This window comes from Serratia sp. G204Y (assembly GCF_051172435.1).
In the GTDB taxonomy this organism is placed as follows: domain Bacteria; phylum Pseudomonadota; class Gammaproteobacteria; order Enterobacterales; family Enterobacteriaceae; genus Serratia; species Serratia sarumanii.
In genome coordinates this window covers 1-56444 of record NZ_JBPIZA010000010.1, presented here as the reverse complement: position 1 = coordinate 56444, position 56444 = coordinate 1, and the positions used below count along the sequence as shown (strand labels likewise).

Genomic DNA, 56444 nt, shown 5'->3' with positions numbered 1-56444 from the left:
CCAACGTCACGACGCCTATCGCGCCGCGCTGGATCTGTTGCAGCGTCAGGGGCTCAGCTATTACTGCACCTGCACCCGCAGCCGCATCCAGCAGATCGGCGGATTGTACGACGGCCACTGCCGCGACTTGCAGCTCGGCCCGCAGGGCGCCGCCATCCGCTTGCGCCAGACCGCGCCCGTTTACGGGTTCCACGATCGCCTGCAGGGAGAGTTGCACGCCGATCCGGCGCTGGCGGGGGAAGACTTTATCATTCGCCGCCGCGACGGGCTGTTCGCCTACAACCTGGCGGTGGTGATCGACGACCATTTTCATGGCGTGACCGAGATTGTGCGCGGCGCCGACCTGATCGAACCGACGGTGCGTCAAATTGCCCTCTACCGCCAGCTGCAGGCGCCGGTGCCCGCCTATGTGCATCTGCCGCTGGCGCTGGGCGCCAACGGCATCAAGCTGTCGAAGCAAAACCATGCGCCGGCGTTGCCCGCCGGCGATCCGCGCCCGGTGCTGATCGCCGTGCTGAAATTTCTGCGCCAACCGCTGCCGGAAAGCTGGCAAGATCTTGACCTGCCATTATTATTGAGCTGGGCGGTCGCACATTGGCGGTTGGAAAACGTGCCGCGTCAGGAGGCTATCCCTCTGGATGAAAACACGCCGGCATTCTCAAAGGAGCCATGGTGAGCTATGATTAGCCGCTATTTTTTGTTAGCTCCATTTTTATCAGTCACTATCGAGGTGTACCATTTTTACCCGAGTAGCCAACTTCTGTCGTAAGGTACTGACCCGCGATGACAAGCTGCCCCGCGACGACGCGGCGGCCGGCGATAAAAACGTAGTCCGCGAAGAGCGTGCCGCGGCGCCAAGCCGCCCTGCGCCGCAGCCGCGCGCCGCCGACAACGGCAACAACGCCCCTGCCCGCCGCTCAACGCCGCGCAAGCGTCCGCCTTTCCCCCTCGCCGAGAGCAACGACTCGATGACCGTGATCCCGCGCGAACAGCACTCGATTTCCCGCAAAGACATTAGCGAAAATGCGCTGAAAGTGCTTTACCGCCTGAACAAGTCCGGCTACGAAGCCTATCTGGTCGGCGGCGGCGTGCGCGATCTGTTGCTCGGCAAAAAGCCGAAAGACTTCGACATCACCACCAACGCCACGCCGGAGCAAGTGCGCAAGCTGTTCCGCAACTGCCGCCTGGTCGGCCGGCGCTTCCGCCTGGCGCACGTGATGTTCGGGCCGGAAATCATCGAAGTGGCCACTTTCCGCGGCCACCACGAACAGAACCCGGAATCCGACAAGAACTCGTCTCAGCAGGCGCAAAACGGCATGCTGCTGCGCGACAACATCTTCGGTTCGATCGAGGAAGACGCCCAGCGCCGTGACTTCACCATCAACAGCCTGTACTACGGCGTGGCGGATTTCACCCTGCGCGATTACGTCGGCGGCCTGAACGATCTGAAACAGGGCGTGATTCGCCTGATCGGCGATCCGGAAACCCGCTACCGCGAAGATCCGGTGCGCATGCTGCGCGCGGTGCGCTTCGCCGCCAAGCTGGATATGCGCATCAGCGAAGAGACCGCCGAGCCGATCCCGCGCCTGGCCTCGCTGCTGCATGAGATACCGCCGGCGCGCCTGTTCGAAGAATCCCTCAAGCTGCTGCAGGCCGGTTACGGTTTCCAGACCTACCTGAAGCTGTGCGAATACCAGCTGTTCCAACCACTGTTCCCGCTGATCGCCCGCAACTTCACGCCGAACCACGATACGCCGATGGAGCGCATTCTGGTGCAGGTGTTGAAGAACACCGATCACCGCCTGCAGAACGACATGCGCGTCAACCCGGCGTTCCTGTTTGCCGCCATGCTGTGGTACCCGCTGCTGGAGCACGCGCAGAAGCTGGCGCAGGAAAGCGGCCTGGCCTACTACGACGCCTTCGCGCTGGCGATGAACGACGTACTCGACGAGCAGTGCCGCTCGCTGGCCATCCCGAAACGCATTACCACGCTGGTACGCGATATCTGGCAACTGCAGCTGCGCCTGTCCCGCCGCCAGGGCAAACGCGCGCACAAGCTGATGGAACACCCGAAATTCCGCGCCGCCTATGATCTGCTGGCGCTGCGTGCAGAAGTGGAAGACAATCAGGAAATGCTGCGTCTGGCCGAGTGGTGGGGCGAGTTCCAGGACGCCACGCCGGCGCGGCAGAAAGCCATGCTGAGCACCCTGGGCGACGATCCGGCGCCGCGCCGCGCGCGTCAACGCCGCCCTCGCCGCCGGGCACCGCGTAAAGAAGGGGCATAATGATCCACGTTTATATCGCGCTGGGCAGCAACCTGGCGCAGCCGCTGCAACAGGTTAAAGCCGCACTGGAGGCGCTGGAGCATCTCCCGCGCACCCGGCTGGTCACCTGTTCTTCGTTTTACCGCACCAAGCCGCTGGGGCCGCAAAACCAGCCGGACTTTCTCAACGCGGTGGTGGCGCTGGATACACTGTTGCCGCCCGAACAGCTGCTCGACCATACCCAGGCGATAGAACGCAATCAGGGGCGGGTGCGCAAGGATGAACGCTGGGGGCCGCGCACGCTCGATCTGGACATCATGCTGTACGGCGACAAGGTGATCCATACCGAGCGCCTGACTGTGCCGCATTACGGCCTGAAAGAGCGCGAATTCATGCTCTACCCGCTGGCGGAAATCGCTCCCGATCTGATTTTCCCCGATGGCGAGCCGCTCGCCAGCTGCCTCAAGCGCGTGCCGGAAAACGGCATGGCGCTGTGGCATCAGCCAAAACTCAAGTCCTGACCCGCCTACAACGTCAGCCGCGCAACGAACCCGCCCGCCGGGCGATTGGCAAAGCCGATCTGTAAACCATGCAATCCGGCGATACGCTGCACGATCGAGAGGCCCAGCCCGCTGCCGGTTTGCTCCTGCCCCGGCGGGCGATAGAAACGTTCTCCCAGCCGCGCCAGATGCTCCGTGGTGACCCCCGGACCGTCGTCCTCCACCGTCAGCGAGCGTTCGCTCAGCGTCACGGTGACGACGCCGCCCTGCGGGGTATAGCGCACCGCGTTATCCAGCAAGTTGCGCAATAGCAGCGACAGCAGCAAGGTTTCCCCCTGACGCGGCGGCGGCGTTCCCTGATGTTCATAGCGCAGCGTCACGCCCGCCGCATGGGCCTGCCGATCCTGCTCCGCCAGGGTCATCGTCACCAGTTCGTTCCAGTCGATCGGCGCCAGTTCGGCCAGATCCGACAGCGAATCCAGCCGCGACAGCGTCAGCAGCTGATCCACCAGCCGGGTGGCGCGATCGATGCCGACCGTAAGATTGTCCAGCGCGTGCTCGCGCATCGGCGCATCGTCCCCCGCCAGTTGAACCACTTCGGTCTGCACCCGCAGCGCCGCCAGCGGGCTGCGCAACTCGTGCGCGGCATCGGAGGTGAAACGCCGCTCCCGCACCAGCAACGCGTTGATGCGAGCGAACAGCGCATTGAGAGCATCCACCAGCGGACGCACCTCGGTCGGCACCTGGCGCGCGTCCAACGGCGTCGCGTCATCGGGCGCGCGCCGGCGCAAACCGGCCGCCACCGCGCGCAGCGGCCGCAGCTCGCGCCCGACCATCAGCGCGATCAGCAGCATCAGCACCGGCAGCGTCGCCAGCCAGGGCACCAGCTGGCCGGTCACCATGCCCAGCGCCATATCGCGCCGGTAATCCCACTCCTGGCCGACCACGATGCGATAGCGCCCATCCGGGCTGGTCAGCCACAGCAGGCGCCAGCTGTCGTCATCGCCTTTGCGCTCGCCGTCGGTAAAACCTTCACGCTCCCCGTCAAACAGGAAATCGGCGCCGTTCTCGCCGTCGTTGAGCAGCATCTTGCCTTGGCGATCGAAGATGGCGAACGCCAGCGCGTCGTCGTCCTGATCGCCACGCTTGCCATGATGCACCAGCTTCTTGGTTTTCGGCAGGCTGCGCGCGCTTTCATCGGCCAGCAGATCGCCGAGGTTGGCGGTCGCCAGCCGTTTGGCAAACAGCATCTGCTGGGTGTCGAACACTTCATTGATGGTGTTGCGCGACATCACCCAGGCCACCACGCTGGCGGTGCACCAGGTCATCAGCGCCAACAGACTGAAGATCAGGATCAGACGCAGCCGCAGGCTGAGACGCTTCACGGCGCATCCCCCAGCGTGTAACCCACGCCGTGAATGGTGCGGATGAAGCCGTTACCCAGCTTGCGCCGCAGGTGGTGAATATGCACCTCCACCGCGTTGCTGCTCACCTCGTCGTCCCAGTTGTACAGCTTCTCCTGAATCAACGGCCGCGCCAGCACCCGCCCCTTGTTGTGCAGAAACAGCTCCAGCACCGCCAACTCGCGCGGCGTCAGCGTCACCGGCTCGCCGTTGCAGCTCACGCTGCGGGTGGCACTGTCAAACACCACATTGCCGTGCGTCAGCTGCGGCATCAGTTGGCCGTGGCGACGGCGGATCAGCGCCTGCAGACGCGCCGCCACTTCGGCCAGCGCGAACGGCTTGCACAGATAATCGTCGGCGCCGCTTTGCAGCCCGCTGACCCGCTGCTCCAACGCATCGCGGGCGGTGAGGATCAGCACCGGCACGTCCTGCCCGGCCTGGCGCCACTGGCGCAGCAGATCCAGGCCATCGAGGCCCGGCAGGCTGAGATCGAGGATCACCGCGTCGTACGGCGCGCTGTCCAGCGCATTTTTGCCAACGGCGCCGTCGGTGAACCAGTCCAGATTGAAGCCGAGTTTGGTCAGCCCGGCCTTGATGCCGTCCCCGATCAGTTTGTCATCTTCGATCAGCAGAATTCGCATGAGTATCCCTTTTCAGTCATTGCGCCATTGCACCACAAGGTTCTTAAGAACCGCTTAAGCATGGCGATCCGCGCTACCCACCCCGATCGGGTTACAGTAGAATGGCTGCACTTTTTTGCAGCCTGGGCCTGCGCAAGCCGCACGGCCCGTTTCAGGAGACGTTGTGATGAAACCCACCACCGTGACCCACTTGCGCCAGTGGAAACAGGAGCAACGCAAGTTTGCTACCCTTACCGCCTACGATGCCAGCTTTGCCAAACTGTTTGAAGAGCAAGGCATCAAAGTCCTGTTGGTGGGCGATTCGCTGGGCATGACGCTGCAGGGCCACGACTCCACGCTGCCGGTCACCGTCGCCGACATAGCCTACCACACGCGCGCCGTGCGCCGCGGCGCGCCGGCCTGCCTGCTGCTGGCCGATCTGCCGTTCATGAGTTACGCCACCCCGGAACAGACCTTCGCCAACGCCGCCGAGCTGATGCGCGCCGGCGCCAACATGGTGAAACTGGAAGGCGGCAGCTGGCTGTGCGACACGGTGAAAATGCTTGCCGAGCGCGCGGTGCCGGTGTGCGGCCATCTGGGCCTGACGCCGCAGTCGGTCAACGTGTTCGGCGGCTATAAGGTGCAAGGGCGCGACGAACTGGCCGCCAAACAGCTGCTGCAGGACGCGCAGAACCTGGAGCTGGCCGGCATTCAGCTGCTGGTGCTGGAATGTGTGCCGACCGAGCTGGCGCGCCAGATCACCGAAGCGCTGTCCATTCCGGTCATCGGCATCGGCGCCGGCAACGGCACCGACGGCCAGATCCTGGTGATGCACGACGCCTTCGGCATCACCGGCGGCCACACGCCGAAGTTCGCCAAGAACTTCCTGGCGCAGAGCGGCGATATCCGCACGGCGGTGCAGCACTACATTCAGGAAGTGGAACAAGGCCTCTACCCGGCGGCTGAACACTCTTTTAACTAAGCGATGGTTCCAGGAGTCACCCAATGATTATTATCGAAACCCTGCCGATGCTGCGTCAGCAGATCCGCCGCTGGCGCCAGGAAGGCAAACGCATCGCGCTGGTGCCGACCATGGGCAACCTGCACGACGGCCATATGACGCTGGTCGATGAAGCGCGCGCCCGCGCCGACGTGGTGGTGGTGAGCATCTTCGTCAACCCGATGCAGTTCGATCGGCCGGACGATCTGGCGCGCTACCCGCGCACGCTGCAGGAAGACAGCGAGAAGCTGACCCGCCGCAGCGTCGATCTGGTGTTCGCGCCAGCCCCGGCTGCAGTCTATCCGCAGGGGCTGGAGCAGCAGACTTACGTCGACGTGCCGGGCATCTCCACCATCCTGGAAGGCGCAAGCCGGCCGGGCCACTTCCGCGGCGTTTCCACCATCGTCAGCAAGCTGTTTAACCTGGTGCAACCTGACTTGGCCTGCTTCGGCGAGAAAGATTACCAACAGCTGGCGCTGATCCGCAAAATGGTGGCGGACATGGGTTACGACATCGACATCGTCGGCGTGCCGACCGTGCGCGCCAAAGACGGCCTGGCCCTCAGCTCGCGCAACGGCTACCTGACCGCCGAAGAGCGCAAGGTAGCCCCGCAGCTGAGCAAAATCATGAATGGGCTGGCGCAGCAGTTGGCCAATGGCGAGCGCCATATCGAAACGCTGCTGGAACAGAGCGCCGAGCAGCTGCGCGCCGCCGGCTTTACGCCGGATGAACTGTTTATTCGCGACGCCGACAGCCTGCAGCCGCTGACGGTGGACAGCCAACGGGCGGTGGTGCTGATGGCCGCCTGGCTGGGCAAGGCGCGTCTTATCGACAACCAGCAGGTCGACCTGACGCTGTAAGCCGTTTTTTATACTGTCGTCACCCTTGGCCACTGACCATTGGTAGACAATGGCGGAGCAATCGGTGACGATAGAGATTGCAGGGATGCAGGAGAGATGTTCAACCCCAGCGCCTGTGAAGGCCGATATTCAGTTAGGTAAAGCTATGATACGTACTATGCTGCAAGGCAAGCTGCATCGCGTCAAAGTCACTCAGGCTGACTTGCACTATGAAGGGTCCTGCGCCATCGACCAGGATTTCCTGGAGGCCGCCGGCATTCTGGAATATGAAGCGATCGATATTTACAACGTGGATAACGGCCAGCGCTTCTCCACCTACGCCATCGCCGCCGAGCGCGGTTCGCGCATCATTTCGGTTAACGGCGCCGCCGCGCGCTGCGCCTGCGTGGGCGACAAACTGATCATCTGCTCCTATGTGCAAATGACCGACGCCGACGCCCGCCAACACCACCCGAAAGTCGCCTATTTCGAAGGTGACAACAACCTGCAGCGCAAGGCGAAAGCCGTGCCGGTTCAGGTCGCCTGACACTAAAACGGGCGCCTTACGCGCCCGTTCTTCCTTACTGCACCACCACCGTGCCCGGCTTGTTGGCTATCCGATCCGCCATGGTCTGGATCGAGTCGGTGCGCAGAATATACAGCCGCTTCAGCGTATAGGGGTTATCCCCCGGCTTCACCTTGCCCTGCACCGTGGTCACCGCCAGATGGAAACCGGCGTCCTGCGCCGCCTGGATCGCCCGCTGGTTATAGCCGCCGAACGGGTAGGACAGATACAGCACGTGCGGGTTGAACTGCGACAGCGCGCGGCGCGAGCGCTCAAAATCGAACTCGATATTGTGCAGCGAACGGCTCAGCAAAATCGGCTGGCGATTGCCGTCGGTGCGGTGCAGGAAGTGAGTGTGCGACTGCACGTCGAACACGTCCTGAATCTGCTTCAGCTCCGAGACGCTCATAAACTGCAGCGAGTCCGGGTTCCATTTCTGCGGGTGGCGTTTGATGCGCGAAGAGATGATGAACGCCGTGGCGCGGAAACCGTAATCCTTCAGCACCGGGTAAGCGTAGCGATAAACCGATTTCAGCCCGTCGTCGAAGGTCAGCACGATCGCCTTGCCCGGCAGGTTGATCTGGTTCTTCAGGTAGGCTTCCAGCTGATACAGCGAAATGGTGTCGTAGCCCGCCTGCTTCAGGTAGGTCATCTGGTTGCTGAACGCCACGTCTGAGGTGGTGGTCGAGGTGTGGCGGAAGCGCTTGTTCTCTTCGTTTTTTAGCAGGTGATGATAGGTCAGCACCGGTATGCCGCTATCTATCTCGCAGTCCAGCTCATTGACAAACCCCAGCCGCTCGCCGATGTTGACCTCGTACCAGGTGTTGTTCAGGCGATCCTTCAGCTTGCCGATGATCGGATAGCGCAGGTTGCCTTCCAGCGTGCCCAAGACCTCGCTGTCCTTGTCCGCCGCGGTATAAACGTCGATCGTTTTTTGGGTGATCAGATTCTGGTTGGTCAGCGGTTTGTTCAGCTCGCCCAGATCGTCTTGTACCTTGCGCGACTTCTTCAGTTCGCGCACGTCATCTTTATCGATAAAGCCGGTGCCGTGCCCGAATTTGAATTCGTAGTATTCCGCATCCGCCGGGAACACCTGGATCAGCTGCCCGCGCTTCACTTCTCCTACCGGGATCACATGCTCGCCCACCAACGCATAGACTTCGCTATCGCGCTGCGCTTCCATGTATTCAGATTTAACCGCGCCGTCTTCCGACAGCAGATTCGCCAGGCTCACAGGGGAAACCAACGACATCAGAATGCCGAGGAAACCAGCCGCTAACGTGTATTGAGGCCGCATGATGATGTTCTACTTACGAGTGCGTAATGACTAAAGTGAAGGAAATGTGGAGCGCCAGCATAGCACGATTTGAACAACGGGGAACTAGCGGTTATTTGAGCAATTCTATTGATTTACGCGCCGCCTGCGCCAAATCAAGAAAAGCGCCCCCGCCGGAAAAGCGGGGGCGCGATACCATCAGCTGCGCAGGCCGCGGCCGCGCTCGATCAGGTACCAGGAAAGCAGGTAAAACACCGCGATAAACGCCAGCAGCACCGCCATGGTGAACGCCAGCGGCACGTCGTTGATGCCGAGGAAACCGTAGCGGAAACCGCTGATCATATAGACGATGGGGTTCAGCTTGGACACCGCCTGCCAGAATGGCGGCAGCAGCGACAGCGAGTAGAACACCCCGCCCAGGTAGGTCAGCGGCGTCAGCACGAAGGTCGGGATCAGGCTGATATCGTCGAAGGTGGTGGCGAACACCGCATTGATCAGCCCCGCCAGCGAGAACAGGATCGCCGTCAGCAGCAGCGTCAGCGCAATCACCCACCAGGCGTGCACCTGCAGCGGCACAAAGAACAGCGAGATGATGGTCACCAGCACGCCGACGCAGATGCCGCGCGCCACGCCGCCGCCGACATAGCCGGCGATCACCACGTGGGTCGGCACCGGCGCCACCAGCAGTTCCTCAATGTTGCGCTGGAATTTGGCGCTGAAGAACGACGAGGCGACGTTGGCATAGGAGTTGGTGATCACCGCCATCATGATAAGGCCAGGCACGATGAACTGCATGTAGCTGAAGCCGTGCATATCGCCGATGCGCGAGCCGATCAGATTGCCGAAGATGATGAAGTACAGCGTCATGGTGATCACCGGCGGCACCAGGGTCTGGATCCAGATGCGCGCGAACCGGTTCACCTCTTTGGCCCAGATGCTCTGCAAGGCTACCCAATACAAACGCGTCATGCTTTTTCTCCATTGCCGTTAACCAGGGTGACAAACAGTTCTTCCAGGCGGTTCGCCTTGTTGCGCATGCTCAGCACCTGCACGCCCTGCGCGCTCAGTTGGGTGAACAGGCCGTTCAGCCCCTGCTCGCGCATCACTTCCACTTCCAGCGTCGAGGTATCCGTCAGGCGGCTGTGGTAACCGTCCAGCTTCGGCAACGGGCTCTTCGCCGCCAAATCGAGGATGAAGGTTTCCGACTTCAGCTTGGCCAGCAGCCCCTTCATCGAGGTGTTTTCCACCAGCTCCCCGTTCTGGATGATGCCGATATTGCGGCACAGCATCTCCGCCTCTTCCAGATAGTGGGTAGTGAGGATAATGGTGGTGCCCTGGGCGTTCAGCTCTTTCAGGAAGCCCCACATCGAGCGACGCAGCTCGATGTCCACCCCGGCGGTCGGCTCATCGAGGATCAGCAGCTTCGGCTGATGCATCAACGCGCGGGCGATCATCAGGCGGCGCTTCATGCCGCCGGACAGCATGCGGGCGCGCTCGTTGCGCTTGCCCCACAGATCCAGCTGATTGAGGTATTTTTCGGCGCGCGCCATCGCTTCACGCCGCGTGACGCCGTAGTAACCCGCCTGGTTCACCACGATCTGCAACACGGTCTCGAACGGGTTGAAGTTGAACTCTTGCGGCACCAGGCCGAGCTGGCGCTTGGCGTTGACGATGTCTTTATCGATGTCGTAACCGAACACCCGCACGCTGCCGGCCGTTTTGTTCACCAGCGAGCTGATGATGCCGATGGTGGTGGATTTTCCGGCGCCGTTTGGCCCCAGCAGGGCATAAAAATCCCCCGCTTCGACGCTCAGGTCGATACCGCGCAGCGCCTTGACGCCACCGGCGTAAGTCTTGGTCAGCTGCGCTAATTCCAGTGCATAATTCATATGTAAAATAGTACCTTATGACGATGAGTATGCCGCCGCGCCCCTGTTTGCGAGGCTTGAAACACTAACGATAATCCTAGCATCGGCGACGTTTTCACTGAGTCGAATCCGTGCGGAAAATGAGGCTGCACCACTGTTCCGATTTCCAAAGTGTGACGCTTACCCTATATTACCCCAACGCAATCTGTCCGTTACGGGTCAATCACCTCCATGAAAGAAATCGAAGAGCTTATCGCCAACAACCAGGCCTGGTCGGCCAACATCAGCCAGGAAGACCCGGAATTTTTTGAACGTTTAGCCCAGGCGCAAAAGCCCCGCTTCTTATGGATTGGTTGCTCTGACAGCCGCGTTCCCGCAGAACGCCTGACCGGCCTCGAGCCGGGTGAACTGTTCGTCCATCGCAACGTGGCGAACCTCGTTATCCACACCGATCTTAACTGCCTGTCGGTGGTGCAGTATGCGGTAGATGTGCTGGAAGTCGAACACATCATCATCTGCGGCCACCTGGGCTGCGGTGGCGTGCAGGCGGCGGTGGAAAACCCGGAGCTGGGGTTGATCGACAACTGGCTGCTGCACATTCGCGATCTGTGGTACAAGCACAGCTCGCTGCTGGGCGAGCTGCCGCCGGAGCAGCGTTTCGACATGCTGTGCGAGATCAACGTCATTGAGCAGGTATACAACCTGGGCCACTCCACCATCATGCAGTCCGCGTGGAAGCGCGGCCAGAAGGTGATGATCCACGGTTGGGTGTACGGCATTCAGGACGGCCGCCTGCGCGATATGGAAGTGCTGGCGACCAGCCGCGAGAGCCTGGAGATGGGCTACCGCAAAGCGATAGCCAAACTGAAGCAGGATAAAGGCATATAACCCCGCCGCGGGCGCGGCTGGCCGCGCCCCACATTAATTACTCGTCCAGCAGCACCACTTTGCCGACGTACGGCAGGTGACGGTAGCGCTGAGCGTAGTCGATGCCATACCCCACCACGAACTCATCCGGGATCGAGAAGCCGACATATTCGACCGGCACCTGCACTTCACGGCGCTCAGGCTTGTCCAGCAAGGTGCAAATCGCCAGCGATTTCGGCCCGCGCAGCGCCAAAATCTCGCGCACTTTGTTCAGCGTGTTGCCGGAATCGATGATGTCTTCCACGATCAGCACGTCTTTGCCGCGAATGTCTTCGTCCAGATCCTTGAGGATCTTCACGTCGCGGGTGGTGGACATGCCGCTGCCGTAGCTGGAGGCGGTCATAAAGTCGACTTCGTGCGGCACGTCGATCGCGCGGCAGAGATCGGCCATGAACATGAAGGAGCCGCGCAGCAGCCCGACCAGCACCATGTCGCTGCCGCTGTCGCGGTAATGTTCGGTGATCTGGCGGCCAAGTTCGGCGATACGGGTCTTAACTTCCTGCTCGGAAATCATTACGTCTACAGTGTGTTTCATAGTATTCAGGTCAGTTGCCGGAAGAAAGGCGCAGAGTTTAGCATAGCCTTTCGCCGGTGGCGACGCGAGCGCGCCGCCACCTGAGCGACGGGCCGCGATCATTCGCCGACGGTGAAGCCCATCATCATGCCGGTATCTTCGTGCTCCAGCAGGTGGCAGTGGGCCATGTACGCATGTTCGCTGCTGGCCGGATGGTCGAAGCGCACCAGCACTTCGCTGCGCCACCCTTCGACGCGCACCGTGTCCTTCCAGCCGCTGCGATGCGCCGCCGGCGGTTTGCCATTTTCCGACAGGATACGGAACTGGGTGCCGTGAATATGGAACGGGTGCAACATCATGTCGCCCTCGCCGGAAATGGTCCACTTCTCATACTGGCCCCGTTTGGCGGCGAACATCGGCTTGGTCATGTCGAAGGCCTTGCCGTTGATCATGTTGCCGTGGCTGAAGTCGAACGGTTTGGCTTTACCCTGCGCGCCGCCGTGATCCATCCCGGCCATACTGCCATGATCCATGCCCTTCATGTTGCCGTGGTCCATGCCCTGCATGCCGCCCTTTTCCATGCCTTTCATGTTGCCGTGGTCCATGCCTTTCATGTCTCCACCGCCCATCGCGCCATGATTCATGCTCATGCCGGCCATCGCCTGGTGACCATAACGATCCATCAGCTCCTGCATGCCGAGCATATCCAGCTGCGGATCCATCATCAGCTGCAGCCAACGCTCCTGGATACCAGTGGCAGCGGGTAATGTCGGCAGCTTCACCAGGCTGTCCGGCATGGTTTTGATGCCCTGCGCCAGCGACGGCTGAATGCGCAACACCGGCAGCGGTTGATCGAACGGCGCCAGCGTCATACCCATCTGCTTCACCGGCAGCGTCACGATGTCGAACGCTTTCCCGTCGGAGGCATCCACCAGCACTTCAAAACGTTCGCCCATCAGCATCGGCAGCTCGGTCAGTTTCACCGGCTCCGCCAGGAAACCGCCGTCGCTGGCGATGACATACAGCGGACGGTTGTCACTGGCCGCCAGATTCAGCGAACGGGCGTTGCAGCCGTTGAGGAAGCGCAGACGCAGCCAGCCGCGCGGCGCCAAATGTTGCGGATACTGCGCGCCGTTGGTGAACATGCGATCGCCAAACCAGCCCACCGCCGCGCTCATCACGTCCAGGCGGTATTCGATTTGCGCGTCTTTGCCCAACCGCTTATCTTGCAGGATCACCGGAATATCATCCTGCCCCCAGGTTTTCGGCAGCGGCAGTTTGGCGCTCTCCTCATCTTCCAGCAGCACCAGCCCCGCCAGCCCCATCATCACCTGGCTGCCGGTTTTACCGTGGGTATGCGGGTGGAACCAGCAGGTGGCCGCCGGTTGATCGACAGTGAAATTCACCGTGCGCGTCGCGCCGGGATGGATCAATGCCTGCGGGCCGCCATCGACGTCGCCGGGAATTTCCAGGCCGTGCCAGTGGACGGTGCTGGCCTCCGCCAGGCCGTTTTTGATATCGACCGTCACCGGCTGGCCACGCTGCAGCTGCACCGCCGGCCCGAGCAGCGCGCCGTTGAATCCCCAGGTTTCGGTGGCGGCGCCGGGCAACCAGCGGGTTTCCCCCGCCTGCAGCGCCAGCGCAATTTTTCCCTGCGCGTCCGGCGTCAACAACGGCGGCACCGGCAGAGCCGGCCGATCGGCCGCCCAGGCGGCCCGGCTCCATAACGGCAATGTGCTCGCAGCGCCCAGTGCGGCGGTTAATTTAATAAAATCACGGCGTAACATCGCTGACTCCCTTTTCTCAGTGACATAACTCAATGCCGCCAGCCTAAACCTTCCCCCTGGCGGAAGGTCAAGCCTTTCCTGGCGGTATTTTAAGCTATGCCTCACAATCAAGAGAATATGGCTGGCAAACGCAACGCCGGCCCGGCAGCAATAAAATTTGGTGCCTTTACAGGCAAGTGTGGTAACGTCAGCAAACGACAAACAGGCCTATTTCATGATGAAAAAAACAACGTTATCGATGCTGTTGCTGGCGATGCTGGGCTTCTCCAACGCCAGTCTGGCGCTGAATGAATCCGAGGCGGAAGATCTGGCCGATCTGACGGCGGTATTTATTTATTTGAAAAATGATTGCGGCTACAACGATTTGCCAAACGCGCAAATCAAACGCGCCATCGTCTATTTCGCGCAACAAAACCGCTGGGATTTGAGCAACTACAACAGCTTCAATATGAAGGCGCTGGGCGAAGACAGCTATCGCGATCTCAGCGGCATCGCCATTCCAACGCCCAAGAAGTGCAAATCGCTGGCGCGCGATTCTTTGAGCCTGCTGGCCTACGCCAACTAATTCCTTCCCCTTTCCCGCCCGCCTAACGCTCTCTCTGTCTGAAATTCAACCGTGCATCGCCAGGCAGAGTTAGCTATGATGTTGCGCCGATTTTTCATGGCTGTTATTACGGAGTTTCCCGCACATGACCCAGAAAGAAATTTGGTACGAAACGCTGCATACGGGCTTCGGCCAGTATTTCTCGGTAGAGAAGGTGCTGTACCGCGAGAAGACCGATCACCAGGATCTGGTGATCTTCGAGAACCCGGTGCTGGGGCGCGTGATGGCGCTCGACGGCGTGGTGCAAACCACCGAGCGCGACGAGTTCATCTATCACGAAATGCTGACCCACGTGCCGCTGCTGGCGCACGGCGCGGCGAAGAAAGTGCTGATCATCGGCGGCGGCGACGGCGGCATGCTGCGCGAAGTCAGCCGGCACCCTGGCGTGGAGCAGATCACCATGGTCGAGATCGACGCCGGTGTCGTCGAGTTCTGCCGCCAGTACCTGCCCAACCACAGCGCCGGCGCCTATGACGATCCGCGCTTCAAGCTGGTGATCGACGACGGCGTCAACTTCGTGAACCAAACCGACGAAACCTTCGATGTGATCATCTCCGACTGCACCGATCCGATCGGCCCCGGCGAAAGCCTGTTCACTTCGGCGTTTTATGAAGGCTGCGCCCGCTGCCTGAATGAGGGCGGCATTTTCGTCGCGCAGAACGGCGTCTGCTTCCTGCAACAGGACGAGGCGGTCAACAGCCACGCCAAACTGAGCCGCTACTTTACCGACGTCAGCTTCTATCAGGCGGCGATCCCAACCTATTACGGCGGCATCATGACCTTTGCCTGGGCGAGCCAAAACCCGGCGCTGCGCCAGCGCGATCTGCCTACTCTGCAACAGCGCTTTAACCAAAGCGGCCTACACTGTCGTTATTACAACCCGGCAATTCACGTCGGCAGTTTTGCCCTGCCGCAATATTTGCTCAATGCCCTGAACGTAACACGTTAAGCGAGAAGATAAAGGAGGTGGCCCAAATTGCATAAGCTAAAACTGCACGGCTTCAACAACCTGACCAAGAGCCTGAGTTTTTGTATTTACGATATTTGTTACGCCAAGACCGCGGACGACCGCGACGGCTATATCGCCTACATTGACGAACAGTATAACGCCAACCGGCTGACCGAGATCCTGAGCGAAACCTGCTCGATCATCGGCGCCAATATTCTGAACATCGCGCGTCAGGACTACGAGCCGCAGGGCGCCAGCGTCACCATCCTGGTCAGCGAAGAGCCGATCGATCCGAAAGACGTCGATACGTCGGAGCATCCCGGCCCGCTGCCGAACACGGTCGTTGCGCACCTGGACAAGAGCCATATCTGCGTACACACCTACCCGGAAAGCCATCCGGAAGGCGGGCTATGCACCTTCCGCGCCGATATCGAGGTTTCGACCTGCGGCGTCATTTCGCCCCTCAAGGCGCTGAACTACTTAATTCACCAGCTGGAATCCGACATCGTCACCATGGACTATCGCGTGCGCGGTTTTACCCGCGACGTGAACGGCGTGAAACATTACATCGATCATGAGATCAATTCGATCCAGAACTTTATGTCGGAAGACATCAAGGCGCTGTATCACATGATGGACGTGAACGTTTACCAGGAAAATATCTTCCATACCAAGATGTTGCTGAAAGATTTCGATCTGAAGCACTACCTGTTCAACGCGGAACCAGAGGCGCTGAGCGCCGCCGAACGCAAGCAGATCACCGATCTGTTATGGAAAGAGATGCAGGAAATCTATTACGGCCGCAATATTCCGCATCTGTGATGGAAAGGGCGCGGCACGCCGCGCCCTGATGCTTAGTATTTCAGCATGAAAGAACGATAGGCCTTCAACACCAGCAGGAAGTCCTCAACGCCGCAGAATGAGAGGCTTTCTTCGTCGTAGTAATTCATCCCCTCTTCCATTTCATCGCCCTCGAACTCCAGCTGATTGGCGCGGATCATCACTTCTTCACCATCCATCAGCAGCGTATATTCATGGCCTTCCAGCTGCCATTGACGTTCACTGCCTTTGACCTCGGCCGCACCGGCTTCAATCCGGTCCAGCAGGTTGAAATCGCCTTTGACTTCTTCGTTGATCCAGTGGCCAATCGCTTCATGCCCCATCGAAAATCTGACGATCACCTGACCGGTGACGTCACGCAGAAATTCGTAATCCATAGCATGCCCTCCTGAGCCCTTTTTCTTAGTGTAAACATAAATGGCGGACTAACTCAGTGAGCGCTCGCAAAGTTGGCAACTGAGCAAAATAAAACGGGAGGCCAAGGCCTCCCGTTAAACAGTTGCGCAATATAGCGGCTTACACGGCGGTTTGGAAGATCACGCCGTCGGCTTTTTCGGTGTACTGCCCCAGCTGGTCAAAGTTCAGGTAGCGGTAGGTATCCGCCGCCGTCTTATCGACCTGCGCCATATAGGTCTGGTACTCGTCCGGCGTCGGCAGGCGGCCCAGCAGGGACGCAACCGCAGCCAGTTCGGCTGACGCCAGATAGACGTTGGCGCCGGTGCCCAGACGGTTCGGGAAGTTACGGGTCGAGGTGGAGACCACCGTCGCACCGTCCGCCACGCGCGCCTGGTTGCCCATGCACAGCGAGCAGCCCGGGATCTCGATACGCGCGCCGCTCTTGCCGAACACGCTGTAGTAGCCTTCTTCGGTCAGCTGAGCCGCGTCCATCTTGGTTGGCGGCGCCACCCACAGACGGGTTGGCAGCTGGCCCTTGTGCTGATCCAGCAGCTTGCCGGCCGCGCGGAAGTGGCCGATGTTGGTCATGCAAGAACCGATGAACACTTCATCGATTTTGCTGTTGGCCACGTCGGACAGCAGGCGCGCATCGTCAGGATCGTTCGGCGCGCACAGGATCGGCTCCTTGATCTCGTTCAGATCGATGTCGATCACCGCCGCGTATTCCGCATCCGCATCGCCTTCCAGCAGCTGCGGATCCGCCAGCCATTTTTCCATGCCCTGAATACGGCGCTCCAGCGTACGGCGGTCGCCGTAGCCTTCGGAGATCATCCACTTCAGCAGCACGATGTTGGAGTTCAGGTACTCTTCGATCGGCGCCTTGTCCAGCTTGATGGTACAACCGGCGGCGGAACGTTCGGCGGACGCATCGGTCAGCTCAAACGCCTGCTCGACCTTCAGATCCGGCAGGCCTTCGATCTCCAGGATGCGGCCGGAGAAGATGTTTTTCTTGCCCTTCTTCTCGACGGTCAGCAAGCCTTGCTGGATCGCGTAGTAAGGGATGGCGTGCACCAGATCGCGCAGGGTGATGCCCGGCTGCATTTTGCCTTTGAAGCGCACTAGCACCGACTCAGGCATATCCAGCGGCATTACGCCGGTCGCGGCGGCAAACGCCACCAGGCCGGAACCGGCCGGGAAGGATATGCCGATCGGGAAGCGGGTGTGGGAATCGCCGCCGGTGCCGACGGTGTCAGGCAGCAGCATGCGGTTCAGCCAGGAGTGGATCACGCCGTCGCCCGGACGCAGCGAGACGCCGCCGCGGTTCATGATGAAGTCAGGCAGCGTGTGGTGCGTGGTCACGTCGACCGGTTTCGGGTACGCGGCGGTGTGGCAGAATGACTGCATGACCAGATCGGCGGAGAAGCCGAGGCAGGCCAGGTCTTTCAGCTCATCGCGGGTCATCGGGCCGGTGGTGTCCTGAGAACCGACGGAGGTCATCTTCGGTTCGCAGTATTCGCCAGGGCGAATGCCGGCGACGCCGCAGGCGCGGCCGACCATTTTCTGCGCCAGCGAGAAGCCTTTGCTGCTGGCGGCAACCGGCTTGGCGATACGGAACACATCACTGTGCGGCAGACCCAGCGCTTCGCGCGCCTTAGTGGTCAGGCCACGGCCGATGATCAGCGGGATACGGCCGCCGGCGCGCACTTCATCCAGCAGCACGTCGGTTTTCAGCTCGAAGTTGGCGATCAACGCGCCGGTTTCGTGGTTGCGCACTTCACCTTTGTATGGGTAAACGTCGATCACGTCGCCCATGTTCAGCTCGGACACGTCCACTTCGATCGGCAAGGCGCCGGCATCTTCCATGGTGTTGAAGAAGATAGGCGCAATCTTGCCGCCCAGCACCACGCCGCCGCCGCGCTTGTTCGGCACGTGCGGGATGTCGTCGCCCATAAACCACAGCACGGAGTTGGTGGCGGATTTACGGGAAGAACCGGTGCCGACCACGTCGCCGACGTAGGCCAGCGGGAAGCCTTTTTTGTTCAGCAGCTCGATCTGTTTGATCGGGCCGACGCTGCCCGGCTGATCCGGCACGATGCCTTCGCGTTCGTTTTTCAGCATCGCCAGCGCGTGCAGCGGGATGTCCGGGCGCGACCAGGCGTCCGGTGCCGGAGAAAGGTCATCGGTGTTGGTTTCGCCGGTGACTTTGAACACGGTGACGGTGATCTTTTCCGCCAGCTCAGGGCGCGACAGATACCATTCGGCGTCGGCCCAGGACTGCATGATCTGCTTGGCGTGCGGGTTACCGGCCTTGGCCTTCTCTTCCACGTCGTAGAAGTTGTCGAACATCAGCAGCGTGTGGGACAGCGCTTTCGCGGCGATAGGCGCCAGCGTTTCGTTATCCAGCGCTTCGATCAGCGGGTGAATGTTATAGCCGCCCTGCATGGTGCCTAACAGTTCAATGGCTTTCTCGGGGGTAACCAGGGGGGATGTCGCTTCACCTTTGGCGATGGCCGCCAGGAAACCTGCTTTGACGTAGGCGGCTTCGTCGACGCCCGGTGGAACACGGTTAATCAGCAGGTCTAACAGGAATTCTTCTTCGCCTTTTGGCGGATTCTTCAGTAGTTCGACCAGCGCGGCCATTTGGGTGGCGTCTAGCGGCTTAGGGGCGATGCCCTCAGCAGCACGCTCGGCTACGTGCTTACGGTATTCTTCTAGCACGACGTTCTCCTCGCTCTCATTGTCATTTATTGTGCCTGGCGTATATGCAAACCGGGTTTATACCCTTGGGGTTTCACTCTGTGGCTAGGCGATCGGCCCGTAAAGGCCCCGAAACGGTGATTGGGGCAAACAGACACGGTCAAACAGCGTTACAGCATGAAAGACTGATGGGTAGAGCGCACGGCGATATTGATGCCATCTATCCTGACGGGGCACTGCTGTCGATGTCCTGGACTGTAAGGTACAGTGCCCGGTTCCGCTCAGCCAGCATATCAGGATTTGAAACGGTTGTTAATTCGTTCACATAAAAGCAACATTAAATCTTTGCTGAATCGTTGAGCGCAGCGTAATCGGCTGCCGGACTAGCAGAGCATTATATCCATATAATTAGAATGGATATAAGCAGAGGGATCGGAATTTGGCGCGGCGGCCACAAAAATACCGCTTTCTGAGTTTGAGCAAAAAAAACGGCTCCTTATCAGGAGCCGCTTGTTAACCGGTCAAGCCAGCAGAATTACTTCTTCTTGGCTTTCGGGTTAGGCAGGTCGGTGATGCTGCCTTCGTAGATCTCCGCCGCCAGGCCCACGGATTCGTGCAGGGTCGGGTGAGCGTGGATGGTCAGCGCGATGTCTTCCGCGTCGCAGCCCATCTCGATAGCCAGACCGATTTCACCCAGCAGTTCGCCGCCGTTGGTGCCGACAATCGCGCCACCGATGATGCGGTGAGTTTCTTTGTCGAAGATCAGTTTGGTCATGCCGTCTGCACAGTCGGAAGCGATCGCACGGCCGGAAGCCGCCCACGGGAAGGTGGAGGTTTCGTAGCTGATGCCTTTCTCTTTCGCTTCTTTCTCGGTCAGACCCACCCATGCCACTTCCGGCTCGGTGTAAGCGATGGATGGGATCACTTTCGGATCGAAGTAGTGCTTCATGCCGGCGATAACTTCTGCGGCAACGTGGCCTTCGTGCACGCCTTTGTGCGCCAGCATCGGCTGACCGACGATGTCGCCGATAGCGAAGATGTGCGGCACGTTGGTGCGCAGCTGTTTGTCGACGTTGATGAAGCCACGCTCGTCAACTTCAACACCGGCTTTGCCGGCATCCAGCAGTTTGCCGTTCGGCACGCGGCCGATCGCCACCAGCACCGCGTCGTAACGCTGTGGTTCTGCCGGCGCTTTTTTACCTTCCATCGTGACGTAGATGCCGTCTTCTTTGGCTTCTACCGCGGTCACTTTGGTTTCCAGCATCAGGTTGAACTGCTTGCTGATACGTTTGGTGAAGACTTTCACCACGTCTTTATCTGCCGCCGGGATAACCTGATCGAACATCTCAACGACGTCGATCTGTGAACCCAGCGCATGGTATACGGTGCCCATTTCCAGGCCGATGATGCCGCCGCCCATAACCAGCAGACGCTCTGGGACGGTTTTCAGCTCCAGCGCATCGGTGGAATCCCACACGCGTGGATCTTCATGAGGAATGAATGGCAGTTGGATCGGACGAGAACCTGCAGCGATGATGGCGTTGTCGAAGTTGATGGTGGTTGGGCCGTTTTCGCCTTCAACAACCAGGGTGTTAGCGCCGGTGAACTTGCCCAGGCCGTTGACCACTTTCACTTTACGGCCTTTCGCCATGCCAGCCAGACCGCCGGTCAGCTGAGTGATGACTTTTTCTTTCCAGACGCGCACTTTGTCGATGTCGGTTTTCGGCTCGCCGAAAACAATGCCGTGTTCGGCCAGTGCTTTGGCTTCTTCGATCACTTTGGCAACGTGCAGCAGTGCTTTGGAAGGGATACATCCCACGTTCAGGCAAACCCCGCCCAGAGTGGAATAACGTTCAACCAGAACGGTTTCAAGACCTAAGTCAGCGCAACGAAAGGCTGCAGAGTAACCTGCCGGGCCCGCCCCAAGTACCACGACCTGAGTTTTAATTTCAGTACTCATCATGACCTCTTAATTGATTGTCCGGCGGGTCAGACGTCATTTTTATTGCTAATCGATCTCATAACGCCCTTCATCCACCGGGACGCTTACACCGCGAGCAGTTTACAGAATTGTTAATAATCTGCAAAGCGTGTTCGAGTGACCCGTGTCTCAACAATTTTGTCGAGTTATGCAAAATCCGACAAAACTGCTACAGAATCGTCAGGGGCGCAGCATGCTGCGCCCCTTTTGCATTACATCACCAGACGGCGAATGTCGGACAACATGTTGTTGATGATGGTGATGAAGCGCGCACCATCGGCACCGTCGATAACGCGGTGGTCGAAGGACAGCGACATCGGCATCATCAGGCGCGGCATGAACTCTTTACCGTTCCAGACCGGCTCCATCGCAGACTTGGAGACGCCCAGGATAGCCACTTCCGGCGCGTTGACGATCGGCGCGAAGTGGGTCGTCCCGATGCCGCCCAGGCTGGAGATGGTGAAGCAGCCGCCCTGCATCTCGCCCGCGGTCAGCTTGCCGTCGCGCGCTTTCTTGGAGATGGTCATCAGTTCGCGAGACAGCTCGGTGATGCTCTTCTTGTTCACGTCCTTGAACACCGGAACCACCAGGCCGTTCGGGGTATCTACCGCCACGCCGATGTTGATGTATTTCTTCAGCGTCAGCTTCTGACCGTCTTCGGACAGCGAGCTGTTGAAGCGCGGCATCTGCTCCAGAGCGGCAGCAACGGCTTTCATGATGAACACGACAGGCGTGAACTTCACGTCCAGCTTGCGCTTGGCCGCTTCTTCGTTCTGCTGTTTGCGGAACGCTTCCAGATCGGTGATGTCGGTTTTGTCGAAGTGAGTCACGTGCGGGATCATCACCCAGTTGCGGCTCAGGTTCGCACCAGAGATCTTCTGGATGCGGCCCATTTCGACTTCTTCGATCTCGCCGAACTTGCTGAAGTCCACTTTCGGCCATGGCAGCATGCCTGGCAGACCGCCGCCGGCAGCCGCCGGGGCCGCTTCAGCGCGTTTCACCGCGTCTTTCACGTAAGCCTGAACGTCTTCGCGCAGGATACGGCCTTTACGACCGGTGCCTTTCACTTTCGCCAGGTTAACGCCGAATTCACGCGCCAGACGACGAATGACCGGGGTCGCGTGCACGTATGCCGCGTTCTCGGCGAACTCGCCTTTGTCGTCAGCTTTCGCAGCCGGAGCGGCGGCTTTAGCGGCGGCCGGCGCCGGCGCAGCTTCCGATTTAGCGGCTGGAGCGGCGGCAGCGGCAGGCGCAGCGCCTTCCACTTCGAACACCATGATCAGGGAGCCGGTTTTCACTTTGTCGCCGGTCGCGATCTTGATCTCTTTAACGATACCCGCGAACGGTGCAGGCACTTCCATGGAGGCCTTGTCGCCTTCCACGGTAATCAGAGACTGCTCGGCGGCAACCTTGTCGCCCACCTTCACCATCACTTCGGTCACTTCGACTTCGTCGCCGCCGATATCCGGCACGGCGACGTCTTTGGCCGCAGAGGCCGCAGGCGCTGCAGCGGCGGCAGGAGCTTCAACCGCAGCCGGGGCCGCAGCGGAAGCGGCGCCGGCCACTTCGAACACCATGATCAGGGAACCGGTTTTCACTTTGTCGCCGGTCGCGATCTTGATCTCTTTCACGGTACCCGCGAACGGCGCAGGGACTTCCATGGAAGCCTTGTCGCCTTCCACGGTGATCAGGGACTGCTCGGCTTCCACCTTGTCGCCCACTTTCACCAGGATCTCGGTCACTTCGACTTCGTCGGCGCCGATGTCCGGCACGGCAACGTCTTTGGCCGCAGCGGCGGCCGGGGCAGCTGCTGCTGCCGGTTTTTCTTCCGCTTTCGCCGCCGGTGCAGCTTCCGCTACGCCTGCCGCTTCGAAGATCATGATCAGTTTGCCGGTTTCGGTTTTATCGCCGACCGCCACTTTGATCTCTTTCACCACGCCCGCCTGCGGGGATGGCACTTCCATGGAAGCCTTGTCGCCTTCCACGGTGATCAGCGATTGTTCCGCTTCAACTTTATCGCCGACCTTCACCAGAATCTCGGTGATTTCGACTTCATCTGCACCGATGTCCGGTACGTTGATTTCGATAGACATTATTCAGTACCTCTTAGGCCAGACGCGGGTTAACTTTTTCCGGGTTGATGTCGAATTTCTTGATGGCATCAGCCACCACGGAAGCTTCGATCTCACCGCGTTTAGCCAGTTCACCCAGAGCAGCAACCACCACGTAGGATGCATCGACTTCGAAGTGGTGACGCAGGTTTTCGCGGCTGTCCGAACGACCGAAGCCGTCGGTGCCCAGTACGCGATAGTCGCTGGCCGGCACATAAGTACGAACCTGTTCGGCGAACAGTTTCATGTAGTCGGTAGAAGCTACCGCCGGCGCGTCGCTCATCACCTGAGCGATGTAAGGCACGCGTGGCGTTTCGGTTGGGTGCAGCATGTTCCAGCGCTCGCAGTCCTGGCCGTCGCGCGCCAGTTCGGTGAACGAGGTCACGCTGTAGGTGTCGGAACCCACGCCGTAGTCCTTCGCCAGGATCTGCGCAGCTTCGCGCACGTGGCGCAGGATGGCGCCGGAGCCCAGCAGCTGTACCTTGCCTTTGCTGCCTTCCAGCGTTTCCAGCTTGTAGATACCCTTGCGGATACCTTCTTCCGCACCCTGCGGCATCGCAGGCATGTGGTAGTTTTCGTTCAGCGTGGTCAGGTAGTAGTACACGTTTTCCGGGTTGTCACCATACATGCGCACCAGACCGTCGTGCATGATCACCGCCACTTCGTACGCGTAAGCCGGATCGTAAGAGATGCAGTTAGGGATGGTCAGAGACTGAATGTGGCTGTGGCCATCTTCGTGCTGCAGACCTTCGCCGTTCAGGGTAGTACGGCCCGAGGTCCCGCCGATCAGGAAGCCGCGCGCCTGTTGGTCGCCCGCTGCCCAGCACAGGTCGCCGATACGTTGGAAACCGAACATCGAGTAGTAGATGTAGAACGGAATCATCGGCAGATCGTTGGTGCTGTAGGAAGTCGCTGCGGCCAGCCAGGAAGAGGCTGCGCCCAGTTCGTTGATGCCTTCCTGCAGGATTTGGCCTTTCTCGTCTTCTTTGTAGTAAGCAACCTGTTCACGGTCCTGCGGGGTGTACTGCTGGCCGTTCGGGCTGTAGATACCGATCTGACGGAACAGACCTTCCATACCGAAGGTACGCGCTTCGTCGGCGATGATTGGCACCAGGCGATCTTTGATCGACTTGTTCTTCAGCATCACGTTCAGGGCACGCACGAAGGCGATAGTGGTGGAGATCTCTTTGTTCTGCTCTTCCAGCAGCGAGCTGAAATCTTCCAGCGCCGGCATTTCCAGCTTCTGGGTGAACTCCGGCAGACGCGTCGGCACGTAGCCTTTCAGCGCCTGGCGACGTTCGTGCAGGTATTTGTACTCTTCGGAATCTTTGTCGAAGGTGATGTACGGCAGTTTTTCGATGTCGGCATCGGCAACCGGCACGTTGAAACGATCGCGGAAGTGGTGAACCCCTTCCATGTTCATTTTCTTCACCTGGTGAGCGATGTTTTTACCTTCCGCGGTTTCACCCATGCCGTAACCTTTGATGGTGTGGGCCAGGATAACGGTCGGTTTGCCTTTGGTGTCCTGCGCTTTTTTCAGTGCAGCGAAGATTTTCTTCGGATCGTGACCACCACGGTTCAGCGCCCAGATTTCGTCGTCGGTCATGTCTTTGACCAGCGCCGCGGTTTCCGGGTAACGGCCGAAGAAGTGCTCGCGCACGTAAGCGCCGTCCTTGGATTTGAAGGTCTGGTAGTCGCCGTCCAGGGTCTCGTTCATCAGCTGAACCAGTTTACCGCTGGTGTCTTTACGCAGCAGTTCGTCCCAACGGCCGCCCCAGATCACTTTCAGCACCTGCCAGCCTGCGCCGGAGAAGATGCCTTCCAGTTCGTTGATGATCTTGCCGTTGCCGGTGACCGGGCCGTCCAAGCGCTGCAGGTTGCAGTTGATGACGAACACCAGGTTGTCCAGCTTCTCGCGGGTCGCGATGGTGATGGCGCCTTTGGATTCCGGCTCATCCATCTCGCCGTCGCCCAGGAAGGCATAAACGGTCTGCTCAGAGGTGTCTTTCAGGCCGCGGTGTTCCAGGTATTTCAGGAACTTCGCCTGATAGATGGCGCTGATTGGGCCCAGGCCCATGGATACGGTCGGGAACTGCCAGAATTCCGGCATCAGCTTAGGATGCGGGTAAGAGGACAGGCCGTTGCCGTGCACTTCCTGACGGAAGTTGTTCATTTGTTCTTCGGTCAGGCGGCCTTCAAGGAAGGCACGCGCGTAAACGCCCGGAGAGATGTGGCCCTGGAAGTACACCAGGTCGCCGCCGTCTTTCTCGTTGCGTGCGCGGAAGAAGTGGTTAAAGCAGACTTCATAGAAGGTCGCGGAAGACTGGAAGGAAGCCATGTGGCCGCCCAGCTCCAGGTCTTTTTTGGATGCGCGAAGAACGGTCATGATCGCGTTCCAACGGATCGCAGAGCGAATGCGGCGTTCCAGATCCAGGTTGCCTGGGTAGGCCGGTTCGTCTTCTACCGCGATGGTGTTGACGTAGTTGTGCGCTGCAGCACCGGCCGCAACGTTAACGCCGCCTTTGCGGGCTTCTCCCAATACCTGATCAATCAGAAACTGAGCTCGCTCAACACCCTCTTCACGGATGACCGATTCGATCGCCTGCAGCCAGTCGCGGGTTTCGATCGGATCCACGTCATTGTTTAAACGTTCTGACATGGTGGTATTCCTTATCTGTCTAATGGTTTGTTTGGAGCCTGTCTTCCTGTGCTCTGTGCAAAAACACACGAAGACAGGCCCATCAGTTTAGTTGCCGCTTAAGTACTTAACTAAGTACCTCGAACTTAACCCCCGCAGGCTGGTGTACCCTGAAGAGGACAGCTCTTAATCCTTGCGTTGCTGGAGACGCCGTAGCGATCTCTCGCGCCGAGTATGCTCCCGGCTGAGATCCAGCAAGATTTCCTCGATAAACGCCAAGTGGCGATGCGAGGCTTCACGGGCCTTTTCCGGCTAGCGTGCCACAATCGCCTCAAAAATTCCGGCGCGGTGGCTGCTCACTTTTGCCAACATCTCACGGCGCGAGTAGAGCAATTCAAAGTTCTGACGCACGTTCTGTTCCAGCATCGGCCCCATGCAGCGTAGCAGGTGAAGTAACACAACGTTGTGGGCAGCTTCGGTCACGGCGATTTGATACTGCATGACCGCATCGGCTTCGGCGTCGAGATCGCCGCTGTCTTGAGCCTGTTGAATCACGATGTGGCAGTCGCGGATGCGCGCCAGATCTTCATCGGTGCCGCGCAGCGCCGCGTAATAGGCGGCAATGCCTTCCAGCGCGTGACGGGTTTCCAGCAGATCGAACTGTGATTCGGGATGGTCGGCCAGCAGCTCGGCCAGCGGATCGCTGAAGCTCTGCCACAGATTAGTTTGCACGAAGGTGCCGCCGCCCTGACGACGCAGGAGCAGCCCTTTCGCTTCCAGGCGCTGAATGGCCTCTCTCAGAGAAGGACGGGAGACATCAAATTGTTTCGCCAGCTCGCGCTCCGGAGGCAGTTTTTCGCCTGGGCGCAGTGTCCCCTCGAGGATCAGATATTCGAGCTGTTGCTCGATAACATCTGACAACTTGGGTTGGCGGATTTTGCTGTAGGCCATGAGTGAATTCTTCTCTGCGAATGGCGCGGAGTCAATTGGTAATACCAATTTCAAAAACGTGACGGTAAAGTAACAAAGTATTCACCTCCTGTCCATACGGGCCTTGATCGAAATCAGGTTACCCGCACATTTTAACACCCCGCTGAAAACCCCGCTGCAAACCGGTAACGCCGTGATGGTATTACCATTTACGCGCCGGGTTGGGGATTTAACTTTTACCAAACCTTACGCAAGGAAGAGTGCAAACTTTTTGCCCAAGTTTTATTGCATGGTTATGACGCTTTAATGAATGGCTATTTGGCGAGCACCGCCACGGTGATTCGTTCATTATTTGAACGCGCACCGCCGCTCGGATCTACGTTATTTTTGCGCATTATGTGATTTGTTGCTTATTTCATGCACTGAATCCCTCCCGCCGTCACACAACCCGCATTTTGTTTCCTAAACTGCTGCAATCTTAATCACTCACACGACAAAGCAGGTGCAAACCGACGCACATAACATTATTCTCTGCCAAACGGTAGCGGCGCCGTGGAATTAATAGCTATAACGCCGTAAATAAAACAAAACACACATCGTAACCACTGCTTTACAGGCATGTGGGCATTCACAACGACAGAGGGTTTGATTGATGGATGGTCAACAGCATGGTGACCAGCTGAAACGCGGCCTGAAAAACCGCCATATTCAGCTCATCGCCTTAGGTGGCGCAATCGGCACCGGGTTATTTCTCGGTATCGCTCAAACAATAAAAATGGCCGGCCCGTCAGTGCTTCTCGGCTACGCCATTGGCGGCTTCATCGCGTTTCTGATCATGCGCCAGCTGGGGGAGATGGTGGTGGAAGAGCCGGTTGCCGGTTCCTTCAGCCACTTCGCCTACAAATACTGGGGCAACTTCGCCGGCTTCGCCTCCGGCTGGAACTACTGGGTGCTGTATGTCCTGGTGGCGATGGCGGAACTGACCGCGGTCGGCATCTACGTGCAGTACTGGTGGCCGGAGATCCCCACCTGGGTTTCCGCCGCGGTATTCTTCCTGGCGATCAACGCCATCAACCTGGCCAACGTGAAAGTTTACGGCGAGATGGAGTTCTGGTTTGCCATCATCAAGGTGGTGGCAATTATCGGCATGATCGTGTTCGGCGCCTACCTGCTGTTCAGCGGCATGGGCGGCCCGGAAGCCACCGTCACCAACCTGTGGGCGCAGGGCGGGTTCTTCCCGAACGGCGTCATGGGCCTGGTGATGGCGATGGCGGTGATCATGTTCTCCTTCGGCGGCCTCGAGCTGGTCGGCATCACCGCCGCCGAAGCCGACGACCCGCAAAAGAGCATTCCGAAAGCCACCAATCAGGTGATCTACCGCATTCTGATCTTCTATATCGGTTCGCTGGCCATTCTGCTGTCGCTGTACCCTTGGGGCAAAGTGGTCGAAGGCGGCAGCCCGTTCGTGCTGATCTTCCACGCGCTGAACAGCAACCTGGTGGCGACCGTGCTGAACATCGTGGTGCTCACCGCCGCGCTGTCGGTGTACAACAGCTGCGTCTACTGCAACAGCCGCATGCTGTACGGCCTGGCGCAGCAGGGCAACGGCCCGAAAAGCCTGTTGAAGGTCGACGGCCGCGGCGTGCCGGTGGTGGCCATCGGCATTTCCGCCCTCGCCACCGCGCTGTGCGTGCTGATTAACTACCTGATCCCGGGCCGCGCCTTCGAACTGTTGATGGCGTTGGTGGTATCGGCGCTGGTGATCAACTGGGCGATGATCAGCCTGGCGCACCTGAAGTTCCGCGCCGCTAAAAATCGCGAAGGTGTGGTGCCGAAGTTCAAAGCGTTCTGGTACCCGTTCAGCAACTACCTGTGCCTGCTGTTCATGGCCGGCATCCTGGTGATCATGTACCTGACGCCGGGCATTCAAATCTCGGTGCTGCTTATCCCGGTGTGGGTGGCGATCCTGGCCGTCGGTTACGCCATCAAACAGCGCAGCCAACGCGTCGACGGCGTCACCAGCCGTTGAACCCCGTGACCGCGCAATAAAATGGCCCGCTGATGCGGGCCATTTTTTTCGCCTGAACGCCGCTTACTTGCGCAACGCTTTCACCTGTTCGGCGGTGATGTCCGCCGGCAAGCCGCCCCAGGTCACGCGCAGATAATTCACCAGCTCCGCCACGTCGGCATCGCTCAGCCGTTCGCCGAAGCCCGGCATGCTCTGCATGCTTTCGCCGTTCGGGAACTGCTGAGCCGGCAGGCCGTCCAGCACCGACACGATCAGGTTCTTGCCGTCCACCTGGCGCAGCGTGGCGTTATCGCGCATCGCCGGTGCGACGTGCGGTTTGCCCTCGCCTTCGCGGGCGTGGCAGCCGGCGCACTGATCCAGATAGGCCATGCGCCCGGCATCGCTGCCCTGGCCCATTTTCACCGGCACCGCCGCCGGCGGCTGCTCGCCCATCAGATACAGCGCCAGCGCCTGATGGTCTTCCGGCGTTAAATGCCGGGTGCTGAGATCCACCACCATGTGCATCTCGCTGAAGGCGGAACCCTGCGGCGCGAGGCCGGTGCTGAGGAAGCGGCTGATGTCCTGCGGCGTCCAGCCGCGCTGCGCCAGGCCGTGCGGCGTAATGTCCGGCGCCATGAAGCGGCCGAGATCGCCGCCCTGCATCGGCTTGGCGAGATCCATCTGCCCCAGCGCGCCGCGCGGCGTGTGGCATTCGCCACAGTGGCCCAGCACGTCGGCCAGATAGCGGCCGCGCTGCCATTGCGGCGAGCTGCCCTGCGAACTGGCCGGCAGCGGATCCTGGCTGCGGAACAGCAGGTTCCAGCCGATCAGCGCCATGCGCTGGTTGAACGGGAACGGCATCTCGTTGGCCGGGATGGCCACGTCCACCGCCGGGCGCGTCATCAGGTAAGCGTAGATGTCGTCGGCGTCCTGACGTGACATGCCCTTGTACGAGGTGTAAGGCATCGCCGGGTACAGGTGCCGCCCGCCCGGCGCCACGCCCTGCGTCAGCGCCAGGAAGAAGTCGTCCCTGGTCCAGCGCCCGATGCCGTGGTCGGCCGACGGCGTCAGATTGCTGCCGTAAATCGTGCCGAACGGCGTTTCCAGCGGATAGCCGCCGGCCAGCGGCGCCCCGCCGCTGGCGGTATGACAGGCGGCGCAGTCGGCGGCCTGCGCCAGATAGCGGCCGCGGGCGATCTGTTCGGCGCTGGCGGTCACCTGCTGCACCGGGCCGTCGTAACGGCGGTTTTCCCGCCACCACAGCAGCGCAATCACCACGATCGCCACCAGCAAAATCAATACTGCGAGACGTTTTTTCATTGCGCCGTCTCCTTGAGCAGGCCCGGCGTTTTCAGCACCACGTCGCGCACCGCTTCGTAGTAGCGCACATAGCCGGTGCAGCGGCAGATGTGGCTGTCCAGCGCCTGCTCGATGGCGCTTTCCAGCTGCTCGCGAGCGATAGGTTCACGCTTGAGCTTTTCCACGAAAATGGTGGCGGCATTGACGAAGCCCGGCGTGCAATAGCCGCACTGGAAGCTGTAGTGCTCCAGAAACGCCTGCTGGATCGGCGACAGTTCAACCACCTCGCCCTGCTCGTCCACCCTGGCGTGGCCTTCGACGGTACGCACTTTCTTGCCGTTGAAGAAATGCGCGCCGGTGATGCAGGTGCGCACCTCTTCACTGGTGCCGCTCGGGTGATCGACGATTGCCACGCAGGCGTGGCAAATGCCCTGCCCGCAGCCGAGGCGCGAGCCGGTCAGGTCAAGGTATTCGTGCAGGAAATCGATCATCATCAGGCCTTCCGGCACCTCGATTGGGCCGTATTGCTTCTGGTTGATGGTCAGGGAGATCGGCTGGGTTTTAATGCTCATTGTAATACCTCACGAATATTTTCTGCACGAACGGGCAAATCACGGAAACGGTGGCCGGTGGCGTCGGCGATGGCGTTGACCAGCGCGGCCACAATCGGGATCATCACCACCTCCGCCATGCCTTTCGGCGGATCGGTTTCCGACAGCGCCGGCAGGATGTCGCCGCTCTGCTTCCACACCGCCACGTCGCTGGCGCGCGGCAGGTGGTAACGGTTGAAGTTCCAGGTGCCGTTGCCCGGCCCGTCTTCGTACAGCGGTAAATATTCGTGCAGCGCATGGCCGATCCCCATCGCCAGCCCGCCCTGCAGCTGGCCGGAAACCAGTTCCGGCACGATCAGGTTGCCGCACTCCATGATCGAATGGTGATTCAGCAATTCCACCTGGCCGGTGGCGATATCCACCGCCACTTCCGCCAGCGTGCCGACGGCGCTGTAGTAGGTGACCGCCGCATTGTTACGCTGGGTTGGCGGGTAGTAGACCTGCCCACGCGCCAGCGGTTTGAATTCGCCGCCGGCGTTGCGCAGCGCCATGCCGTCGATCGGCAGGCGTTCGCTTTTGCCGTTCAGCGTGAAATCGGCCTCCGCCCACTGCCAGCGGTTGAAGACGTGCACCGCCGCGCCGGTGACGCCGCCCATCTGATAGGCCGTCTTGGCCAGCAGCTCGAGGCTCAGCACCGACATGCCCGCCGCCGTCAGGCCGCCCTCGACCCAACGCGCATCTTCACGCCGCACTACCAGCGGCGCCGCCTGGCCGCCGCCGATGCCGGCCTGCCACAGCGCCATCGCCGCCGGCCACAGGCCGTGATCGAAGATCAGGCGCGCCGCTTCGCGGGTGCTGTGCGAGAAGTAATAGGCCGAGTTGCTGGCGCTGGACGGCGAACAGTAGCTCGGCGTCCAGTTAGGGTTGGTTTGCAGCTTGTCCTGCTCCTCCTGCGACATCAGGTAGGGATCGCCGCTGGTGACCATCGGCAGCACCGACCAGTCAGTGACCGAGAAATGCGCTTCGTCGGCCGGTTTGCCCAGCCACTGCGCGCACAGCACCGACTGCGAGGTCGACATGCCGGTGCCCATCTCCGCGCCGCTGTGATGCAGCGTGATGCGGCCGTCTTCGCTCAGCTCCACCCGGGCGAACGAGGTTTCCGCCCCGGTGCCGAAGTCTTTCTGCACGCAGCCGAAGCCAACGCCATAGCGCTTGCCGGGATGGCGGCTCTCAAACTCGGCCTTGCGTTCGGCGCGCTTGAGCCACATCTCATGCTTCGCCGCCTTCTCCAGCACTTCATCGGCGCGGATCGCACCGGCCGGGATCGCCCCCTGGGTGTTTTTCATGCCGGATTTCAGCACGTTGCGCAGGCGGAACTCGATCGGGTCGATCTTCAGCTCGGCGGCCAGCTCATCCACCATCATCTCGGTGGCGGCCATGCTCTGCAGCGTGCCGTAACCGCGCGCCGAGCCGGCGTCGATGGCGCGTGAGGCCAGTCCGACCGACGACAGATCGCTTTTCGGGAAGTAGTAAATCGACTGGGCGGCGGTCGCGCCGACCATCACCACCGAAGGGGTAAAGTTGCTGCGGCCGCCGCCGTCCGCGGTCATGTCGCCGAGGAACGACTGCATGACGCCGGTCTGCTTATTCACCGCGATGCGGTAATTCATGTCGAACGCGTGGCGCTTCAGCGCCGTCTGGAACTGCTCGAAGCGGTCGTTGGCCAGGCGCACCGGGTAGCCGTCGCCGTACATCGCCGCCACCGCGCCGTAATACGGGAAGTTGTAGTGATCTTTCGAGCCGTAGCCCACGGTGTAGCACGGGTGCAGGATCAGCTGTTTCACCGGTGGATTGCGCTTGGCCAGCATGCGCGGCATCTCGTCGGCCACTTCCTGCGGCGACTGGGTCGGCACCACCAGATGCAGCGTTTGCGTCTCGGCGTCGAACCAGCCGTTGGCGTTGTCCGGCTCCAGCGCCGAGGTGTCGATCGACTGCGTGGTGTAGCGGCGCGACATCACCAGCCAATCGGCCGGCGGATTGGCCATCTCGTCGGCGATCAGGCCCGCATAGCGCATGCCTTCCTGATCCAGCTTGCCGCCCTCGCGCCCTTCCGGCCACACCGGCAGGTGTTTTTTCATCGACACCGGGAAGATCGGCGTGTCCTTCAGGCTGGAGAAGCGATCGTCGTCGAACGGTTGATCGCCCCCCACCCGCACATAGCGGAAGCTGCCCCAGGGATCGCGCTCCAGCGGGCCGGTGACCGCGCCGTATTTGATGGTTTCCTCACGGAATTTCAGCTTGTCCTTGGCGAAGCGGAAACGGGCGAAGTCGTGATAGATCAGTATCGCCACCGCCTGGCCGAGATAGGCCGGGGTTTTGCCGCTCGGCAGCAGCATGTCGTCGCCGTAGAACGCCGGGAAGGCCAGGCCGTCGCGCGCCAGATCTTCCGCCGTCACCAGGCGATCCGGCTGCAGGTCGTCCCCCAGCAGCGACAGATCGACGCCCTCGAACAGCCGGTCGGCTTTAGTGACGCGAAGAATGAAGGCGTGCGCCTGTTTCTGCGGCCAGTGCGGCATGTCCACCGCGCGGATATCGCGCGCGAACACCTTCTGCCCCATGACCTTGGCGCGGCCGTCGATACGGAAACGGACGCGTTTGGTCTGCGGATCCCAGTTGGGTGACTGGAGGATTTTTTGCTCGAACAGCGCGGCGTAGGCGCGGCTGTACAGGGGCGCGAGGTACACGGACACCCCCGCAATCACGGCGCCTTTGATAAAGCGGCGCCGCGACGGGTTGAAATTGCTCATAAATAAGTCCTTCACGTCTTTCTTGTAATTGGTTTTTGTTCGCGGTGTTGTTGCGCAAACGCTGACGACCTTGCCGTAGACGTCATAAGCATATGCTTATAACTAAAATTATGTGATGATTAACAGGCTGTTTTCAACAAAAAAACATTTACAAAACACAGGTAGTTTGTAGGCTAATAAATAATTTGCGCAAACGCGGACTTCAACCATGACCACGGGCATTGTCATTACCGCCGCCGGACGCGGGGAGCGCTTTATTCAGGCCGGCGGCCGGGGCAACAAATTGAACGCCGGATTTGCCGATGCGGCGGGCGAGCGGCGATCGCTGTTCGAACACACCCTGCACCAGGCGCTGGCCTCCGGCCTGCCGGTACAGGTGGTGACCCGGCCGGATAATCTGCCGGTGCTGGCCGCCTGCGCCGCCAACCAGGTGCCGGTCACCCTGCTCGCCAGCGCGGGCCTCGGCGACTCGATCGCCGCGGGCGTTGCGGCCACGCCGCACTGGCAGGGCTGGCTGATTCACCTGGCCGATATGCCGTTCGTCGGCGCCGATGTTTTCCGGCAGGTGGCGGATGCCTTACGGCAGCACGCGATCGTGCGCCCCTGCTATGCGCAACAGCCCGGTCATCCGGTCGGCTTTTCCGCTCTATTGCGCAAACCACTTTGCCAACTGCGCGGCGATAATGGCGCGCGTGAACTGCTGCAAGGCGCGGCAGTGCACCTGCTGCCGCTTGAGCAACCCGGCGTCGTGCAGGATATTGATCTTCCATCGCAACTCCCGGCCAGCGAGTAAATTCACCTATGCAACATCTTGACGTCACCGTAGTCAGCCAGGCGATAAGCTGGCTGCAGCAACAGCCGGTCTGGTTATGTACCGTGCTCAGCACCTACGGCTCTTCGCCGCGCTCGCCGGGCGCGCTGATGGCGGCGACCCGCGATGGCCGCTACAGCGGCTCGCTGTCGGGCGGCTGCGTGGAGGAGGATTTTTTGCGCCGCGTGGCCGCCGGGGAGTATCAGGCGGCCAGCCAGGTGATCCGGTACGGCGAAGGCGGCATGACGCCCAACGTGGCGCTGCCCTGCGGCGGCGTGCTGGACGTGCTGATCGAATACCTGCCGGCGAGTGAAGCCAGCATCGCTTACCTGCGGCGCATCGCCGGCGCGCTGGAAGGGCATCACGCGTTGATCAAACGCCTGACGCTGCCCAACGCCTGCCACAGCCTCGAGCAGAGCCACTTCACCAGCGCCACCCAGGTCGAACGCCGGCTTGAGCAGATCACCCTGCACATCGCGGCCGCGCCACGCCTGCTGATCGCCGGGCTGTCCAGCGTGGCGCTGTACTGCGCCGATTTCGCCGTGGCGTTGGGGTTTGAGGTGCTGGTGTGCGAGAACCGCCCGGAGGCGCTGGATAACTTTGCCGCCGAGCTGAAACCGGGCGTGACGTTGCTGCGTCAGTTTCCGGCCAAATTCATTGAGGAAGGGGGTTGCCACGCCAATACCGCCGTCGTGGCGCTGACCCACGATCCGCGCATGGACGACCTGACGCTGATGGAAGCGATCCACACCCCGGCGTTTTACATCGGCGCCATGGGCTCGCTCAGAAACAGCGCGCGGCGGCGCCAGCGTTTGCAGCAGATTGCCGAATTCACCCCGCAGGAGCTGGAACGCATCCATGCGCCGATCGGCCTGCCGCTGGGCAGCAAAACCCCGGCGGAGATCGCCCTGGCGGTGATGGCGGCGATCGTGCAGCAAAAAAACCGGCTGCCGGCCGCCGGCCGCCGACGGGCTCAATGCAGCGGCACCACCGGCACCAGATGCTGCAGCTCCAGATGCAGCTCCTCTTTCCCGCTCAGCGAATAGCTGAACACCGTAATGTCCGGCCCGTCACCGCGGGCCAGCCCCATTTCGGGCAGCACCTGCGTGTAGATTTGAATGATGTGGTCATTGAGCGCCACCGGCTTGCCGGAATAGCGAAAACGGCAAAACTCGCCGTGGATCTCCGGCAGCGGCTCCAGCACCACGCCTTCGCGCAGCGGGTATTCCGTCGTCACGCCCAGGGTATAATCGACCCTGACCCGCTCGCCGTCCGGCACCAGTTGAGTAAACGAATAGGTTTGCATCGGGCGCTCGCCCAATAAGGTATAGAACTGCGCCCGCAGCGCGCTGCGCTGCGGCAGGTGCGACTTGTCCAGCTTCTCGATATCCAGGTGATAAGCGTACTGCTTGCCGTGAAAGGCGTATTGCCCGCTGGCGATGCTGACGCGTTCGACCTGAATATCGCCCGGCTGGCTGGCCGCCAGCGAACGCACCAGATTGCTGAAGTCCTGCTTGCGGGCATGGCGATAGACGCTGGGCGATTCGGCGAAGTGTTTCTTGAAACAGCGCGAGAACGTCTGCTGGTTATCGAATTGGTATTCGACCGAGATATCGAGGATGCTCTTCTGCGTGAAACGCAAGGCGAAGGCGGCGAGATAGAGGCGGCGAGCGCGGATATACGAAGCTAACGATAATCCGGTCTGCTTCTTGAACATGCGCTGCAGATACCATTTCGTATAGCCTGACTTGGCGGAAACGATATCCAACGACAGCGGATTGGTCAGATTATCCTCAATCCAGACCAGCAATTCCTTGATATGACTTTCCTGCGTACTCATGTGCTTGCCGAGCCTTCTGTTGCCGATATTCCATTAGTCGAATTTTAGTGCTGTCCGCGTAGGGTATACAGGTTAAAACTCGCCGTCCAGCAGGCTACAGGACTTTACACAATCCCCTTCACCGCCCGCAGGCGGCGAAGGGTGCCGCGCTTATTTCAGGCAGCTGGAGCACTGGCCGGCCTGGATCTTCTGGAAGAAGTCATTGCCTTTGTCATCCACCAAGATAAACGCCGGGAAATCTTCCACCTCGATTTTCCAGATCGCTTCCATGCCCAGCTCAGGGTACTCCACGCACTCCAGGCTCTTGATGCTCTGCTGCGCCAGCACCGCCGCCGGGCCGCCGATGCTGCCGAGATAGAAACCGCCGTGCTTATGGCAGGCATCCGTTACCTGCTGGCTGCGGTTGCCTTTCGCCAGCATGATCATGCTGCCGCCGTGGGATTGCAGCAGATCGACGTAGGAGTCCATACGCCCGGCGGTGGTTGGCCCCAACGAACCGGACGCATAGCCTTCCGGCGTTTTGGCCGGGCCGGCGTAGTAGATCGGGTGATCCTTGACGTACTGCGGCAGGCCTTCACCGCGATCCAGGCGTTCTTTCAGCTTGGCGTGCGCGATATCGCGGCCGACGATGATGGTGCCGCTCAGCGACAGGCGGGTGGAAACCGGGTACTGCGACAGCTGTTTGAGGATCTCGGCCATCGGACGGTTGAGATCGACCTTGATCGCCTCGCCCTCCCCGGCCTGGCGCAGCTCCTGAGGAATGAATTTCCCCGGATTGTGCTCCAGTTTTTCCAGCCAGATGCCGTCGCGGTTGATTTTGCCTTTGATGTTGCGATCCGCGGAGCAGGAGACGCCCATGCCGACCGGGCACGACGCGCCGTGGCGCGGCAGGCGCACCACGCGGATATCGTGCGCGAAGTATTTTCCGCCGAACTGCGCGCCCAGGCCCAGGTTCTGCGCTTCTTGCAGCAATTCCGCTTCAAGTTCCAGATCGCGGAACGCCTGGCCATGCTCGTTGCCTTCGGTCGGCAGACCATCGTAATACTTGGTCGAAGCCAGCTTGACGGTTTTCAGCGTCGCTTCCGCCGAGGTGCCGCCGATGACGAACGCCACGTGGTACGGCGGGCAAGCCGCGGTGCCCAGCGTGCGCATCTTGTCGACCAGGTAATTTTTCAGTTTGCCCGGCGACAGCAGCGCCTTGGTTTCCTGATACAGATAGGTTTTGTTGGCGGAACCGCCTCCCTTGGCGATGCACAGGAACTTATACTCTTCACCGTCCACGCTGTAGAGATCGATCTGCGCCGGCAGGTTGCTGCCGGTGTTGACCTCTTTGTACATATCCAGCGCGGCGTTCTGCGAATAGCGCAAATTCTCTTGGATGTAGGTGTTGTACACCCCGCGCGACAGCGCGGCTTCATCGCCGCCGCCGGTCCAGACGCGCTGGCCCTTTTTGCCGACGATGATCGCCGTGCCGGTGTCCTGGCAGGTCGGTAAAATACCCTTGGCGGCGATTTCTGAGTTACGCAGAAATTGCAGCGCAACGTACTTGTCGTTTTCACTGGCGTCCGGATCTTTGAGGATATCGGCCACCTGCTGCTGGTGCGCCGGACGCAGCATGAACGAGGCGTCGTGGAACGCATGCTGGGCAAGCAGGGTTAACGCTTCAGGGGCAACTTTCAGAATTTCCTGGCCTTCAAATTCGCTCACGGAAACGTGGTCGCGGCTCAGCAGGTAGTATTCGGTATCGTCTTTCTTCAGCGGGAACGGATCTTGATAGTGGAACGGTTTATTCGACATTGATCTCTCACTTGCAACATCAGCTGCGTTAAATTCACACTTGCGGCGCACGGCTCGGCGCCTTGTCAAAAAACTGCCTCCACCTTACTATTTTTAATCAGTCAGTTATTGCGCCAAATCGCAAAATAACCGCTCTTTGCGTAAGGGATTACCACAGGCGGCGTTTCAACCTTGCTCGGTGAGAACTGCGGGTACAGGCTCATCATGCACGCTTTATTATCCCGCAGTTAACACATTGATTACAATCCATCGGCGGCGATCGTCTTATCAATATGGCGAAAAAGCGCCGGATGCGATTTACGCGGGGCGTATTGTCAGCCGCCGCGCCATTGCTTAAGCTAGGCCGCAATGAACAAACCGAGAATCCCCATCGCGCTGCAACAAGCGGTAATGCGCTGCCTGCGAGAAAAGCTGCAGCTGGCCCGCCGGCATTTTGCCGTCGAGTTCCCCGAACCCAGCATCGTCTATCAGCAACGCGGCACCAGCGCGGGCACCGCCTGGCTGCAAAGCTGGGAAATCCGCCTGAATCCGGTGCTGCTGCTGGAAAACCAACAGCCGTTTATCGATGAAGTGGTGCCGCACGAGTTGGCGCACCTGCTGGTGTTTCGCCAATTCGGCCGGGTGGCGCCGCACGGCCGCGAATGGCGCTGGATGATGGAAAACGTGCTGCTGACCCCCGCCAGCCGCACCCACCGCTTCGAAACCGCCTCGGTGCAAAGCAAAACCTTCCCCTATCGCTGCGGCTGCGGGCAGCACCAGCTCACCATCCGCCGCCATAATCGCGTGCTGCGCGGCGAAAGCGAATACCGCTGCCGCCGGTGTGGCGAAAAACTGAAATTTCTCGCTAACGAGAACCTTTAGTTAAACGATTTATACGTTAAAACAAGCAAATATCGCCATTTGCCACTGCCGGCAAGTTCCGTTACCCTGCCTGCTTTTCCAATTTTGAGCTGTTTTGGAATATGCTTCGCAGAATTTTGTTTATCGCGGTTTTCGCCGCAGGCGCCGTACAGGCGCACGGCATCAATAACTTTTCTCAGGCCAAGGCGGCGGCGGCCAAGATTAACCAGGATGCGCCGGGCAGTTTTTACTGCGGCTGCCGCATCGACTGGCAAGGCAAGAAGGGCATCCCGGATCTCGCCGGCTGCGGCTATCAGGTGCGTAAAAACGCCCAGCGCGCGCAGCGTATCGAGTGGGAACACGTGGTGCCGGCCTGGCAGTTCGGCCACCAGCTGCAGTGCTGGCAGGACGGCGGGCGCAAAAACTGCAACAAGGACGCCACCTATCGCCAGATAGAAACCGATCTGCACAACCTGCAGCCGGCGATCGGCGAAGTGAACGGCGACCGCAATAATTTCATGTACAGCCAATGGAACGGCGGCGCCGGCCAGTACGGGCAATGCCCGATGAAGGTGGACTTCAAGAATAAACAGGCGGAGCCGCCCGCCCGCGCCCGCGGCGCCATCGCCCGCACCTACTTCTACATGCGCGATCGCTACCAGCTGCGGCTGTCACGCCAGCAAACCCAGCTGTTCGAGGTGTGGAACCGGCAATATCCGGTGAGCCAATGGGAATGTCAGCGTGAAGCACGTATCGCCAAGGTGCAGGGCAACCACAACCCCTATATTCAACAGGCTTGTCAGCAGCGGAAAAGCTAACCTACTATAGCCTTTATCTTTCATGGCGCCGCCAACCCACGGCGCCGTTTCGTCAGGATCAGACTACCCATGCGCATACCCCGCATTTACCATCCGCAGCCGTTGACCGATCGGGCGGAGATCGCCCTCAGCGAGGACGCCGCCAACCACGTCGGCCGCGTGCTGCGCATGAGCGCCGGCCAGGCGCTGCAGCTGTTCGACGGCAGCAACCAGGTGTTCGACGCCGAGATAGTTCGGGTGGACAAAAAGAGCGTGCTGGTGCGCCTCGGCGACGGCCGCGTGGATGACATCGAATCGCCGCTCAACCTGCATCTGGGCCAGGTGATCTCGCGCGGCGAGAAGATGGAGTTCACCATTCAGAAATCCATCGAGCTGGGCGTCAACGTCATTACCCCGCTGTTTTCCGAGCGCTGCGGCGTCAAACTGGACGGCGAGCGTCTGGCGAAGAAAATCCAGCAATGGCAAAAGATCGCCATCGCCGCCTGCGAACAGTGCGGCCGTAACCGCATTCCCGAAATCCGCGAGGCGATGTCGCTGGAAGCCTGGTGCGCCGAGCAGGACGGCAGCCTGAAGCTCAACCTGCATCCGCGCGCCAGCCACAGCATCAACACGCTGCCGCAGCCGGTAGACCGCGTCCGCCTGCTGATCGGCCCGGAAGGCGGTTTGTCCGCCGACGAAATCGCCATGACCACCAACCACGGATTTACTGATATTCTGCTGGGGCCACGCGTGCTGCGTACCGAAACCACAGCGCTCACCGCCATTACCGCTCTGCAGGTCCGCTTCGGCGACCTGGGTTAAAGGAGAAAAGATGATTAAGCTCGGCATCGTGATGGACCCTATCGATTCCATCAACATCAAGAAAGACACCAGCTTCGCCATGCTGCTCGAAGCGCAGCGCCGCGGTTACGAATTGCACTACATGGAGATGAACGATCTCTATCTGCACGCCGGTGACGGGCGCGCCCGCACCCGCCTGCTGAGCGTGAAGGAAGACAAGGAGAACTGGTTCAGCTTCGGCAGCGAGCAGGATCTGGCGCTGCACGATCTGGACGTGATCCTGATGCGCAAGGATCCGCCGTTCGATACCGAATACATCTACGCGACCTACATTCTGGAGCGCGCCGAAGTCAAAGGCACGCTGGTGGTCAACAAGCCGCAAAGCCTGCGCGACTGCAACGAGAAGCTCTTCACCGCCTGGTTCCCGGAACTGACGCCGGACACGCTGGTCAGTCGCAGCGCCGCGCACATCCGCAAATTCCACCAGCAGCACGGCGACGTCATCCTGAAGCCGCTGGACGGCATGGGCGGCGCGTCTATCTTCCGCGTGAAGCAGGACGATCCTAACCTGTCGGTGATCATCGAAACCCTGACCGAACACGGCAGCCGTTTCTGCATGGCGCAGAACTTCCTGCCGGCGATCAAGGACGGCGACAAACGCATTCTGGTCGTCGACGGCGAGCCGGTGCCTTACTGCCTGGCGCGCATTCCGGCGCAGGGCGAGACCCGCGGCAACCTGGCGGCCGGCGGCCGTGGCGAAGCGCGCCCGCTGAGCGAGAGCGACTGGAAAATCGCCCGCACCGTCGCCCCGACGCTGAAAGAGAAAGGGCTGATCTTCGTCGGCCTGGACGTGATCGGCGATCGCCTGACCGAAATCAACGTGACCAGCCCAACCTGCGCGCGCGAAATTGAGGCGGCATTCCCGATCTCGATTACCGGCATGCTGATGGACGCGATTGAAAAGCGCCTGGCGGCGAAGTAATGCGCCATGCGGGCGGCCTGCCGCCCGCTATCCTGTATCGCGCCCGCCAAAGCCGCCTTTTCGCGGCTTGAAAGGCGGCGGGTATAGCCGCATACTGGCGGCTGTTTATTTTCTCACCCATTGATTACCTTATACTAACGCCATGAATTTACAGCACCATTTTCTGATCGCCATGCCCACCCTGCAGGATCCTCGCTTCAAGCGCTCGGTGATTTACGTCTGCGAGCACAACGAAGAAGGCGCCATGGGTTTGGTGATCAATAAACCGGTGGAGCAGTTCACGGTAGCCACGGTATTGAGCAAGCTGAAGATCATGCCGCCTGCGCGCGATCCGGCCATCAGCCTGGACAAGCCGGTGTTCGCCGGCGGCCCACTGGCGGACGATCGCGGGTTTATCCTGCATACGCCGCGCCACGGCTTCGGCGCCAGCATTCAAATCTCCCCCAACACCATGATCACCACCTCGAAAGACGTGCTGGAAACGCTCGGCACCCCGGAACAACCGGACGACGTGCTGGTGGCGCTGGGTTATGCCGGATGGGAAAAGGGCCAGCTGGAGCAGGAGGTGTTGGAGAACGCCTGGCTGACCATCGAGGCCAACACCGACATTCTGTTCCGCACGCCGATCGCCAGCCGTTGGCGCGAAGCGGGGAACCTTCTGGGTATCGACATTCGCAGCATCGCCAACCACGCAGGACACGCCTGATGAGCAACCGCACCATTATCGCCTTCGACTTCGGCACCAAAAGCATCGGCGCGGCCGTCGGCCAGGAGTTGACCGGCAGCGCCCGCGCCCTGCCGGCCTTCAAAGCGCAGGACGGCTCGCCGGACTGGCTGAAAATCGAAAAGCTGCTGAAGGAGTGGCAGCCGGATCTGGTGGTGGTCGGCCTGCCGCTGAACATGGACGGCACCGAACAACCCGTGACCGCCCAGGCGCGCAAGTTCGCCAACCGCCTGCACGGCCGCTTCGGCATCCAAATCGATCTGCATGACGAGCGCCTGAGCACCGTGGAAGCGCGCGCCAACCTGTTCGATCGCGGCGGCTTCCGCGCGCTCGACAAAGGCAGCGTGGATTCCGCCTCTGCGGTGGTGATCCTCGAAAGCTGGTTCGAACGGCAGCTGGGTTAACCCTCCGTTCCCTCCCCCGCACTCTCCCCCAACACGCCGGCGTCGATCCGCTGCTGCAAACCTTGCTCAAAGGTTTGCATGCCGGACTGCGCGCCGGTTTGCAACACGCTCGCCAACTGATGGGTTTTCCCTTCGCGGATCAGGTTGCTGACCGCCGCCGTCGCCGTCAGCACCTCAAAGATCGCCACTCGCCCACCGCCGGGCCGCCTCATCAGCTTTTGCGCGATCACCGCCTGCAGGCTGCCGGCCAGCTGGGCGCGCACATAGGGTTTCTCTTCCGCCGGAAACACGTCCACCAGCCGTTCCACCGCCTGCGGCGCGCTGCGGGTGTGCAACGTCGCCAGCACCAGATGCCCGGTCTCCGCCGCGGTGAGCGCCAGCCGGATGGTGGCGATATCGCGCAGCTCACCCAGCAGGATCACATCCGGATCTTCGCGCAGCGCGGCGCGCAACGCCGCATCGAAGCTGTGACTGTCGCGGCCGATCTCCCGCTGCTGGATCAGCGAACGCCGGCTGCGGTGCAGGAATTCGATCGGATCCTCCAGCGTCAAAATGTGCCGCGGCTGGTGCCGGTTGATCTCGTCGATCATCGCCGCCAGCGTGGTGGACTTGCCGCTGCCGGTGGCGCCGGTGACCAGGAGAAGCCCATCGTCGCGCCGCAGCAACGCCGGGACGATGGCCGGCGCCGCCAGCTCGGCAAGCGAGGGCGCCTGCCCGGCGATGCGCCGCAATGCGAGAGACATCCCCGCGCTTTGCTGAAAAACGTTGGCCCGCAGCCGCTCCCCGCCCGGCCGGTGCAGCGCCAGATCGACCTGCCCCAGCCGCCGCAGGCTCTCGCGCTGCTGCGCATTCAGCAATCCGTCGCAGAGGGCCTGCACGCCTTGCGCCGTCAGCGTTGGCGCCGCCGCCAGCGGCTGCAGTTCACCGTCGATGCGCAACATCGGCGGATGACCGGCACAAAGGTGCAGATCGGAAGCATTATGCTTTACACTAAGGGCCACGAATTCATCGATATCCATATCACTCTCCCGGGTCAATAATGAGCACTATCCAACAGAACCTGCAGGATGTCAGAAACCGCATCGCGGCCGCCGCGCAAAACTGCGCGCGGGCGCCAGAAGAAGTTGCCCTGCTTGCAGTCAGCAAAACCAAACCTGTGGCGGCGATCGAAGAAGCCATCGCCGCCGGCCAGCGCGCCTTCGGCGAGAACTACGTGCAGGAAGGGGTAGACAAGATCCGGCATTTCGCCGAGTCGCCGCAGGACAGCGAGCTGGTGTGGCACTTTATCGGCCCGCTGCAATCCAATAAGAGTCGGCTGGTGGCGGAACACTTCGCCTGGTGCCACACCGTAGATCGGCTGCGCATCGCCCAGCGCCTGAGCGATCAGCGCCCGGCCGGCATGCCGCCGCTCAACGTGCTGATTCAAATCAACATCAGCGACGAGCAAAGCAAATCCGGCATCGCGTTAAGCGAACTGCCAGCGCTGGCCGAAGCGATCGCCGCGCTGCCGAACCTGACGCTGCGCGGCCTGATGGCCATCCCGGCGCCAGAAGCGGATTATCAGCGGCAGCTGGCGGTATTCAACCAGATGAACGATGCCTTTCTCGCCCTGCGTCAGCGTTATCCGCAGGCCGATACGCTATCTATGGGCATGACGGACGATATGGCGGCAGCGATTGCCGCAGGCAGCACCCTGGTGCGCATCGGCACCGCAATTTTTGGCGCCCGCGACTACTCGCAGGCCTGACAAACAGACGAGGGATTTGATGCAACATCGCAAGATTACCTTTATCGGCGCCGGCAACATGGCGCGTGCAATCATCGCCGGCCTGGTGGCGGGCGGCTATCCGGCCAAATCCATCAGCGTCTGCGCCCCTTCGGCGAAAAACCGCGATGCGCTGGCGGCGGACTATGGCATCGTCAGCAGCGGCGACAACGTCGCCTGCGCGCGCGCGGCCGAAGTAGTGGTGCTGGCGGTCAAACCGCAGATGATGGCCGACGTTTGCCAACCGCTGCGCGAGCAGGTCGATTTCAGCGGCAAACTGGTGCTGTCGATCGCCGCCGGTATTCAGGTCAACCGTTTCTATCAGCTGCTCGGCGACAAGCTGGACATCGTGCGCATCATGCCCAACACCCCGTCGTTGGTCGGCAAGGGCATGAGCGGGTTGTACGCGCCGGCGCAGGTCAGCCAGCAGGATCGCGACTACACCGGCGATTTAATGGCGTCGGTCGGTAAAGTTTGCTGGGTCGATGACGAAAATGGCATCAACGGCGTGATCGCCGCCGCGGGCAGCGCCCCGGCCTATTTCTTCCTGTTTATGGAGGCGATGCAACAAGAGGCCGAACGTATGGGCTTCGACAGCCAGACCGCGCGCGATCTGGTGCAGCAGGCCGCTTCCGGCGCCGCCGCGCTGGTGGAAGCCAACCCGGATACGCCGCTGGGCACGCTGCGCGAGCAGGTGACCTCCAAAGGCGGCACCACCGCTGAAGCGCTGCGGGTGTTCAATGAACGCCAGCTGCCGGAAACCGTGGCGCAAGCGATGCAGGCCGCCGTTTCCCGCGCGCAAGAGATGGAAAAATTATTTTAAATAACCATGAGTTAAGGAGAAGGACCACTTCATGCTAACGCTGACTTTCCTGGTCAAGACCGTTATTGATCTGTACGTGATGGTGCTGTTGCTGCGCATTTGGATGCAATGGACACGCACCGATTTTTACAACCCGTTCTCGCAGTTTGTGGTGAAGATCACCCAGCCGGTGGTCGGCCCGCTGCGCCGCATCATCCCGTCGCTGGGGCCCATCGACAGCGCTTCGCTGCTGCTGGCGTTCCTGCTGATGACCATCAAGTACCCGCTGCTGCTGCTGATCCAGGGCGGCGCGATGTCGCTCAGCCCCTATAACCTGCTGTTCGGCCTGATCTCGCTGGTGAAGTCTGCCGGCTACCTGATCTTCTGGGTGATGATCATTCGTGCGCTGATGAGCTGGATCAGTCAGGGCCGCAGCCCCATCGACTATGTAATGTACCAGCTCACCGAACCCTTGATGGCGCCGATCCGTCGCATCATCCCGGCGATGGGCGGCATCGACTTTTCCGCCATGGTGGTGATCCTGATCCTCTATCTGATCAATTACCTGGGCATGGATCTGTTCGGCGAGATCTGGTTCCTGCTGTGAGTGCAGTCACTCCGGTGCTGGACGGGCTGGCGATCAGGCTATATATTCAGCCGAAAGCCAGCCGCGACCAAATTATCGGCTTGCATGGCGACGAACTGAAAGTCGCCATCACCGCCCCGCCGGTCGACGGCCAAGCCAACGCCCATCTGATCAAGTTTATCGCCAAGCAGTTCAAAGTGGCGAAAAGCAACGTCACCATCGAGAAAGGCGAACTGGGGCGGCATAAACAGTTACGCATCGTGAATCCGCAACAGATCCCCGCCGTGGTCGCGGCGCTCATCGAATAATTTTCAAGGTAGTCATTATGCAAAAAGTCGTTCTTGCCACCGGTAACCCGGGCAAAGTGCGCGAACTCGCCGACCTGTTGGCCGATTTCGGCCTGGACGTGGTCGCGCAAACCGATCTGGGCGTGGAATCCGCCGAAGAAACCGGGCTGACGTTTATCGAAAACGCCATTCTGAAAGCGCGCCATGCGGCACAGGTCACCGGCCTGCCGGCGATCGCCGACGACTCCGGCCTGGCGGTAGACGCGCTGGGAGGCGCACCGGGCATCTACTCCGCGCGCTACGCCGGTGAAGACGCCGACGATCGGCAGAACCTCGACAAGCTGCTGGCGGCGCTGAAAGACGTGGCGCCAGGCCGGCGCGGCGCGCAATTCCACTGCGTGCTGGTCTATCTGCGCCATGCGCAAGATCCGACGCCGCTGGTGTTCCACGGCAGCTGGGCCGGCGAAATCACCGAGCAAGCCGCCGGCGAAGGCGGTTTCGGTTACGATCCTGTCTTCTATGTGCCGGAGCTGGGCCGCACCGCCGCCGAGCTGAGCCGCGACGAGAAGCGAGCGATTTCGCACCGTGGCAAGGCGCTGAAGCTGATGTTGGAAGGCATGCGCAATGCTTAAGCTGCCCCCGCTGAGTCTCTACATCCACATCCCGTGGTGCGTGCAGAAATGCCCGTACTGCGACTTCAACTCCCATGCGCTGAAGGGTGACGTGCCGCATCAGGAGTATGTCGATCATCTGTTGGCGGATCTGGATGCCGACCTGCCGCTGGCCGGCGGCCGGGAGATAAGCACCATCTTCATCGGCGGCGGCACCCCCAGCCTGCTGAGCGCCGAGGCGATGCAAGCCTTGCTGGACGGCGTGCGGGCGCGCATTCACGTCGCCGACGACGCCGAAATCACCATGGAGGCCAACCCCGGCACCGTGGAGGCCGATCGCTTCAGTGGCTACCAGCGCGCCGGCGTCAACCGCATCTCCATCGGGGTGCAAAGCTTCAGCGCCGAGAAGCTGACCCGCCTGGGGCGCATCCACGGCCCGGAAGAGGCCAAGCGCGCGGCGACGCTGGCGACCGGCCTCGGCCTACGCAGCTTCAACCTCGATCTGATGCACGGCCTGCCGGATCAGTCGCTGGAAGAGGCGCTGGACGATCTGCGCCAGGCTATCGCCCTCAATCCGCCGCACCTGTCGTGGTATCAGCTGACCATCGAACCGAACACCCTGTTCAGCTCGCGCCCGCCGGTCTTGCCGGACGACGACGCGCTGTGGGACATCTTCGAACGCGGCCACCAGCTGCTGAGCGCCGCCGGCTATCAGCAGTATGAAACCTCGGCCTACGCCAAGCCGGGCTACCAATGCCAGCACAACCTCAACTACTGGCGCTTCGGCGACTATCTGGGGATCGGCTGCGGCGCGCACGGCAAGGTGACCTTCAGCGACGGGCGCATCCTGCGCACCGCCAAGACCAAGCACCCGCGCGGCTTTATGCGCGGCGACTACATGGACAAGCAGCATGAGGTGGCGACGGCGGATCGGCCGTTCGAATTCTTCATGAACCGCTTCCGCCTGCTGGAAGCCGCGCCGCGCGCCGACTTCGTCAACTACACCGGGCTGGCGGAAAGCGTCATTCGCCCGCAGCTGGACGAAGCGCTGGCCAAAGGCTATCTGGAAGAAACCGCGGAGCACTGGCAGATCACCGAGAAGGGCAAACTGTTCCTCAACTCGCTGCTGGAACTGTTCCTGGCGGACGACGAGTAAAAAAAAGCGCTGAATAATCAGCGCTTTTTTTCATGTTCAGGCGGCATTATGAGGGCGATGCGTCACGTCGCCACGCCCCTTCAGCAATCCCTCAACGGAAACATCCTCGTCCAACGCGTCCCAAAGCTGACGCGTTTAGCCGTACTCATGCCAAGCCTCCAAAAACAATGCCTGATAGGTATCAACCAGAATTTCGCTTCGCCTCAGCGTCTCTGATATGGATATGCGATATCTATCCGTTACTTCAATGCCTTCAGCAGATCCTTGCGCTGGGTTTCCAGTGCGGTGACGCGGTTGCAAACGTCGCGGCCGAAGTTCTGGAAGTCCTGCTCCTGGTTGTTCCATTCGTTCTGGATCGCCTTCTGCAAGCCGCCCAGGTTGCCCATGATCGCCTGTAGCGGGTTGCCGCCGCTGTTGGCGGCCTGTTTGACGCCCATCTCGTTCAGGCTGTCCTGCAGCACCCCGCCCATGCTCTGCTGCACGATGTTGCGGCCGTCCTGTTCCACCTGGTCAATCGCCTTGTGGTGGAAGGTCAGGCCGTCGCTGCGGTGTTCGATGATGCGGTTCATCTGCTGCTTCAGCTGGCCGTTCAGGGTGGTCAGCCGGTTGCGCACGTTGCTGTTGCTGCCCAGCTCTTTGACGATCACCTTATCCAGCGACGAGCGGGCTTTCTCCAGGTGCTGCTGCGCGCCGTCGTCGATCCACGGCAGCTGCTTGCGCAGCGCGCTCTGGTAGCTGAAGGCTTTCTGCCGCTGGCTGTCGTTCAGGCTCAGCGCCTGGCCGTTGCGGATCACGTCGCCATCCGGCGAAATTTGCAGGTCGCCGCTGGCGCCTTTCACCTGCACGCTCTGCGGGCTGATGATCACATCATCCTGGGGTTTAACGCTGCATTGGTACTCGGCGTGGGCCTGCGCGGCAGTCGCCGCCAGCAGCAGTAAGGCTAACCCGGTTTTCTTCAACATAGCTTCTCCTGACTCCCATCCAGATTGGGATTAAAAAATCGAACGACCGATACGTTGAGACAACAGTTCCAGCGCCGCAGTTCCCGCCAGCGAGTTGCCGGAAGCATCCAGCTCCGGCGACCAGACGACGATCGACAGCTCGCCCGGCACGATAGCCACGATGCCGCCGCCCACGCCGGACTTGCCCGGCATCCCCACCCGATAGGCGAATTCGCCGGCGCCGTCGTACATGCCGCTGGTCATCATCAGGGCGTTGATCTGCCGGGCCTGCAGCGGGCTGATCACCGTCTCGCCGTTGAGATCGCGGCCGTGATTGGCCAGATAGACGAAGCTGCGCGCCAGCTCCACGCAGCTCATGCGCAGCGCGCAGTAGTGGAAATAGGTTTGCAGGACGGTGATCACGTCGTTCTCGAAGTTGCCGAACGACTTCATCAGGTAGGCGATGGCCGCATTGCGATCGGAGTGTTCGAACTCGGAGCGCGCCACCCGCAGGTCATAGGCCAGGTCGTCTTCGCCGGCCAGCTGGCGCACCACCTCCAGCATCCGCTGTTTGGGGGCGCTGAGCCGGGTTTGCAGCATGTCGCACACCACCAGCGCGCCGGGGTTGATAAACGGATTGCGCGGTTTGCCCTGTTCCATCTCCAGCTGCAGCAGCGAATTGAACGGCAGGCCGGAAGGTTCTTTGCCGACGCGCCGCCAGATCTCAGGCTCCTGATAGCGCGTCAACGCCAGCGTCAGGCTCAGCACTTTGGAGATCGACTGAATGGAGAAGCGCTCCGCGGCGTCGCCGGCCTGGAACAGTTCGCCGTCCACCGTGCAGACGGCGATCGCCAGCCGATCGGCGGGCACTTCCGCCAACGCCGGGATGTAGTCGGCCACTTTCCCCTGGCCAATCAACGGGCGCACCTGTTGCAGGATCTCCTCCAGCAACGCGTTATCCAATGTTGTTACCACCTCGGTCACACTCCGGGCAAAACAAAGGCGCCGTTAAGGCACCTTAGATCAATAAAACGGCGCGGCGCGAAGCCGCGCTCATCGGGCAAGCGCGATCAATCCCACCAGATATCGAACAGATCGCTGACCTTAACGTCGCTCAGTTTGCGCGCTTCCAGCCAGTTTTTCACCAGCTCGCGATGCTCGTCGGTGCAGTGGCCGATCTTCTGCAGGCAGATCAGACCTTCCCACTGCAGGTAGCCGCTGCCGTCAAACGCCAGGCCGTTCGGCTCGATCACTTCATCGATGAAGGTATCCAGCGTGCTGTCGATGTCTTCCACCGACGTGCCTTCGGCGAAGCGCCAAGCTACGGAAAAACCCAACTCCTGAAATTCTTCAATGTGCAACTTTTTACGTAAACGACGACTGCGGTTCTTAGCCATTATTCTTTCCTCTCAAACATCAAGTCCCAAACGCCATGTCCCAGGCGCTGGCCGCGTAATTCAAATTTCGTCAGTGGGCGCGAATCCGGACGCGGCACGTAATCATTATCGCTGGAAAGATTACGGTAGCCTGCGACCCCGTTCATAACCTCTAACATATGTTCCGCATAAGGTTGCCAATCGGTGGCCATGTGGAAGACGCCGCCGGTCTTCAGCTTGCGCAGCACCAGTTCGACAAACGGCGTTTGCACGATGCGGCGCTTGTTGTGGCGCGCCTTGTGCCACGGATCGGGGAAGAACAGCTGCACCATGTCCAGCGAGCCGTCCGGGATCATGTTTTCCAGCACCTCAACCGCGTCGTGGCACATCACGCGCAGGTTGCTCAGCTTCGCCTCGTGGGCGTCGGCCAGGCAGGCGCCCACGCCCGGCGAGTGCACCTCAATCCCTAAAAAGTTCTGCTGCGGGTTGTTGCCCGCCATGGTCACCAGCGAGGCGCCCATGCCAAAACCGATCTCCAGCACCGTCGGCGCTTCGCGGCCGAACAGCGCGGCGAGATCGACAGCGTCAGCCTGATACTCCACGCCCATCACCGGCCAATAGTTCTCCAGCGCGTGCTGCTGGCCTTTGGTCAGCCGCCCCTGGCGGCGGACAAAACTGCGGATACGGCGCATCGCGCGGCCGTTCTCATCAAATTCCGGGGAGATGACGTCATTAATCATAGTGCTTTCTGTCTGTTTGGCTGCCAATTAGGGAAACGCGCATTATGCAAAGATACATTGGTTTAGCAAGTGTTCATCTTCTGTACCCGCCGTGCGGCGTCGGAAAGTTCCGGTTTACAGCACCATGACTCTATGCTGCAATCTCGCTTCATTTTCTGCCGGATAACGACGCTGCTCATGATGCAAGCACAACAATTCGCACAGGTGGTGCTTGACTGGTATCAGCGCTACGGCCGCAAGACCCTGCCGTGGCAGCTGGAGAAAACCGCCTATCAAGTATGGCTCTCCGAGGTGATGTTGCAACAGACCCAGGTTGCCACCGTCATTCCTTATTTTCAGCGCTTTATGGCCCGTTTTCCCAACGTGCGCGCGCTGGCGGAGGCCCCGCTGGACGAAGTGCTGCATCTGTGGACCGGCCTCGGCTATTACGCCCGCGCCCGCAACCTGCACAAGGCGGCGCAGACCATTGTCGCACAGCACGGCGGCGAGTTCCCGACAACCTTCGCAGAAATCGCCGATTTACCGGGCGTCGGCCGCTCTACCGCCGGCGCGGTGCTGTCGTTGGCGCTGGGCCAACACTATCCGATCCTCGACGGCAACGTGAAGCGCGTGCTGGCCCGCTGCTACGCGGTGGAGGGCTGGCCGGGCAAGAAAGAGGTCGAAAACCGGCTGTGGAAAATCAGCGAAGAGGTCACCCCGGCGCAGGGCGTCGGCCAGTTCAACCAGGCGATGATGGATCTGGGCGCCATGGTCTGCACCCGCTCCAAGCCCAAGTGTGAACTCTGCCCGCTCAACGTCGGCTGCCTGTCTTACGCCAATCACAGCTGGGCCAACTACCCCGGCAAGAAACCCAAACAGACCCTGCCGGAAAAAACCGCCTACTTCTTATTGCTGCAGCACGGCGACCGGGTGTGGCTGGAACAGCGCCCGGCGGTAGGCCTGTGGGGCGGCCTGTTCTGCTTCCCGCAGTTCAGCGCGCGCGTTGATTTGGAACTCTGGCTGCAGCAGCGCGGTCTGAAAGGCAAGCGCCTGGAACAGCTGACCGCGTTTCGCCACACGTTCAGCCATTTCCACCTCGATATCGTGCCGATGTGGCTGTCGCTCGACGCGGCGGGCAGCGGCATGGATGAGGGCGCGGGTCTCTGGTATAACTTAGCGCAGCCGCCGTCGGTCGGGCTGGCGGCGCCGGTAGACCGTTTGTTGCAACAGCTGGCGAAGCAGCCCCCGATCCAACAAAACTTATATGGCGATAGCGCCATCGATGAGGAATTAGCATGAGCCGCACCATTTTTTGTACTTTCCTGCAGCGCGACGCCGAAGGCCAGGACTTCCAGCTTTATCCCGGCGACGTCGGCAAGCGCATCTACAACGAGATCTCCAAGGAAGCCTGGGGCGAGTGGATGAAAAAGCAGACCATGCTGATCAACGAGAAGAAGCTGAACATGATGAACGTGGACGACCGCAAGCTGCTGGAAGAGGAAATGATCAAGTTCCTGTTCGAAGGGCACGACGTGCACATCGAAGGCTATACGCCGCCGAGCGAATAACGCTGTTGGGGCCAGGCGCTGGCCCGCTTCAACCCTCTTATACTTCTTCCAAACGGCTTTAAGATGAAGAAAATTTTAGCTTTGCTCGTAATAGCGCCTTTGCTGATCTCCTGTTCCGGCAAAAAAAGTGAAGAAATCAACGAAGCCTGGATTAAAGATACCAACGGTTTCGACATTCTGATGGGCCAATTCGCCCACAACATCGAGAACATCTGGGGTCTGAACGAAGTTCTGATCGCCGGGCCGAAAGACTACGTCAAATATACCGACCAGTACCAAACCCGCAGCCACATCAACTTCGACACCGGCGCCATTACCATCGAGACCATCGCCACCACCGATCCGGCCGCGCACCTGCGCCAGGCGATAATCAGCACGCTGCTGATGGGTGACGATCCGGGGTCCATCGATCTCTATTCCGACGCCAACGATATCCAGATCAGCAAAGAACCGTTCCTGTACGGCCAGGTGCTGGATAACAAGGGCGCGCCGATCCGCTGGGAATGGCGCGCGGCGCACTTCGCCGATTACCTGCTGCAGACCAAGCTGCAAAAACGCACCTCCGGCCTGCACGTGATCTACTCGGTCACCATCCAGCTGGTGCCGAACCACCTGGACAAGCGTGCGCACAAATACCTGCCGATGGTGCGCAAGGCGTCGGAAAAATACGGCGTGGACGAGTCGCTGATCCTGGCTATCATGCAGACCGAATCGAGCTTCAACCCGTATGCGGTGAGCGGTTCGGACGCGCTGGGCCTGATGCAGGTGATGCAGCATACCGCCGGCAAGGATGTGTTCCAGATGCGCGGCAAGTGGGGCACCCCGAGCCGCAGCTACCTGTTCGATCCGGAGAACAACATCGACACCGGCACCGCCTACCTGGCGATCCTGCAGAACAACTACCTGGGCGGCATTCAGAACCCGACCTCGCGCCGCTATGCGGTGATCACCGCCTACAACGGCGGCGCCGGCAGCGTGCTGCGGGTGTTCTCCAGCGACAGAACGCGCGCGGTGGGCATCATCAACGCCATGCAGCCGGGCGACGTGTATCAGACGCTGACCACCAAGCACCCGGCCGCCGAGTCGCGCCGCTATCTGGTGAAAGTGAATACCGCGCAGAAGAGCTACCGCAGGAAGTAACGCGTTCCGCGTGGATAAATGAGAAGGGCCGGTGCGAACCGGCCCTTTTTCTATGGCTTGATCATATAGCCGAAGATGCGCTTCCAGCCGTGATCTTTTTTCTCGATGTAGACCCCCTGCAGCTCCGGCGAGAAGCCCGGCAGGCGGTTGATGCCCTCTTCCAGCGCCAGGAAGTAGCGCTGCACCGCGCCGCCCCACACTTCGCCCGGCACCACGCACAGCACGCCCGGCGGGTACGGCAAGGCGCCTTCCGCCGCGATGCGCCCTTCCGCCTGGCCGATCGGCACCAGCTCGACGTTATCGCGGATAAACTCCACGTTGGCGTCCTGCGGGTTCATCACCACCGGCGGGAAATGATCCTGGCGGAACATCTCCTTTTGCAGCTGTTTGACGTCGAAGCTGACGTACAGATCGTGCATCTCCTGGCACAGCCGGCGAATGCTGTAACCGCGGTAGCGCTGTTCGTTCTTGCGGTACACCGTCGGCAGCACCACGCTCAGCGGCGCGTCCTCTGCAACATAGCGTTCGAACTGTGCCAGCATCTCCACCAGCTGTTCCATCTTGGCCGGGTTCTCCGCCGGGGTCAGCAGGAACAGGATCGAGTTGAGATCGCACTTCTCCGGCACGATGCCGTTCTCGCGCAGGAAGTTGGCCAGAATGGTGGCCGGCACGCCGAACTCGGTGTATTGGCCGGTCGCGGCGTCGATGCCCGGCGTGGTCAGCAGCAGCTTGCACGGATCGACCAAATACTGATCCTGGGCATAGCCTTCGAAGCCGTGCCACGTCTCCCCCGGCACGAAGGTGAAGAAGCGCGCGTCGTTGGCGATAAGGTCAGTATCGTGATCCTGCCAGTCTTTGCCCGCCACCTGCTGCGGAATAAACGGCTTCAGCTGCGAGCAGCGCTTGAGCAGCTGTTTGCGCGTCTCGATGCCCAGCTTGACGCAGTCCATCCACATGCGGCGCCCGGCGGGGCCGGCGTGCATCTTGGCGTTGACGTCCAGCGCGGCGAACAGCGGATAGAACGGGCTGGTCGACGCATGCAGCATGAACGCGTTGTTCAGGTGCTTGTGGTTGCAGTGGCGCTTTTGCCCTTTGATATGATCGTCTTTCTTGTGGATCTGCGAGGTCTGCGAGAACCCCGCCTGCTGTTTATGCACCGACTGGGTGACGAAAATGCCCGGGTCGTGTTCGTCCAGCTCCAGCAGCAGCGGCGAGCACTCTTTCAGCATCGGAATAAAGCCTTCGTAACCCACCCAGGCGGAGTCGAACAGGATGTAGTCGCACAGGTGGCCGATAGTGTCGATCACCTGGCGAGCGTTGTAAATCGTGCCGTCGTAGGTGCCGAGCTGAATGATCGCCAGCCGGAACGGCCGCGCCGCCGCCGCCTTCTCCGGCGCCACTTCGCGGATCTGCTCACGCAGGTAGCGTTCGTCGAAGCAGCGCGCGTCGATGCCGCCGATAAAGCCGAACGGGTTGCGGGCGGTTTCCAGATAGACCGGCGTGGCGCCGGCCTGGATCAGCGCGCCGTGGTGGTTGGATTTGTGGTTGTTGCGATCGAACAGCACCAGATCGCCACGGGTTAGCAGCGCGTTGGTCACCACCTTGTTGGCCGCCGAGGTGCCGTTGAGCACGAAATAGGTTTTATCGGCGTTGAACACCCGCGCCGCGTGCTTTTGCGCATCCTTGGCCGATCCTTCGTGGATCAGCAGATCACCCAGCTTGACGTCGGCGTTGCACATATCGGAACGGAACAGGGTCTCACCGTAGAAATCGAAGAACTGCCGGCCGGCCGGGTGCTTGCGGAAGAACTCGCCGCCCTGATGCCCCGGGCAGGCGAAGGTCGAGTTTTCCATCTCGACGTAGGTCTTCAGCGTTTTGAAGAACGGCGGCAGCAGCGCCTGCTCGTAGGCGTCGGCGGCGGCCTCCAGCTGTGCCATGTAGAACGGCTTGCTGGCGCCGGCCAGCAGCGCGAAAACCCCACTGACGAACGGCAGATAGTCCGGCGAGAGATGCTCATCCCCTTCCACCGCCACGAAGGTTGGAATGTCGAAACCCGTCGCCTGCAAGCGCGCCAGAATGCCGGCGTTCACGTCGGCGACCGACACCACCGCCGCCGCCACGTCGGTGTAGTCCGTCTGCTCTACGCGCACGATTTGGCGCAACGTCTCAATGGTGGCGACCAGGCTGGCGCTGGTCGCGATTTTCAATTCTTTCATCATGCTGACTCTCAAACGGTGAAGGATGAGGGTGTGCCACCGGCACGGTAATGAGATAACGCGGTTATCCCGGTAAAGCGATACCCCGGCACGGCAGCATAAGCGGCGTGCGTGACCGGCTCATGATCGGCGATCATCAGGCGGCTATCGGGGGAACTGGTCTTGGCAGCGTCCGACAGGCATCAGTAAAATCAGGGCCGCAGCGCTGGCTTTACGCATGCCTAACAGCGAGCATCAGGCGGCTTTACCGCATGGCCGGCAGGCGTATTCGGGCGGATGGCGTACGGAGGAAACAACGGCGGAACGGTGGCGGCGTCAGATGTCTGGTGCGCAGCAGCGCTTGAGCAACAAAACCAGTCATGCCAATAACCCTCTGGCTTATAAGAAGCGGGAACACCGTCAGGGAACGGAGAGTGCTAAAATTTGCGCAATGATTGCATGATTCGTTGCGGGGTTCAAGCAAGAATCGCCTTGATTGAACGCTCGTTGATTAAATCATAATGCATTGTTATTTAATTAAAAAATAAGAACCCACGCTCGTATCATCGGTATAAATACACGTTTTATATGCATATTTATTGAAAGGCGATATCCCCCCGCCCCCCATCCCGCCGGGTTCGCTGCCTGAAAATAGAGCAACCGATCGGCTTTGTGACAGAAAGCGATTGACGCCATCCGGCCAATACGGTTTAATGCGCCCCGTTGCCCGGATAGCTCAGTCGGTAGAGCAGGGGATTGAAAATCCCCGTGTCCTTGGTTCGATTCCGAGTCCGGGCACCATATTCAGAAGAACCCGCCTATGGCGGGTTTTTCGCTTTCTGGGGTACGGACTCTCCATCGAACTGCGTTCGATTATTCGGCCTGAAGGCCTCACCCTGCGGGCCAGCGCTAAAGCGCTGTTCAACGC

50 protein-coding genes, 1 tRNA gene and 3 pseudogenes (1 of these 54 running past the window's edge) are annotated in these 56444 nt (G+C 60.5%); 29 read left to right on the top strand and 25 right to left on the bottom strand.

From position 1 onward, the window contains the following. From gluQRS to folK, 3 genes are all read left to right on the top strand, one after another. Positions 1 to 676, top strand: partial view of a tRNA glutamyl-Q(34) synthetase GluQRS gene (gene gluQRS / locus ACSBQQ_RS24065; RefSeq protein ID WP_060429427.1) — the 3' portion only. 236 nt of this gene lie to the left of the window's left edge; only the last 676 of its 912 coding nucleotides appear in the window; its start codon lies beyond the left edge, outside the window; its stop codon occupies positions 674 to 676. A gap of 61 nt (positions 677 to 737) precedes the next feature. Continuing rightward, a complete protein-coding gene (gene pcnB, locus ACSBQQ_RS24060) occupies positions 738 to 2285 on the top strand; it encodes a polynucleotide adenylyltransferase PcnB (RefSeq protein WP_071883846.1) in 1548 nt (515 codons plus the stop codon). Then, complete coding sequence (folK, locus tag ACSBQQ_RS24055; protein WP_060419707.1) at positions 2285 to 2785, top strand: 2-amino-4-hydroxy-6-hydroxymethyldihydropteridine diphosphokinase; 501 nt, start codon at positions 2285 to 2287, stop codon at positions 2783 to 2785. Before pcnB ends, folK begins: the two co-directional genes overlap by 1 nt. A gap of 5 nt (positions 2786 to 2790) precedes the next feature. Here folK and qseC read toward each other — a convergent pair whose 3' ends face one another. Continuing rightward, complete coding sequence (gene qseC, locus ACSBQQ_RS24050) at positions 2791 to 4149, bottom strand: quorum sensing histidine kinase QseC (RefSeq protein WP_048321935.1); 1359 nt, start codon at positions 4147 to 4149, stop codon at positions 2791 to 2793. After that, positions 4146 to 4808: a quorum sensing response regulator transcription factor QseB gene (gene qseB, locus ACSBQQ_RS24045; RefSeq protein ID WP_004937550.1), complete on the bottom strand. Its 663-nt coding sequence runs from the start codon at positions 4806 to 4808 to the stop codon at positions 4146 to 4148. The genes qseC and qseB overlap by 4 nt, the downstream gene beginning before the upstream one ends. 166 nt (positions 4809 to 4974) lie before the next feature. On the opposite strand from qseB, the gene panB reads away from it, so the two are divergent. From panB to panD, 3 genes are all read left to right on the top strand, one after another. After that, positions 4975 to 5769 carry a 3-methyl-2-oxobutanoate hydroxymethyltransferase gene (gene panB / locus ACSBQQ_RS24040; RefSeq protein ID WP_033649604.1) on the top strand — a complete coding sequence of 265 codons (795 nt, stop codon included), beginning with the start codon at positions 4975 to 4977 and terminating at the stop codon, positions 5767 to 5769. A gap of 23 nt (positions 5770 to 5792) precedes the next feature. Continuing rightward, positions 5793 to 6647: a pantoate--beta-alanine ligase gene (gene panC / locus ACSBQQ_RS24035; protein WP_048321937.1), complete on the top strand. Its 855-nt coding sequence runs from the start codon at positions 5793 to 5795 to the stop codon at positions 6645 to 6647. A gap of 145 nt (positions 6648 to 6792) precedes the next feature. Further along, entirely contained in the window at positions 6793 to 7173 is a 381-nt protein-coding gene (panD, locus tag ACSBQQ_RS24030; protein WP_004937544.1) for an aspartate 1-decarboxylase, read from the top strand. A gap of 34 nt (positions 7174 to 7207) precedes the next feature. Here panD and ACSBQQ_RS24025 read toward each other — a convergent pair whose 3' ends face one another. The 3 genes from ACSBQQ_RS24025 to ACSBQQ_RS24015 all read right to left on the bottom strand — a co-directional run bounded on the left by ACSBQQ_RS24025 (position 7208) and on the right by ACSBQQ_RS24015 (position 10356). Further along, entirely contained in the window at positions 7208 to 8488 is a 1281-nt protein-coding gene (locus ACSBQQ_RS24025; RefSeq protein ID WP_033635920.1) for a polysaccharide deacetylase family protein, read from the bottom strand. A gap of 177 nt (positions 8489 to 8665) precedes the next feature. Beyond that, complete coding sequence (locus ACSBQQ_RS24020; RefSeq protein ID WP_033635921.1) at positions 8666 to 9436, bottom strand: ABC transporter permease; 771 nt, start codon at positions 9434 to 9436, stop codon at positions 8666 to 8668. Further along, on the bottom strand, positions 9433 to 10356 hold the full coding sequence (locus ACSBQQ_RS24015; RefSeq protein ID WP_033635922.1) for an ABC transporter ATP-binding protein: 924 nt from the start codon (positions 10354 to 10356) through the stop codon (positions 9433 to 9435). Before ACSBQQ_RS24015 ends, ACSBQQ_RS24020 begins: the two co-directional genes overlap by 4 nt. A gap of 210 nt (positions 10357 to 10566) precedes the next feature. On the opposite strand from ACSBQQ_RS24015, the gene can reads away from it, so the two are divergent. Continuing rightward, a complete protein-coding gene (can, locus tag ACSBQQ_RS24010; protein ID WP_033635923.1) occupies positions 10567 to 11223 on the top strand; it encodes a carbonate dehydratase in 657 nt (218 codons plus the stop codon). Positions 11224 to 11260: 37 nt separating this feature from the next. Here can and hpt read toward each other — a convergent pair whose 3' ends face one another. Together hpt and cueO are read right to left on the bottom strand one after the other, a co-directional pair. After that, entirely contained in the window at positions 11261 to 11797 is a 537-nt protein-coding gene (gene hpt, locus ACSBQQ_RS24005; protein ID WP_048234659.1) for a hypoxanthine phosphoribosyltransferase, read from the bottom strand. Positions 11798 to 11895: 98 nt separating this feature from the next. Then, positions 11896 to 13563: a multicopper oxidase CueO gene (gene cueO / locus ACSBQQ_RS24000; RefSeq protein ID WP_060429428.1), complete on the bottom strand. Its 1668-nt coding sequence runs from the start codon at positions 13561 to 13563 to the stop codon at positions 11896 to 11898. A gap of 217 nt (positions 13564 to 13780) precedes the next feature. On the opposite strand from cueO, the gene ACSBQQ_RS23995 reads away from it, so the two are divergent. From ACSBQQ_RS23995 to speD, 3 genes are all read left to right on the top strand, one after another. Then, positions 13781 to 14128 carry a YacC family pilotin-like protein gene (locus tag ACSBQQ_RS23995; protein WP_004937515.1) on the top strand — a complete coding sequence of 116 codons (348 nt, stop codon included), beginning with the start codon at positions 13781 to 13783 and terminating at the stop codon, positions 14126 to 14128. Positions 14129 to 14252: 124 nt separating this feature from the next. Beyond that, positions 14253 to 15116: a polyamine aminopropyltransferase gene (speE, locus tag ACSBQQ_RS23990; protein ID WP_041036651.1), complete on the top strand. Its 864-nt coding sequence runs from the start codon at positions 14253 to 14255 to the stop codon at positions 15114 to 15116. A 27-nt stretch (positions 15117 to 15143) separates the two neighbouring features. After that, entirely contained in the window at positions 15144 to 15938 is a 795-nt protein-coding gene (gene speD, locus ACSBQQ_RS23985; RefSeq protein WP_004937510.1) for an adenosylmethionine decarboxylase, read from the top strand. A 32-nt stretch (positions 15939 to 15970) separates the two neighbouring features. On the opposite strand, the gene yacL is transcribed toward speD, so the two are convergent. The 6 genes and pseudogenes from yacL to pdhR all read right to left on the bottom strand — a co-directional run bounded on the left by yacL (position 15971) and on the right by pdhR (position 26730). Next, positions 15971 to 16333: a protein YacL gene (yacL, locus tag ACSBQQ_RS23980; RefSeq protein ID WP_004937507.1), complete on the bottom strand. Its 363-nt coding sequence runs from the start codon at positions 16331 to 16333 to the stop codon at positions 15971 to 15973. A gap of 139 nt (positions 16334 to 16472) precedes the next feature. Next, positions 16473 to 19070 (bottom strand): bifunctional aconitate hydratase 2/2-methylisocitrate dehydratase, encoded by a 2598-nt coding sequence (gene acnB / locus ACSBQQ_RS23975; protein ID WP_033635927.1) that lies wholly within the window; start codon positions 19068 to 19070, stop codon positions 16473 to 16475. Positions 19071 to 19584: 514 nt separating this feature from the next. Continuing rightward, positions 19585 to 21009, bottom strand: coding sequence for a dihydrolipoyl dehydrogenase (gene lpdA, locus ACSBQQ_RS23970; RefSeq protein WP_004937500.1), 1425 nt, complete (start codon positions 21007 to 21009; stop codon positions 19585 to 19587). 233 nt (positions 21010 to 21242) lie between these two features. Further along, positions 21243 to 23123 (bottom strand): pyruvate dehydrogenase complex dihydrolipoyllysine-residue acetyltransferase, encoded by a 1881-nt coding sequence (gene aceF, locus ACSBQQ_RS23965; RefSeq protein WP_060429429.1) that lies wholly within the window; start codon positions 23121 to 23123, stop codon positions 21243 to 21245. Positions 23124 to 23136: 13 nt separating this feature from the next. Next, positions 23137 to 25800, bottom strand: a complete 2664-nt coding sequence (aceE, locus tag ACSBQQ_RS23960) for a pyruvate dehydrogenase (acetyl-transferring), homodimeric type (protein WP_060429430.1) — start codon at positions 25798 to 25800, stop codon at positions 23137 to 23139. Between the two features lie 165 nt (positions 25801 to 25965). Continuing rightward, a pseudogene (pdhR, locus tag ACSBQQ_RS23955) lies at positions 25966 to 26730 on the bottom strand (pyruvate dehydrogenase complex transcriptional repressor PdhR). A 631-nt stretch (positions 26731 to 27361) separates the two neighbouring features. Here pdhR and ACSBQQ_RS23950 point away from each other — a divergent pair. Next, complete coding sequence (locus ACSBQQ_RS23950; protein ID WP_033635929.1) at positions 27362 to 28738, top strand: amino acid permease; 1377 nt, start codon at positions 27362 to 27364, stop codon at positions 28736 to 28738. Positions 28739 to 28801: 63 nt separating this feature from the next. On the opposite strand, the gene ACSBQQ_RS23945 is transcribed toward ACSBQQ_RS23950, so the two are convergent. Genes ACSBQQ_RS23945 through ACSBQQ_RS23935 form a run of 3 tightly spaced genes read right to left on the bottom strand, consistent with a single transcriptional unit; the run spans position 28802 to position 33374 of the window. Continuing rightward, positions 28802 to 30037, bottom strand: coding sequence for a cytochrome c (locus tag ACSBQQ_RS23945; RefSeq protein ID WP_060429431.1), 1236 nt, complete (start codon positions 30035 to 30037; stop codon positions 28802 to 28804). Further along, complete coding sequence (locus ACSBQQ_RS23940; protein ID WP_033635931.1) at positions 30034 to 30588, bottom strand: (2Fe-2S)-binding protein; 555 nt, start codon at positions 30586 to 30588, stop codon at positions 30034 to 30036. Before ACSBQQ_RS23940 ends, ACSBQQ_RS23945 begins: the two co-directional genes overlap by 4 nt. Then, the gene (locus ACSBQQ_RS23935) at positions 30585 to 33374 is read right to left on the bottom strand and encodes a xanthine dehydrogenase family protein molybdopterin-binding subunit (protein WP_033649597.1); all 2790 of its coding nucleotides are present in this window, start codon (positions 33372 to 33374) and stop codon (positions 30585 to 30587) included. Before ACSBQQ_RS23935 ends, ACSBQQ_RS23940 begins: the two co-directional genes overlap by 4 nt. A 208-nt stretch (positions 33375 to 33582) precedes the next feature. Here ACSBQQ_RS23935 and ACSBQQ_RS23930 point away from each other — a divergent pair, with 208 nt between their 5' ends. Together ACSBQQ_RS23930 and ACSBQQ_RS23925 are read left to right on the top strand one after the other, a co-directional pair. Beyond that, positions 33583 to 34167 carry a nucleotidyltransferase family protein gene (locus ACSBQQ_RS23930; protein ID WP_060427024.1) on the top strand — a complete coding sequence of 195 codons (585 nt, stop codon included), beginning with the start codon at positions 33583 to 33585 and terminating at the stop codon, positions 34165 to 34167. 8 nt (positions 34168 to 34175) lie between these two features. Further along, a pseudogene (locus ACSBQQ_RS23925) lies at positions 34176 to 35235 on the top strand (XdhC family protein). Here ACSBQQ_RS23925 and ACSBQQ_RS23920 read toward each other — a convergent pair. Together ACSBQQ_RS23920 and fumA are read right to left on the bottom strand one after the other, a co-directional pair. Beyond that, the gene (locus ACSBQQ_RS23920) at positions 35159 to 36025 is read right to left on the bottom strand and encodes a helix-turn-helix domain-containing protein (protein ID WP_039567215.1); all 867 of its coding nucleotides are present in this window, start codon (positions 36023 to 36025) and stop codon (positions 35159 to 35161) included. The pseudogene ACSBQQ_RS23925 and the gene ACSBQQ_RS23920 overlap by 77 nt on opposite strands. Before the next feature lie 150 nt (positions 36026 to 36175). Next, positions 36176 to 37822 (bottom strand): class I fumarate hydratase FumA, encoded by a 1647-nt coding sequence (fumA, locus tag ACSBQQ_RS23915; RefSeq protein WP_033649593.1) that lies wholly within the window; start codon positions 37820 to 37822, stop codon positions 36176 to 36178. Between the two features lie 348 nt (positions 37823 to 38170). Here fumA and ACSBQQ_RS23910 point away from each other — a divergent pair, with 348 nt between their 5' ends. From ACSBQQ_RS23910 to ruvX, 6 genes are all read left to right on the top strand, one after another. Further along, a complete protein-coding gene (locus tag ACSBQQ_RS23910) occupies positions 38171 to 38683 on the top strand; it encodes a SprT family zinc-dependent metalloprotease (protein ID WP_060429432.1) in 513 nt (170 codons plus the stop codon). Positions 38684 to 38784: 101 nt separating this feature from the next. Next, on the top strand, positions 38785 to 39480 hold the full coding sequence (gene endA / locus ACSBQQ_RS23905) for a deoxyribonuclease I (RefSeq protein WP_033649591.1): 696 nt from the start codon (positions 38785 to 38787) through the stop codon (positions 39478 to 39480). 69 nt (positions 39481 to 39549) lie between these two features. Next, positions 39550 to 40281 (top strand): 16S rRNA (uracil(1498)-N(3))-methyltransferase, encoded by a 732-nt coding sequence (rsmE, locus tag ACSBQQ_RS23900; protein ID WP_033635938.1) that lies wholly within the window; start codon positions 39550 to 39552, stop codon positions 40279 to 40281. A gap of 10 nt (positions 40282 to 40291) precedes the next feature. Next, positions 40292 to 41242, top strand: a complete 951-nt coding sequence (gene gshB / locus ACSBQQ_RS23895; protein WP_039567211.1) for a glutathione synthase — start codon at positions 40292 to 40294, stop codon at positions 41240 to 41242. A 142-nt stretch (positions 41243 to 41384) separates the two neighbouring features. Continuing rightward, positions 41385 to 41948, top strand: a complete 564-nt coding sequence (locus tag ACSBQQ_RS23890) for a YqgE/AlgH family protein (RefSeq protein ID WP_033635940.1) — start codon at positions 41385 to 41387, stop codon at positions 41946 to 41948. Further along, a complete protein-coding gene (ruvX, locus tag ACSBQQ_RS23885) occupies positions 41948 to 42370 on the top strand; it encodes a Holliday junction resolvase RuvX (protein ID WP_015379046.1) in 423 nt (140 codons plus the stop codon). The genes ACSBQQ_RS23890 and ruvX overlap by 1 nt, the downstream gene beginning before the upstream one ends. Here ruvX and ACSBQQ_RS23880 read toward each other — a convergent pair. Next, entirely contained in the window at positions 42367 to 43389 is a 1023-nt protein-coding gene (locus tag ACSBQQ_RS23880) for a type IV pilus twitching motility protein PilT (protein ID WP_039567206.1), read from the bottom strand. The two genes, ruvX and ACSBQQ_RS23880, sit on opposite strands and share 4 nt — an antisense overlap. Positions 43390 to 43409: 20 nt before the next feature. Here ACSBQQ_RS23880 and ACSBQQ_RS23875 point away from each other — a divergent pair, with 20 nt between their 5' ends. From ACSBQQ_RS23875 to hemW, 6 genes are read left to right on the top strand one after another with little or no spacing between them, the layout of a single operon-like run. Continuing rightward, positions 43410 to 44117 (top strand): YggS family pyridoxal phosphate-dependent enzyme, encoded by a 708-nt coding sequence (locus ACSBQQ_RS23875; RefSeq protein WP_060388226.1) that lies wholly within the window; start codon positions 43410 to 43412, stop codon positions 44115 to 44117. 19 nt (positions 44118 to 44136) lie between these two features. Further along, the gene (gene proC, locus ACSBQQ_RS23870) at positions 44137 to 44958 is read left to right on the top strand and encodes a pyrroline-5-carboxylate reductase (protein WP_033649586.1); all 822 of its coding nucleotides are present in this window, start codon (positions 44137 to 44139) and stop codon (positions 44956 to 44958) included. 31 nt (positions 44959 to 44989) lie between these two features. Next, positions 44990 to 45544, top strand: a complete 555-nt coding sequence (locus ACSBQQ_RS23865; RefSeq protein ID WP_033635944.1) for a YggT family protein — start codon at positions 44990 to 44992, stop codon at positions 45542 to 45544. Continuing rightward, the gene (gene yggU, locus ACSBQQ_RS23860; RefSeq protein ID WP_004948014.1) at positions 45541 to 45831 is read left to right on the top strand and encodes a DUF167 family protein YggU; all 291 of its coding nucleotides are present in this window, start codon (positions 45541 to 45543) and stop codon (positions 45829 to 45831) included. The genes ACSBQQ_RS23865 and yggU overlap by 4 nt, the downstream gene beginning before the upstream one ends. Positions 45832 to 45848: 17 nt before the next feature. Then, a complete protein-coding gene (locus ACSBQQ_RS23855) occupies positions 45849 to 46442 on the top strand; it encodes an XTP/dITP diphosphatase (RefSeq protein WP_060388227.1) in 594 nt (197 codons plus the stop codon). Further along, positions 46435 to 47577: a radical SAM family heme chaperone HemW gene (gene hemW / locus ACSBQQ_RS23850; RefSeq protein ID WP_060388228.1), complete on the top strand. Its 1143-nt coding sequence runs from the start codon at positions 46435 to 46437 to the stop codon at positions 47575 to 47577. Before ACSBQQ_RS23855 ends, hemW begins: the two co-directional genes overlap by 8 nt. A 36-nt stretch (positions 47578 to 47613) precedes the next feature. Here hemW and ACSBQQ_RS23845 read toward each other — a convergent pair. The 5 genes and pseudogenes from ACSBQQ_RS23845 to trmB form a co-directional block, all read right to left on the bottom strand. After that, positions 47614 to 47700 (bottom strand): annotated as a pseudogene (locus ACSBQQ_RS23845) (DUF2442 domain-containing protein); the annotation flags it as partial. 116 nt (positions 47701 to 47816) lie between these two features. Continuing rightward, positions 47817 to 48539 (bottom strand): DUF2884 domain-containing protein, encoded by a 723-nt coding sequence (locus tag ACSBQQ_RS23840; RefSeq protein WP_033654660.1) that lies wholly within the window; start codon positions 48537 to 48539, stop codon positions 47817 to 47819. A gap of 30 nt (positions 48540 to 48569) precedes the next feature. Beyond that, a complete protein-coding gene (glsB, locus tag ACSBQQ_RS23835; protein ID WP_033649631.1) occupies positions 48570 to 49493 on the bottom strand; it encodes a glutaminase B in 924 nt (307 codons plus the stop codon). Between the two features lie 95 nt (positions 49494 to 49588). After that, positions 49589 to 49915 (bottom strand): YggL family protein, encoded by a 327-nt coding sequence (locus ACSBQQ_RS23830; protein WP_025304256.1) that lies wholly within the window; start codon positions 49913 to 49915, stop codon positions 49589 to 49591. Beyond that, the gene (trmB, locus tag ACSBQQ_RS23825) at positions 49915 to 50634 is read right to left on the bottom strand and encodes a tRNA (guanosine(46)-N7)-methyltransferase TrmB (protein WP_004937410.1); all 720 of its coding nucleotides are present in this window, start codon (positions 50632 to 50634) and stop codon (positions 49915 to 49917) included. Before trmB ends, ACSBQQ_RS23830 begins: the two co-directional genes overlap by 1 nt. Before the next feature lie 177 nt (positions 50635 to 50811). Between trmB and mutY the strand changes: the two genes are divergently transcribed. The 3 genes from mutY (at position 50812) to mltC (ending at position 53321) form a co-directional block, all read left to right on the top strand. Beyond that, complete coding sequence (gene mutY, locus ACSBQQ_RS23820; RefSeq protein ID WP_004937408.1) at positions 50812 to 51912, top strand: A/G-specific adenine glycosylase; 1101 nt, start codon at positions 50812 to 50814, stop codon at positions 51910 to 51912. Further along, positions 51909 to 52181: an oxidative damage protection protein gene (locus ACSBQQ_RS23815; protein WP_004937404.1), complete on the top strand. Its 273-nt coding sequence runs from the start codon at positions 51909 to 51911 to the stop codon at positions 52179 to 52181. Before mutY ends, ACSBQQ_RS23815 begins: the two co-directional genes overlap by 4 nt. Positions 52182 to 52244: 63 nt before the next feature. After that, entirely contained in the window at positions 52245 to 53321 is a 1077-nt protein-coding gene (gene mltC / locus ACSBQQ_RS23810; RefSeq protein ID WP_033649581.1) for a membrane-bound lytic murein transglycosylase MltC, read from the top strand. A gap of 50 nt (positions 53322 to 53371) precedes the next feature. Here mltC and speF read toward each other — a convergent pair whose 3' ends face one another. Beyond that, positions 53372 to 55537, bottom strand: coding sequence for an ornithine decarboxylase SpeF (gene speF / locus ACSBQQ_RS23805; RefSeq protein WP_060429433.1), 2166 nt, complete (start codon positions 55535 to 55537; stop codon positions 53372 to 53374). 704 nt (positions 55538 to 56241) lie between these two features. Here speF and ACSBQQ_RS23800 point away from each other — a divergent pair. Continuing rightward, positions 56242 to 56317 (top strand) — tRNA-Phe (locus ACSBQQ_RS23800). The last annotated feature ends 127 nt before the right edge of the window (positions 56318 to 56444 follow it).

Excerpts from the sequence above, each read along its gene's own strand:
- folK (WP_060419707.1), top strand. The coding sequence starts at position 2,285 with ATGATCCACGTTTATATCGCGCTGGGCAGCAACCTGGCGCAGCCGCTG.
- qseB (WP_004937550.1), bottom strand. The coding sequence starts at position 4,808 with ATGCGAATTCTGCTGATCGAAGATGACAAACTGATCGGGGACGGCATC.
- panB (WP_033649604.1), top strand. The coding sequence starts at position 4,975 with ATGAAACCCACCACCGTGACCCACTTGCGCCAGTGGAAACAGGAGCAA.
- panC (WP_048321937.1), top strand. The coding sequence starts at position 5,793 with ATGATTATTATCGAAACCCTGCCGATGCTGCGTCAGCAGATCCGCCGC.
- panD (WP_004937544.1), top strand. The coding sequence starts at position 6,793 with ATGATACGTACTATGCTGCAAGGCAAGCTGCATCGCGTCAAAGTCACT.
- ACSBQQ_RS24025 (WP_033635920.1), bottom strand. The coding sequence starts at position 8,488 with ATGCGGCCTCAATACACGTTAGCGGCTGGTTTCCTCGGCATTCTGATG.
- ACSBQQ_RS24020 (WP_033635921.1), bottom strand. The coding sequence starts at position 9,436 with ATGACGCGTTTGTATTGGGTAGCCTTGCAGAGCATCTGGGCCAAAGAG.
- ACSBQQ_RS24015 (WP_033635922.1), bottom strand. The coding sequence starts at position 10,356 with ATGAATTATGCACTGGAATTAGCGCAGCTGACCAAGACTTACGCCGGT.
- can (WP_033635923.1), top strand. The coding sequence starts at position 10,567 with ATGAAAGAAATCGAAGAGCTTATCGCCAACAACCAGGCCTGGTCGGCC.
- hpt (WP_048234659.1), bottom strand. The coding sequence starts at position 11,797 with ATGAAACACACTGTAGACGTAATGATTTCCGAGCAGGAAGTTAAGACC.
- cueO (WP_060429428.1), bottom strand. The coding sequence starts at position 13,563 with ATGTTACGCCGTGATTTTATTAAATTAACCGCCGCACTGGGCGCTGCG.
- ACSBQQ_RS23995 (WP_004937515.1), top strand. The coding sequence starts at position 13,781 with ATGAAAAAAACAACGTTATCGATGCTGTTGCTGGCGATGCTGGGCTTC.
- speE (WP_041036651.1), top strand. The coding sequence starts at position 14,253 with ATGACCCAGAAAGAAATTTGGTACGAAACGCTGCATACGGGCTTCGGC.
- yacL (WP_004937507.1), bottom strand. The coding sequence starts at position 16,333 with ATGGATTACGAATTTCTGCGTGACGTCACCGGTCAGGTGATCGTCAGA.
- lpdA (WP_004937500.1), bottom strand. The coding sequence starts at position 21,009 with ATGAGTACTGAAATTAAAACTCAGGTCGTGGTACTTGGGGCGGGCCCG.
- aceF (WP_060429429.1), bottom strand. The coding sequence starts at position 23,123 with ATGTCTATCGAAATCAACGTACCGGACATCGGTGCAGATGAAGTCGAA.
- aceE (WP_060429430.1), bottom strand. The coding sequence starts at position 25,800 with ATGTCAGAACGTTTAAACAATGACGTGGATCCGATCGAAACCCGCGAC.
- ACSBQQ_RS23950 (WP_033635929.1), top strand. The coding sequence starts at position 27,362 with ATGGATGGTCAACAGCATGGTGACCAGCTGAAACGCGGCCTGAAAAAC.
- ACSBQQ_RS23945 (WP_060429431.1), bottom strand. The coding sequence starts at position 30,037 with ATGAAAAAACGTCTCGCAGTATTGATTTTGCTGGTGGCGATCGTGGTG.
- ACSBQQ_RS23940 (WP_033635931.1), bottom strand. The coding sequence starts at position 30,588 with ATGAGCATTAAAACCCAGCCGATCTCCCTGACCATCAACCAGAAGCAA.
- ACSBQQ_RS23935 (WP_033649597.1), bottom strand. The coding sequence starts at position 33,374 with ATGAGCAATTTCAACCCGTCGCGGCGCCGCTTTATCAAAGGCGCCGTG.
- ACSBQQ_RS23930 (WP_060427024.1), top strand. The coding sequence starts at position 33,583 with ATGACCACGGGCATTGTCATTACCGCCGCCGGACGCGGGGAGCGCTTT.
- ACSBQQ_RS23920 (WP_039567215.1), bottom strand. The coding sequence starts at position 36,025 with ATGAGTACGCAGGAAAGTCATATCAAGGAATTGCTGGTCTGGATTGAG.
- fumA (WP_033649593.1), bottom strand. The coding sequence starts at position 37,822 with ATGTCGAATAAACCGTTCCACTATCAAGATCCGTTCCCGCTGAAGAAA.
- ACSBQQ_RS23910 (WP_060429432.1), top strand. The coding sequence starts at position 38,171 with ATGAACAAACCGAGAATCCCCATCGCGCTGCAACAAGCGGTAATGCGC.
- endA (WP_033649591.1), top strand. The coding sequence starts at position 38,785 with ATGCTTCGCAGAATTTTGTTTATCGCGGTTTTCGCCGCAGGCGCCGTA.
- rsmE (WP_033635938.1), top strand. The coding sequence starts at position 39,550 with ATGCGCATACCCCGCATTTACCATCCGCAGCCGTTGACCGATCGGGCG.
- gshB (WP_039567211.1), top strand. The coding sequence starts at position 40,292 with ATGATTAAGCTCGGCATCGTGATGGACCCTATCGATTCCATCAACATC.
- ACSBQQ_RS23890 (WP_033635940.1), top strand. The coding sequence starts at position 41,385 with ATGAATTTACAGCACCATTTTCTGATCGCCATGCCCACCCTGCAGGAT.
- ruvX (WP_015379046.1), top strand. The coding sequence starts at position 41,948 with ATGAGCAACCGCACCATTATCGCCTTCGACTTCGGCACCAAAAGCATC.
- ACSBQQ_RS23880 (WP_039567206.1), bottom strand. The coding sequence starts at position 43,389 with ATGGATATCGATGAATTCGTGGCCCTTAGTGTAAAGCATAATGCTTCC.
- ACSBQQ_RS23875 (WP_060388226.1), top strand. The coding sequence starts at position 43,410 with ATGAGCACTATCCAACAGAACCTGCAGGATGTCAGAAACCGCATCGCG.
- proC (WP_033649586.1), top strand. The coding sequence starts at position 44,137 with ATGCAACATCGCAAGATTACCTTTATCGGCGCCGGCAACATGGCGCGT.
- ACSBQQ_RS23865 (WP_033635944.1), top strand. The coding sequence starts at position 44,990 with ATGCTAACGCTGACTTTCCTGGTCAAGACCGTTATTGATCTGTACGTG.
- ACSBQQ_RS23855 (WP_060388227.1), top strand. The coding sequence starts at position 45,849 with ATGCAAAAAGTCGTTCTTGCCACCGGTAACCCGGGCAAAGTGCGCGAA.
- hemW (WP_060388228.1), top strand. The coding sequence starts at position 46,435 with ATGCTTAAGCTGCCCCCGCTGAGTCTCTACATCCACATCCCGTGGTGC.
- ACSBQQ_RS23840 (WP_033654660.1), bottom strand. The coding sequence starts at position 48,539 with ATGTTGAAGAAAACCGGGTTAGCCTTACTGCTGCTGGCGGCGACTGCC.
- ACSBQQ_RS23830 (WP_025304256.1), bottom strand. The coding sequence starts at position 49,915 with ATGGCTAAGAACCGCAGTCGTCGTTTACGTAAAAAGTTGCACATTGAA.
- trmB (WP_004937410.1), bottom strand. The coding sequence starts at position 50,634 with ATGATTAATGACGTCATCTCCCCGGAATTTGATGAGAACGGCCGCGCG.
- mutY (WP_004937408.1), top strand. The coding sequence starts at position 50,812 with ATGATGCAAGCACAACAATTCGCACAGGTGGTGCTTGACTGGTATCAG.
- ACSBQQ_RS23815 (WP_004937404.1), top strand. The coding sequence starts at position 51,909 with ATGAGCCGCACCATTTTTTGTACTTTCCTGCAGCGCGACGCCGAAGGC.
- mltC (WP_033649581.1), top strand. The coding sequence starts at position 52,245 with ATGAAGAAAATTTTAGCTTTGCTCGTAATAGCGCCTTTGCTGATCTCC.
- speF (WP_060429433.1), bottom strand. The coding sequence starts at position 55,537 with ATGAAAGAATTGAAAATCGCGACCAGCGCCAGCCTGGTCGCCACCATT.